Source organism: Dokdonia sp. Dokd-P16, assembly GCF_003095655.1.
In the GTDB taxonomy this organism is placed as follows: domain Bacteria; phylum Bacteroidota; class Bacteroidia; order Flavobacteriales; family Flavobacteriaceae; genus Dokdonia.
Genome location: NZ_CP029151.1, coordinates 2,591,971 through 2,649,641 on the forward strand (window position 1 = coordinate 2,591,971; position 57,671 = coordinate 2,649,641).

Annotated in this window: 34 protein-coding genes and 1 pseudogene (1 of these 35 running past the window's edge); 8 read left to right on the forward strand and 27 right to left on the reverse strand. The window is 35.6% G+C overall.

Annotated features, from left to right (window positions below; translation table 11 throughout):
- Positions 1-274 precede the first annotated feature (274 nt).
- The 8 genes from DCS32_RS11655 to DCS32_RS11690 all read right to left on the reverse strand — a co-directional run bounded on the left by DCS32_RS11655 (position 275) and on the right by DCS32_RS11690 (position 6,619).
- Positions 275-571, reverse strand: coding sequence for a hypothetical protein (locus tag DCS32_RS11655; protein WP_162533646.1), 297 nt, complete (start codon positions 569-571; stop codon positions 275-277).
- A gap of 96 nt (positions 572-667) precedes the next feature.
- A complete protein-coding gene (locus tag DCS32_RS11660) occupies positions 668-1,336 on the reverse strand; it encodes a hypothetical protein (RefSeq protein ID WP_108878419.1) in 669 nt (222 codons plus the stop codon).
- Between the two features lie 160 nt (positions 1,337-1,496).
- Complete coding sequence (locus DCS32_RS11665) at positions 1,497-2,129, reverse strand: hypothetical protein (RefSeq protein WP_108878420.1); 633 nt, start codon at positions 2,127-2,129, stop codon at positions 1,497-1,499.
- 342 nt (positions 2,130-2,471) lie between these two features.
- Positions 2,472-2,774, reverse strand: coding sequence for a type II toxin-antitoxin system RelE/ParE family toxin (locus tag DCS32_RS11670; RefSeq protein ID WP_108878421.1), 303 nt, complete (start codon positions 2,772-2,774; stop codon positions 2,472-2,474).
- Positions 2,771-3,013, reverse strand: coding sequence for a type II toxin-antitoxin system ParD family antitoxin (locus DCS32_RS11675; protein WP_108878422.1), 243 nt, complete (start codon positions 3,011-3,013; stop codon positions 2,771-2,773). Before DCS32_RS11675 ends, DCS32_RS11670 begins: the two co-directional genes overlap by 4 nt.
- A gap of 834 nt (positions 3,014-3,847) precedes the next feature.
- A complete protein-coding gene (locus tag DCS32_RS11680; protein WP_108878423.1) occupies positions 3,848-4,033 on the reverse strand; it encodes a hypothetical protein in 186 nt (61 codons plus the stop codon).
- Between the two features lie 36 nt (positions 4,034-4,069).
- A complete protein-coding gene (locus tag DCS32_RS11685; protein ID WP_108878424.1) occupies positions 4,070-5,143 on the reverse strand; it encodes an acyltransferase family protein in 1,074 nt (357 codons plus the stop codon).
- Positions 5,144-5,536: 393 nt separating this feature from the next.
- Positions 5,537-6,619 (reverse strand): DUF4932 domain-containing protein, encoded by a 1,083-nt coding sequence (locus tag DCS32_RS11690; protein ID WP_108878425.1) that lies wholly within the window; start codon positions 6,617-6,619, stop codon positions 5,537-5,539.
- A 227-nt stretch (positions 6,620-6,846) separates the two neighbouring features.
- Between DCS32_RS11690 and DCS32_RS16220 the strand changes: the two are divergent.
- Positions 6,847-6,960, forward strand: a pseudogene (locus DCS32_RS16220) (IS110 family transposase); the annotation flags it as partial.
- Positions 6,961-6,997: 37 nt separating this feature from the next.
- Here the strand turns inward: DCS32_RS16220 and DCS32_RS11700 are convergent.
- From DCS32_RS11700 to DCS32_RS11790, 18 genes are all read right to left on the reverse strand, one after another.
- Positions 6,998-7,576 carry a CPCC family cysteine-rich protein gene (locus DCS32_RS11700; protein WP_108878426.1) on the reverse strand — a complete coding sequence of 193 codons (579 nt, stop codon included), beginning with the start codon at positions 7,574-7,576 and terminating at the stop codon, positions 6,998-7,000.
- A 598-nt stretch (positions 7,577-8,174) separates the two neighbouring features.
- Positions 8,175-10,457 carry an aminotransferase class III-fold pyridoxal phosphate-dependent enzyme gene (locus tag DCS32_RS11705; protein ID WP_108878427.1) on the reverse strand — a complete coding sequence of 761 codons (2,283 nt, stop codon included), beginning with the start codon at positions 10,455-10,457 and terminating at the stop codon, positions 8,175-8,177.
- A 1-nt stretch (position 10,458) separates the two neighbouring features.
- Positions 10,459-10,869 carry a VOC family protein gene (locus tag DCS32_RS11710; RefSeq protein ID WP_108878428.1) on the reverse strand — a complete coding sequence of 137 codons (411 nt, stop codon included), beginning with the start codon at positions 10,867-10,869 and terminating at the stop codon, positions 10,459-10,461.
- Positions 10,870-11,855: 986 nt separating this feature from the next.
- Positions 11,856-13,304 carry a TolC family protein gene (locus tag DCS32_RS11715; RefSeq protein WP_108878429.1) on the reverse strand — a complete coding sequence of 483 codons (1,449 nt, stop codon included), beginning with the start codon at positions 13,302-13,304 and terminating at the stop codon, positions 11,856-11,858.
- Positions 13,297-16,545: an efflux RND transporter permease subunit gene (locus tag DCS32_RS11720; protein ID WP_108878430.1), complete on the reverse strand. Its 3,249-nt coding sequence runs from the start codon at positions 16,543-16,545 to the stop codon at positions 13,297-13,299. The genes DCS32_RS11715 and DCS32_RS11720 overlap by 8 nt, the downstream gene beginning before the upstream one ends.
- 24 nt (positions 16,546-16,569) lie before the next feature.
- The gene (locus DCS32_RS11725) at positions 16,570-17,652 is read right to left on the reverse strand and encodes an efflux RND transporter periplasmic adaptor subunit (RefSeq protein WP_108878431.1); all 1,083 of its coding nucleotides are present in this window, start codon (positions 17,650-17,652) and stop codon (positions 16,570-16,572) included.
- 130 nt (positions 17,653-17,782) lie between these two features.
- A complete protein-coding gene (locus tag DCS32_RS11730) occupies positions 17,783-18,163 on the reverse strand; it encodes a hypothetical protein (RefSeq protein ID WP_162533647.1) in 381 nt (126 codons plus the stop codon).
- Positions 18,164-19,478: 1,315 nt separating this feature from the next.
- Entirely contained in the window at positions 19,479-19,898 is a 420-nt protein-coding gene (locus DCS32_RS11740) for a hypothetical protein (RefSeq protein WP_162533551.1), read from the reverse strand.
- A gap of 794 nt (positions 19,899-20,692) precedes the next feature.
- Complete coding sequence (locus DCS32_RS11745) at positions 20,693-20,887, reverse strand: helix-turn-helix transcriptional regulator (RefSeq protein WP_108878435.1); 195 nt, start codon at positions 20,885-20,887, stop codon at positions 20,693-20,695.
- Positions 20,884-21,339 carry a hypothetical protein gene (locus DCS32_RS11750; protein WP_108878436.1) on the reverse strand — a complete coding sequence of 152 codons (456 nt, stop codon included), beginning with the start codon at positions 21,337-21,339 and terminating at the stop codon, positions 20,884-20,886. The genes DCS32_RS11745 and DCS32_RS11750 overlap by 4 nt, the downstream gene beginning before the upstream one ends.
- Positions 21,340-22,022: 683 nt before the next feature.
- Positions 22,023-22,907: a helix-turn-helix domain-containing protein gene (locus DCS32_RS11755; protein WP_108878437.1), complete on the reverse strand. Its 885-nt coding sequence runs from the start codon at positions 22,905-22,907 to the stop codon at positions 22,023-22,025.
- Between the two features lies 1 nt (position 22,908).
- Positions 22,909-23,064 carry a hypothetical protein gene (locus tag DCS32_RS16145; protein WP_204161777.1) on the reverse strand — a complete coding sequence of 52 codons (156 nt, stop codon included), beginning with the start codon at positions 23,062-23,064 and terminating at the stop codon, positions 22,909-22,911.
- A gap of 624 nt (positions 23,065-23,688) precedes the next feature.
- Positions 23,689-24,294: a hypothetical protein gene (locus tag DCS32_RS11760; protein ID WP_108878438.1), complete on the reverse strand. Its 606-nt coding sequence runs from the start codon at positions 24,292-24,294 to the stop codon at positions 23,689-23,691.
- Between the two features lie 599 nt (positions 24,295-24,893).
- Positions 24,894-25,829, reverse strand: coding sequence for a hypothetical protein (locus DCS32_RS11765; protein ID WP_162533648.1), 936 nt, complete (start codon positions 25,827-25,829; stop codon positions 24,894-24,896).
- 144 nt (positions 25,830-25,973) lie between these two features.
- On the reverse strand, positions 25,974-26,651 hold the full coding sequence (locus DCS32_RS11775; RefSeq protein WP_108878441.1) for a hypothetical protein: 678 nt from the start codon (positions 26,649-26,651) through the stop codon (positions 25,974-25,976).
- Positions 26,652-27,154: 503 nt separating this feature from the next.
- Positions 27,155-28,282 (reverse strand): serine hydrolase domain-containing protein, encoded by a 1,128-nt coding sequence (locus DCS32_RS11780; RefSeq protein ID WP_108878442.1) that lies wholly within the window; start codon positions 28,280-28,282, stop codon positions 27,155-27,157.
- Positions 28,283-28,532: 250 nt separating this feature from the next.
- A complete protein-coding gene (locus tag DCS32_RS11785) occupies positions 28,533-28,913 on the reverse strand; it encodes a hypothetical protein (RefSeq protein WP_108878443.1) in 381 nt (126 codons plus the stop codon).
- A 7-nt stretch (positions 28,914-28,920) separates the two neighbouring features.
- Positions 28,921-30,120 carry an alanine dehydrogenase gene (locus tag DCS32_RS11790; protein ID WP_013749615.1) on the reverse strand — a complete coding sequence of 400 codons (1,200 nt, stop codon included), beginning with the start codon at positions 30,118-30,120 and terminating at the stop codon, positions 28,921-28,923.
- Between the two features lie 291 nt (positions 30,121-30,411).
- On the opposite strand from DCS32_RS11790, the gene DCS32_RS11795 reads away from it, so the two are divergent.
- Together DCS32_RS11795 and DCS32_RS11800 are read left to right on the forward strand one after the other, a co-directional pair.
- On the forward strand, positions 30,412-31,776 hold the full coding sequence (locus tag DCS32_RS11795; RefSeq protein ID WP_108878444.1) for a pyridoxal-phosphate dependent enzyme: 1,365 nt from the start codon (positions 30,412-30,414) through the stop codon (positions 31,774-31,776).
- A 136-nt stretch (positions 31,777-31,912) separates the two neighbouring features.
- Positions 31,913-33,187: a DUF2851 family protein gene (locus tag DCS32_RS11800; RefSeq protein ID WP_108878445.1), complete on the forward strand. Its 1,275-nt coding sequence runs from the start codon at positions 31,913-31,915 to the stop codon at positions 33,185-33,187.
- A gap of 273 nt (positions 33,188-33,460) precedes the next feature.
- On the opposite strand, the gene DCS32_RS11805 is transcribed toward DCS32_RS11800, so the two are convergent.
- Entirely contained in the window at positions 33,461-35,053 is a 1,593-nt protein-coding gene (locus DCS32_RS11805) for a peptide chain release factor 3 (protein ID WP_108878446.1), read from the reverse strand.
- 557 nt (positions 35,054-35,610) lie between these two features.
- On the opposite strand from DCS32_RS11805, the gene DCS32_RS11810 reads away from it, so the two are divergent.
- From DCS32_RS11810 to DCS32_RS11830, 5 genes are all read left to right on the forward strand, one after another.
- Positions 35,611-45,660, forward strand: coding sequence for an Ig-like domain-containing protein (locus tag DCS32_RS11810; RefSeq protein WP_108878447.1), 10,050 nt, complete (start codon positions 35,611-35,613; stop codon positions 45,658-45,660).
- A 48-nt stretch (positions 45,661-45,708) separates the two neighbouring features.
- Positions 45,709-49,125, forward strand: a complete 3,417-nt coding sequence (locus DCS32_RS11815; protein WP_108878448.1) for a beta strand repeat-containing protein — start codon at positions 45,709-45,711, stop codon at positions 49,123-49,125.
- Between the two features lie 42 nt (positions 49,126-49,167).
- Complete coding sequence (locus DCS32_RS11820; protein ID WP_108878449.1) at positions 49,168-56,382, forward strand: gliding motility-associated C-terminal domain-containing protein; 7,215 nt, start codon at positions 49,168-49,170, stop codon at positions 56,380-56,382.
- Between the two features lie 209 nt (positions 56,383-56,591).
- Positions 56,592-57,536, forward strand: a complete 945-nt coding sequence (locus DCS32_RS11825) for a type IX secretion system membrane protein PorP/SprF (protein ID WP_108878450.1) — start codon at positions 56,592-56,594, stop codon at positions 57,534-57,536.
- 12 nt (positions 57,537-57,548) lie between these two features.
- On the forward strand, positions 57,549-57,671 hold the 5' portion of the coding sequence (locus DCS32_RS11830) for an OmpA family protein (RefSeq protein ID WP_108878451.1). 1,824 nt of this gene lie beyond the right edge of the window; the window shows 123 of its 1,947 coding nt (coding positions 1-123); it begins with the start codon at positions 57,549-57,551; its stop codon lies off the right edge, out of view.

The window sequence follows — 57,671 nt, forward strand, 5'->3', positions numbered from 1 at the left end:
ACAACAAGCAAGTGCATAAAACGAGTGGGGAATTACTGATTTAGTTTGCGGTCTTATTTGTTTGGACTAAATATACAATGAATTATAATGTTACTTGATTCACATATAGACTTCACATCTGTAAATGACAATCACATTTTCGCAAAAGCGTAAAAACTAACAATGATAATTTCCTCTATGCGAAAAGAAAACTGTTGAAATTTATGCGTGCGAAATCTATTTGAAACCTATACTAAAAGTATGATGGTTCCTTTGTTTTCTCTTTATGCTACAACTAACTTAATTCAGAATTTAAAATAATGCGATAGCCTATGATGTCTTCTGGTAAGTCATTACGATTATCATTTTCTATGTGCATCATAAAGTAATTACTTTTTGCGCTCACAGGTCCTTGTACTGTCCAAAATTGGCCTAATCTATTTGCTTTCTTTAGAATTTCATAGACCGCAGTTTTATAGTCATTGGCTTTATAAGAAAAGTTGACTGCAAAAGATGTTGTACCATCAGCTTCGGGAAACTGAGTAGTATAATCATCACTATTGAGATCTACCTCCTTAGAGGTGTCAAACAATTGGATAATTTTTTGAATTAGGACATCAGGTTTGTCGTTCTGATACCTTATGAAAATAATAAGCTGTTGCGGCATTTTAGACTTCTTTAGAACAGTCTACAATTGGTCAAATTGAAAATATAAAATAGTTGACCAATTATCGATACCTAGCAATGCTTTCTTTTCATAGTGTTTATTATCTATAGCTTTATTAATTGTTGCTATTTCTTCCTCAGATAAGACTGGTTTTGACTTTTTAAACCATGACTTTTTTGTCACTTGCGACTGTTGTGCAATAAGTTTTTTTATCTCATTATCTATAGAGGCAACGTCCTTTATAAAAGCTTCAATAGTTTTTTCTATTTGAGTTACTTCATTGAAAATTTCTAGATTTTGGATCTCAAATGGTTCATCTCCCATTTCATACAATTCTCCAGCTTCTAGAAAGAAATACTGTAAATCAAATGTATTCTCATTGAAAAAAAGTTTAGTTTTTTCTATTTCAGATTCAAGATATTCTTCTTCAAATAAATTTAAAGTGCGTAGTTTATCTAAGAATTTAAATAAGCTATCCTTTCCTTTTTTAGCATTTCCACTTATAGTTATGGGGTGTTCATAATCCCATAATATTGTCTTGCTATTAAGAGTATCATTACTCAATAATATTTTATAAGCTAGCGGTATTCCATAAGCATACTCAGATACACTCAACACAGCATCTTGAGGTGTTTTTAATCGCTCTAGACGATTAAAATCTATGTTGTATAAATAACTTCTATTTGCCATTATTAACTATTTTTTTTATTCCAAAATCTCTCCCAAATTTTAATATAGCTCTTTGATTTGATATTCTTAATGATAGAGGATTGTGATTCAATAATTTCCTACTTTGAGACAGGCTTATAATTTTGTGCTGGCCTAGTAGAAGTAGGGTGTGTTTTTTAAGTTAGTTCTTTGTTGTGCGTTGTTTTTTTATTCGGGTAGTAATTTTAAATCCTAAATAGTCTTTCAGTATAGGGAATTTATATCTGTAATATTCATTCCAATAACTTATCATTCTACTTTCCGTCTGTTGCCAATATTTTTGGTTTACATCTATAAATTCAGCGTAAAAGGACAATGTGTTTTTATTCACTTTTTTGTCAATAATTGGAAGTAATTCATAAATGTATTCTCCGATTAATTGAACAATGAAAGGAATTATCCATTTTTCAGAACTATCTGACAATAAATTCAGTCTTTTTTCTCTTAAATATCCATTGTGATGTCGAAGAAAAATACAATTTAAAATATCTTTTTGTTTTTCAGTCAGAGTATTTTCTAAACCTGGAGTCGGTTCGTTGAAATATAATCTATAAGGAATTGTCAGAGTTTCGTTTTCCAATTTAATATCTAGTTCACTTTCGTGTATTAAATTAATTGCTCTATTTCTTGTTCCATCGTGACGTTTGATTTCGTTGTTATCAAACGGTATAATTTCTAATACTTCTTTCACATCATTTTCCAATTTTTTTGGAAATGCTTTCAAAAGTCTTTTTTTATAATCAGAAGATTTATTATGCTTAAAAATCTTTAACATTCTTGGTTTGTTCAAATGACGTACAACACGCCATTGCATAAAGCGAGCACCACTCCTTATAGCTATCAGGATTACTAGTTTGCTTTAATTTCCGGTCTTATTTGTTTACTCTAAATATACAATGAATTGTGGAGTTGCGCGCCGCGCGTAGTGGTTTCAAAGTTGATTGCTAGAAGTATACTTTTGGAAGAGTATAAAGAGCGTAAGAAAAGATATTGCCATCATAAAATCATGAAGACTTTATTATGAACTATAAATTAAAATTAGCTTAAAAGCTCGTGCTGAGCATAGCCGAAGCAGACCTTGTTTTTTTAACTCAGAGCTTTGTTGTGTGCAGTTTTTTTATTTCAGTCGTTTTTTAATATCGATTCTCTGATGTAAAATTCTAACGATTTCTACAATTTCATTTTCAACTTTTCTGTAGAATATTAGATGCGATTTAATTTTGGTTACACGATAATTTTTTCGGGTTTGTTCAGCCGATTTTTCAATCAGATAATTATCCGCAATGAAATCTATTTCACCCATTATTAAATCGTAATACCTATCTGCTTGTTCTTTAGACCATTTGTTAAGAGTATAAATCCAAATTTTATCTAAATCCTCAATCGCTTGTTGGCTTATGCGATATTTGTTTCTACTCATAAATGCTTACGATGTAATTCTTTCAAATGTTGTTTTGGATCAAAATTTTCAACAAATCCGCTATTTTCTCCAACTTCGAGAGCTTTAATAAGCTCTCTTTCTTTTTTTTCTTCACGTTCTAACAGACGTAAAGCGGAACGAATTACTTCGCTAGCTGAACCATATCTACCAGAATTTACTTCTTCTCTGATAAAATCCTCAAAATGATTTCCAAGTGATATTGATGTGTTCTTTCCCATTTTGACTATAATTTTACTCAAAATTACCAAATCTTGGTAACGTAGCCAAATTGCACACAATAAGGCTCTGCATAAAGCGAGTACCACTCCCGATAGCTATCGGGAGTGCTGGTTTGCTTTAATTTATGGTCTTATTTGTTTGATCTAAATATACAATGAATCTTGGAGTTGTGCGCCGCGTATAGCGGTTTCAAAGTTGACTGCTAGAAGTATACTTTCTGGAAAGTACAAAGAGCGTAAGAAAAGATATTGCCATCATAAAATCAGGAAAATCCTACGATGAAAACTATAGATTAAAATTAGCTCAAAAGCATGTGGTGAGAGAAGTCGAAGTAGGTTTGTTTTTTAACTCAGTTCTTAAAAGTCAAATTTGTCTTTTTTGTCCTTATGAATTCTATGGGGATTAAATATGCCTATTCTATGGGTACGGCTTTGTCTTTTGCTCCGTGCGCAACATAAAACGGAATGTTGATTTGTAATAAATTTCCTATAGCGGGTTCAATAGATGAGCTCCATTTTCTGTATCTCTATGCTAGACCAAAGTAAAACTTAAAATATCTAATGTGTTGAAAATGCCATGTATCATAATCATAAACCACTAAGAGTATTACTTTTTTAAACCAATTCCATGTTACACTTCTGGTAGGTGAGTGGACTAGTGTTTTGGCTGTGTTCTTGGCTGGTTTTTAAGTACTCATGAATGAGAAGCTCCTTTTTAATAAGTCTCTTGCTAGTAGATGCGATTCGCGTTTAGGTAGCTAGTCATATATGTTTTAAAAAAGATACTAGCTTTAAGAATTACAAAGGCTGAATTATGAATTATTCTAAATGTCGTTATTCTTTAATTTTCCTGTTGTTGGTAACACTTTTAAATAATTTATAAGCGTACAAGACTGCAATTAAGATTAAGAGGCTACATATTAAATACTTCTCTTCTGCATAATAATTTAATGCACCAACGGCTCCAAAGGCAGCCCATAGGAGATTTGTTAAGGTGTCGCTTTTAAGTATATTTTTCATGGATTGTTTTATTTAGCTCTTTACATTTGGTAATTATTATCTTCCTCCGGTCATTAAATAATAACCTTGAGGGATATATTTTTTTGTGAGAGTCCCAACAATGACACTTACTAAAATGGTAATCACCGGAGCTGAGAAATAAATTAAAAACGAGCTTAATTGAGACTGGCCTAACACATAATAAAAACCTTTTTTAAAAATCGTTAAAACAGGCTCGTGGAATGCAAATAAGAAAAATGAATATTGAAAGAGTTGATAACATTTAGATTTCTCTATGTCCTTTTTCTCAAAAATGATATCATACAAAAGCCAGATTGATGCTATTCCCACTAAGATACTTGACTTGTGCAATATTCTAATCAACCATTCATTTTCAACGTTTACGTATATTAAGTAGGTTTTAATAAAAACCAATAAAACCCAAATCATACATACCATAGCATTTTTCTTTCTCAACTTTATCTTCTGAATATTTATTTTTTGTATGCCAAAGAATGCACCAAGAGCAAAAAATAACAAAGCCTCATTAGAAAAAATTAAATAATCAAATTGAAATAACCAGGTAATTAAGAATATACATATGATATAAACTTTAAAATATTTTACTAGCCAGTATAAGATTGGGGAAAAAATAATCAACACAATTAAATCTCTTATAAACCATAGCTGGTATGGAATAGGATTCAAAAAAATACTATTAAACCAGTCTTTAAGTGAATAATCAATAATTAAATTATTTGTAAAAAATGGTTTTGAAAACGGGATTAATTGTAAGAAAAGAAAGAATAATAAACCATAAATAGACCATAGTAGATAAGGTAAAACAAGAGTTTTATATCTTTTTCTGAATTTGGAGAAAAACTCAGATGTAGAACCATTCTTAATTGATAAGAAAAATAAGTAACCTGAGATTATAAAAAATAAGGGAACAGCAACTCTTGTTATGCCTTCACTTATTAAGTTTTGAATAAACGAATTATAACCTTTTTCTATTAATGCAGTCTCTGTGGTAAATTTTATTTTCAGATTATAAGAATGTAAGAACACTACCATTATCATTAATAGAAATGAGATTGCTTTTATTTTGTCACTTAAAAATTTGCTTATCATTAACTATTAGTAGATTATCTGTTTTTCAATTATTGGAAAGAAGCCATTACATAAAGCGAGTGCGGCTCCCAATAGCAGGCGGGATTACTAGTTCGCTTTAATTTATGGTCTTGTTTGTTTGGACTAAATATACAATGAATTTTAGATTAACTGTTGCTGGTTGTGCTTTCAAAGTTGGTTTTTATAATTACGCTTTCGCGAAAGCGTAACAAGATTTTGGTAAGAGTAAAACTAGCATCATCGCAGTGGCAAATAAGCTCTTGGAAAAGCCTTTGCCATCATAAAATCCTGAATACCCTATGACAAAAATTATAGATCAAGATTAGCTTAAAAACGTTCACTGAGCGAAGTCGAAGCAGGCTTGTTTTTAACTCAAAACTTTGGTAGTGGACGTTATTTTTCAGATGCAGCTAATTTTATCAAATTCATACATTCGATATAAATTTGTTCGAATGGAATTTCGCCTTTAGGCTTGTAATTACTTAATGTTATATAAATTTCTTTTCTTACGTCTTTGCATTTATTCAGATAAAAATTGTGACCATCATCTTTTCCAAATTCACGAAATGAAATTAATTCTTGTAATACATTAACAATAAGATGATCCACAGTATCTATTATCTCGGCTTCATTACAATCTTCGCAAATAGATTTATATTGGTCTAAATTTCCTATGTGTTTGTTTAATAATTCATCTGTAAATAGATGAGAAGATTCGTGATATATTCTAGTTCGTAAACTATTATCAAGCTCCAAAAACGTGTTTTGTAAAGTTGGTTCATTAGAATTGTCACACAGATTAGCAACAATTACTGCTCGTTTTTTAGGGTTATAATAATCGTAAAATGATACAGCTTTATTATTTGCATTATTGGTGAGCTCAACAATGACATGAAGCTCTAATCCATTTTCATTGGATTGATAAAATTCAGTTATCGTGTTAAAAAGGTTTTCTTCATCTATTTCTTGTTGAACATTTTGAGTAGCATCATCATAATACTTTTTGTTATCATTGAAAAAAGATTTAAAATCAGATTTATTATAAAAATCAATAAGAAGTGGTTTTATAGAGTCCATTTCTTCTATAGTAATACCATAGGCTGGAAACTCTTTTCTATACATTGAATCCATTTCAAAATTTTCTAAAGATTCATACATCAAACCAACAGTTGGAAAATCAATTCCCATTGTTTCATGGTTGTAGATGTATTTTATGAGACTATGATTTTTGAATGGTTTGAAATAAGTGTTTATTCTATTTAAATATTCTGTTTTGCAAGGTGTTATATCCGAAGGTAAATCATCTTGAACTGCAAGATTAAATATTGTTCTAAAAAACTCCGTTCGTTCGTCAGTTTTGAAAATCACTTTGTTTTCTAAATTATTTTCAGAAATTATAGTTTCGTTGACAGTCTTATTTTTACAAGCGAAGACAATAGTTAAAAGCAGTAAAATTAATAATGATGTTTTTTTCATTGGTTTGTTTTAATACAAAAGACCGTACTTTTTAAAAATGTTACAGTTTTACTCTTGTATACGCTTACAAGCCACTGCATATAGCGAGTGCGCCTCCCGATAGCTATCGGGATTGCTAGTTTGCTAAATCTAAATCTATAATGAATTTTAAGTTGTGCGCCGCGCGTAGCGCTTGCAAAGTTGATTGCAAGAAGTACGCTTTCGCGAAAGTATAATGAGTACTAGAGAAGAGCAAAAAACTAGCTCTCATCGCAGTAGCAAATAAGCTCTTAAAACAAGTCTTTGCCATCATAAAATCAGGAAGACCCTACGATGAAAATTATAGATCAAAATTAGCTTAAAAGCTTGTGTTGGGCGTAGCCGAAGTAGGCTTGTTTTTTAATTCAGTTCTTTGCTATGTTCTTTTTTATATTTTAATTTTCCTTTTGGGTCAATAAATTTCAGGGCGGATTCACTCATTGCTCCAATCTCATTAAAATTCTGTTGAGCTTCCTTTAAAGTCATATGATTTGGTCCGCTACCTCCATTTTCCCAGAAACAGACAGGACAAATATCCCAAGCTCCATCTTCTCCAAAATCTATTGAATAGAATTCGCAGCAAGGACATTTTCCAGTTAGTTCTTTAGCCCCTATAACTTTATATTCAATTTTGAATTCAAATAATCTCATTTCAAGATATTGATTAGTGACATGTAAAAGAGAATCAATTAAATAGAGTCGATATATAGGTCTAAATTCTAAGGTGAATTCTATATCAAACCATTCTTCTGTTTCAATCCCAATAAGGTTTTGTTCAGATAATCTAGAGATTTTACCACTTGAGATGAGACTACTAATTTCCTCTGTGTAATCGTAGTAAGGAAAGTCAATCTTCAATTCTTCAAGGTCGCAGTTGGATTCATTTAGAATTGTTTCTGCAATTAGTTCTTTCGCCTTATCTCTATAGATTTCTTCCATTTCTGTAATTAAACATAACCAGGCCACTGCATAAAGTGAGTGCGGCTCCCGATAGCTATCGGGATTGCTGATTTGCTTTAATTTGCGGTATTGTTTGTTTGATCTAAATATACAATGAATTTTGGAGTTGTGCGCCGCGCGTAGAGCTTTCAAATCCCGATGTACTTCGGGACGCTTTATGCTGTAGTTCTTGCATCCGACGAGTAAGGAACGAACGAGAGGAATGCACAGTTGCAACCACGTTTCGAGCTTTCTGTAATTAAGATGTATGCCCTAGGCATTTTTGAGTCCTGCCTCCGAAGAGCATAGCGAGAGGAAGGCATCAAAGAACCGATTAGTCACGCAATCACCATTTATCGATAGAAAGACACCAAGAGCTTTAAAATCCTAGCAGATTTGCTCTAACTTGATCTATACCCAACTCTTCGATATTTCAACGACTTTTGAGGTGTTCTGATTTTGAAGTGGAGCCATACGATGGCGCGAATTTCCAAGTATGCTACTGCCTTTGATGTGGCTTATCTTGAGATTAAAAACATGTCCTTTGGCAATCAGCCGTCCACGTTCAGTGTATGGTGTCGTAGCATCCCGCAGGGTGCTATGCACTATACACATTGTTGTAATGCGTTTTTAATACCTCATCAATAGCCTCTACGACAGTATCCGCATTCTCTTTGCTAAAACACAAGGCTGGTTTAGTTTTTATAATGTTGTCAAAAGGACCATCAGTACTTATTAATATATGTTTCCTTCGTAATTCATTCTTAATGTGATTCGCTAGTTCTGTATTTGGGTTTTTGGAATTATCTCTTACTATTTCGCAACCAATAAATAATCCGCTACCTCTTATATCTCCAATGCAACCATATTTATGCATTAATTCTTTTAGCAGTAATGTGTAATGTTCGCCTACTACTTTAGCATTGACTTGTAGTCCTTCTTCTTCTATAGCATCTAATACCGCAGTAGCTATGGCACAAGAAACTGGGTTGCCTCCAAACGAACTAAAGAACTCTACACCTTTTTCAAAAGTAGCAGCAATCTCCTCCGTACAAACCACAGCTCCCATTGGGTGACCATTTGCTATTGGCTTACCAAGTATTACCATATCAGGTATTACATCAGAAGCTTCAAATCCCCAAAAGTGTTGTCCCAGTCGCCCGAATCCTGTTTGAACTTCATCACTAATACAAACTCCCCCTTGTGCTCTTATGGCTGGGTAGATTTCATTTAAATAACCTTTTGGCAATGGCACTTGACCTGCACAGCCTACAATAGGCTCACTAATGAAGGCAGAAATTGGTACAGTACTATCTTTAATTTGTGCTACCGCATCTAATCCGTATAGCTTTCCAGCATTGGGATTATCCTTTTGATAAACTCCTTTGTAAGTATCTGGTATAACAGTTTTTATAATGTGTTTTTTTTGACCATTCCCTTTAGGATTGTTGAATTTATAATCACTTATTTCTAAGGACGTTTGTGTGTTACCGTGATAGCCAAGTTCCATTACCATCATATGTTTTGACCCTGTATGGTTATTCGCCATTCTAATAGCCAAATCACTAGCAGCACTTCCAGAATTGACAAAAAACACCTTGTTCAACTTAGGGGGAAAATGACCCAATAATTTTTCAGCATATATAGCTAGTTCATCAAATAAATACCTTGTATTGGTATTCAGTTGAGCCATTTGCTTTTTACCTGCCTGTACCACCTTTGGGTGCGAATGTCCTACGTGAGGTATGTTGTTATAAGCATCTAAAAAAGTATTCCCATCTGCGTCATACATATATTGAAATGCTGAACGAACCATATGAATAGGCTCTTTATAGCTTAATGACAATATTGGGCTGATGTGCTGAAACCTTCTTTTTAGAACTTCCTTTATATGCATCTGTTCTAGCTTTGTAAGACCTGCTGCTTTTCTGAATTCATTTTCAGCTTTGATTGGATTTATTGCAAGCCAACGATATAGCATTTTCCAAGCCGATTTCTCACTTATAGATGCATAGGTGTTATTAGGGTCTGCTTTACGTGCGTGTGCCGAATTGCATACGCTGGTACAAAGTCTTGCAGCTATGAGGTAATACAGAATTTTTAGTTCTTTCTCTTCTATTGGCAGTACTTGATGATACGCTTTAATAAGTACAACAGCCCATTCTAGGGGATTCTCTTTGTCATAGCATCCGTAAGTGATAGCTATGGCTAATTCGTTAATTAAAAAGGTATGAGCAACATCTCCGAAATCAATGATTCCTGAAATCTCACCATTTTTAACAAGTAAGTTCCATTCGTTAGCATCATTATGAATGACCTGTTTTCTTAGTTCTGGAATGATAGGTCTTACAATTTCCTCAAATTGATTAAAAAAATAGGCAACTACATTTCTATCCTTTGGGTTGGGAATGTCATTGATATATTTTTTATTTAGATCAAAGTATTGAATATCCCATTCCCATCTTCTGGCTTGAATGGTGTAGTTTTTTAAGTCTTTTAATTTGATATCTATCTTTGCCAAGAAAGTTCCCAAGGATTCAAATAAGGATGGTGTATGTTTTGCTTTTCCAAGAAATTCTCCTTTCAAAAAAGAAAGCATACGGGAAATTACTTTATCATTATCTGAGTCTACTATTTTCACATAGGAATTGTCTTTAAAGGGAACAGGCTTTGGAATATACGAGTCAAATTCTTCTTGTAAGTAAAGAAGAACTTCATTCTCTGCTTCAACGGTATCTTTTAACGATTCTGAATAAGTATAAGTCTTATAGATAAAATCATTTTCTTCAGTAGCGATATGATAGTTCTTGTTATCATAACCATCAAGTATCTTTTTGTTCAGAATTTTGATGCCAAATTCTTTTTCTAAAAATGTGTTCATATTACTTAAATATCTCGTCAGGGTTAGAAAATGACTTAAATTCCAAAGGATTACCACTAAAATCAAAAACAAACATTGTCAATTGTTCGCCTACTTTTCCTTGGTATCTTTTTTGCGGCTTAACAACAAAATCAATTTTTTCTGATTCTAGTTTCTTTTGTATTCTTTCAAACACATCCATATCCAGTAAGCACCCAAAATGAGGAATTGGAACACTAATCCCATCTACCTTACCACAGTAGTCTAATTCGGGAAAATCATCACTAATGTGCGCTGAAAGCTGATTATCAAAAAAATCAAAATCAAGCCAAGTTTCTGTAAACCTGCCTTCTTTACAGCCCAAAATATCTACATAGAATTTTCTTGTTGATTCTATATCTTTTACTTTAAATGCATAGTGGAATGCTGCCATAATGTGTTTTCTTTTTTTTTGTTCTCAAATGCATTACAACAGGCCACTGCATAAAGCGAGTGCGGCATACTTCGACAGGCTCAGTACAAGCTTTGCTGGTTTGCTTTAATTTGCGGTCTGGTTTGTTTGATCTAAATATACAATGAATTTTGGAGTTGTGCGCCGCGCGTAGAGCTTTCAAACTTGCCTCCGACGAGCGCAGCGAGAGGAAGGCATTAAAGAACCGGTTAGTTACCCAATCACCGTTTATCAATAAAAAGACATAAAGAGCTTTAAAATCCTTGCGAATTTGCTCTAACTTGATCTATACCCAACTCTTCGATATTTCAACGACTTTTAGGTGTTCTGATTTTGAAGTGGAGCCATACGATGGCGGGAATTTCCAAGTATGCTACTGCCTTGGATTTGGCTTATCTTGAGATGAAAAACATGTCCTTTGGCAATCAGCCGTCCACGGTCTAGTATATGAAACGTAGCGTATAAATAGACACTAACTTTTCGGATTATACACGAGCCGAATTTTTATTTTTTATGTTTAACTTTTTCTTTTTTAAATATACAAAAATAAAAATTTGGCGGACTTAGTAAATAAGCAAAAACCTCTCGGAAAGCCTGTAATAGCTATGTTTTATATACATTGTTGTGCATAGTGCTTTTCACGTTCAGCTTGGTTTTCCGATGTTTGTTATTTAGTTCGGATTGAGCGTTGGCAAGACATACTCTTTTGCAATTTTTGGTGTATCGTTGGCTGGTGCGAATTGCAAATGTGTATGGCTTTAACGGTTGGCATTTCCACCAATTCCTTTATTTAATATTTCTTTAACCAGTCCGAAAATCATATTTTTCACATCTTCTTTAAATTCTTTCTAGTAATTTTTTACTCATAGTATAAATGTAATACCAAATTCTAAAGATATATTCAATCAACAGACTTTCAATAAAAAAGGCGCAACTTATAAAAAATGCGCCTTTTTTATTGAAAGTCTCTAATTCCAGCCACCACCAAGCGCTTGGTACAATTTTACATTAGCAAGTAACTGGTCGCGTTTGGTTTCTATAATTTCAATTTTAGAATCCAAAGCTTCTCGTTGTGTTAGTAATACTTCGGTGTATTCGGCTCTTGCAGATTTAAAAAGTAATATGGACAAGTCAATAGATTCTGCTAATGCCTTGACTTGTTCTTCTTTAAGTTGGAAGCTTTTATTCAATTTATCTGTATTTGATAATTGGTTTGCGACTTCCATATACGCATTCAAAATAGCACGCTCGTACTCAAAAACAGCCTGTAATTGCTGATTATTTGAGGTATTATATGCTGCTTTAATCGCATTTCTGTTAATTAATGGCGACACCACATCGCCCACCAATGAATACACTAAAGATTCTGGTGTGCTGGTTAAAAATTTAGGATTAAAAGCCTCTAAACCTATACCTGCTCTAATACCAAAAGACGGATAAAAATTAGCTCTTGCAATTTTAACGTTTAGCTTTGAAGCTTCGAGTTCTAATTCGGCTTGTCTAATATCTGTACGGTTTGCTAAAAGCTGTGAAGGCACACCAACTGCAAAAGAATCTAATGGTATTTGCATAAAACCACCAGAATTACGTACAATAGATTGCGGATACCTTCCAACGAGAAAATTAATAAGGTTCTCAGTTTCTACAATTTTTTGTTCTATCAAAAACTTATTGCTTTGATTTTTATACACATCTGCATCAAAACGTCTCACGGCTAATTGTGTTGCGCGTGCTGCTTCCTTTTGCAACTTGACCATTTTAAGCGCATTTTGTTGCAACTCTAAATTTTGCTCAATAATATCTAATTGATTATCGAGAGCCATTAATTCATAATACGCACTTGCAATTTCTGAAACCAGTTGCGTGACCATAAAATTCTTACCTTCCACAGAAGCTAAATATTCTAAAACAGCAGCTTTTTTTCCGTTGCGTAGTTTTTTCCAAACGTCCAATTCCCAAGAAGCAGACAGTCCTGCTTGAAAATTTGCTAAGGGTTCTGGAAATTCTTCGTCCTCACGAATATTGAGATTATGTTCAACAGCTCCATTTCTTGTAAATTCACCTACTTTTTCAACTTCTGCACCTGCAACAATATTTACGGAAGGTAAATATTCGCCTGTTTTTGCTTGAATTTCATTCTGCGCCATATTGAGACGCTGCAATAAAATATTAAGCTCTTGGTTGTTTGCCAAAGCCGAATCTATCAATGTAACTAAATTAGAGTCTGAAAAGAACTGCTTCCATTTTACAGTTGCAATGGTTGTTGAGTCTGTGGTTTGATTTTCAAACTGCTCTGGTACTGCTTTATCTTCTACTCGTACCATTTTTGTAGGCACACAAGCATATAACGACAGAAATGCAAAAACGCCAACGACAACGAATTTTTTCATCTTTATGATGTTTATTATCTTATTCATTTTTATTCTTTTTTGTCAGTTTATTAATCAGTTTATTCAATTTGCTAATACTTTCAGTATTGGCTTTGGATTGTTTTACTGCCTCACTATTTCTAATAAAATCTTCGGAAAGTGGCTCAAAAGATTCATCTTGAATCAGACTTTTGCCTTCTGCCATTTTAGCAAAAATGTAATATAAACCAGGAATAATTAGTACTCCGAAAAGCGTTCCAATAAGCATACCTCCTAAAGATGAACCGCCAATAGTTCTGTTTCCAATAGCACCTGCTCCAGAAGCAACTACTAACGGAATTAATCCTGCGATAAAGGCAAACGATGTCATTAAAATAGGTCTAAAACGTGCCTTTGAACCTTCAATTGCGGCTTGTAAAATCGTAGCGCCTTCACGCTGTTTCTGAACTGCAAACTCCACAATTAAAACTGCATTTTTCCCTAAAAGGCCAATAAGCATTATTAATCCTATTTGTGCATACACATCATTAGATAATCCCATAATTTTTAAAACGAAAAAAGATCCAAAAACTCCAACCGGAAGCGATAAAATCACTACGAAAGGCAATAAGAAACTTTCGTATTGTGCAGCAAGCACTAAATAAACAAAAATTAGAACAACTATAAAGACATACAAAGACTCGTTACCTCTGCTGGCTTCGTCAAAAGACAAGCCTTCCCAAGCAACATCATAGCCATTTGGCAATTCTTTTGCTGCCACTTCCTTAATGGCATTTATGGCGTCACTACTGGTAAATCCTTTTGCTGGCAAACCTCTAATGGAAGCTGAATTGTAAAGGTTATAACGTGTAATTTCGTTAGGTCCTAATTTCTTTTCAACCGTCATAAAAGCAGAATAAGGAACCATTTCGCCACTTTCATTCTTCACGAATAATTTTTCTAAATCTGAAGGTAAACGTCTATATTCTGGTGCTGCTTGGGTATAAACCTTAAAGAAACGACCAAAACGTATAAACCCTTGTTCGTAAGTACTACCGATTAAGATATTCAGGTTTTCCATAGCTTTATTAATGGAAACTCCTTTTTGCATTGCAATTTTATTATTGATTTTCAATTCATATTGAGGATAATTTGCAGAAAAGAACGTAAATAATCCTGTTAATTCTTCTCGTTTAGACAAGGATTCCATAAACTTATTGTTGATACTCTCAAACTGATGATAATCGGTTGAGTTCGTTTTATCCAACAAACGCATTGCAAAACCTCCCGAAGAACCGAATCCTGGAACTGCTGGTGGTTCGAAATACTCGATGACTGCACCCAAATCTTTAGTTTCTTCTTCCAGTTCCTCCATAATTTCGTGAACGGAATGGTGTCGGTCTCCCCAAGGTTTTAGATTGATTAAACAGGTACCTGCGTTAGAGCCTCGACCTTCGGTCATAATTTCATAACCTGCTAATGAAGTTACAGATGCGACACCTTCGGTTTCTTCGCATATTTTTTGAAGTCTTTTTGCTACTTCATTAGTACGTTCTAACGTTGACCCTGGTGGTGTTTGTATAATGGCGTAAATCATTCCTTGGTCTTCATTAGGAATAAAACCAGCAGGAAGCGCTTCGTTGGTTACATAAATTCCGAAGCAAAAAGCAGCTAAAATCCCAAAGGTAACAATACGTCTTGCCACAATTTTGTTCAGGATTTGGACATACTTTCCTGTTAAACGTTCAAATCCCTTATTAAACCAATTAATGAATTTATCTATTAGTGACTTTTTCTTTTTTCCGTGGTTATTCTTTAATAACATCGCACATAAAACTGGTGTTAATGTCAATGCGACAATTGCAGAAATAACAATAGAACCAGCCATTGTTATTGAAAATTGGCGATAAAAAACACCCACGGGACCCGTCATAAATGAAATGGGTATAAACACGGAAACCATTACAAAAGTGATTGCTATAATGGCTCCACCTATTTCTCCTAATACTTCTGATGTCGCTTTATATGGCGTGAGATTTTTCTCTTCCATCTTTAAATGGACGGCCTCTACCACAACAATGGCATCATCTACCACAATACCAATGGCGAGAACTAATGCAAATAGGGTAATTAAGTTAATGGATAAGCCGAACATTTGCATTACAAAAAACGCCCCAATTAAGGATACAGGTACAGCAATAATTGGGATTAAAGTAGAACGCCAATCGCCTAAAAATAGGAATACCACAATAGCTACCAAAATGAAAGCCTCTAATAGCGTATGCAATACCTGCTCAATAGACGCATCTAGAAATTTAGATACATCATAACTTATTTGAAAATTTACATCTGGTGGTAAATCGACTTCAAGCTCTGCTAATTTTGCTTTTACGGTTTCAATAACATCGCTACCATTACTGCCAAGTGTTTGTTTAAGAACAATAGATGCTGATGGATTTCCGTCTAGATTAGAATAAATATCAAAAAACTCACTTCCTAATTTTACATCTGCAATATCTCTGAGTTGTATCATTTCGCCTTTCTCATTGGCACGAATGATAATCTCCTTGTATTGGTCTGGCTCGTTATATCGGTCTTGATAGGTCAAAACATACTCTAAAGATTGCGAGGTCATCCCGGAACTTTGTCCTAAACGTCCTGGTCTGGCAAGAATACTTTGCTCTTCCATAGCTTCAAGCACTTCTTCCGCAGAAATATTATACGCTCGCATTCGGTCTGGTTTTAACCATACACGCATCGCATATTTTCTACTTCCTAAAATTTGAGCACTCGCAATTCCATTGATACGTTGTATTTCCGGAATAACTTTGGTATAAGCATAATTGTATAGAAATTTCTCGTCGTTATTTTTATCTGTACTCGATAAGTTCACGTACATCAACATACTCGGCTGTACAGGGGTAATAATAACACCTTCTCGTTGTACCAATTCTGGCAACAAAGGCATTACTTGGTCCACACGTGTTTTTACCCTAACAACTGCTTCATTTGGGTCTGTCCCAGGTTCAAAAATAATACGAATGGTTGCTTCTCCAGCACTTGTAGCGTCAGATGCGATGTAACGCATATCTTGAACACCATTAATAGCAGTTTCTAAAGGAATTAATGTGGAATTAACCAATACTTCTGCACTCGAACCTGGATAGGCAATAAAAATATTTACCGTAGTTGGTGCAATTTGCGGGAACTGTGAGATAGGTAATTGCTTAATGGCAAGACCTCCTATAAACACAATCATAACCGAAATGACAATTGCCAAGACAGGTCTTTTTATAAATTGTTTAAACATCTTTTTTGTGGTTTAGATTTAGGATTATTCTGCGTACAGGTCTAACGATTCCAAAACCTTTTTAGGTTCTTCAAACTTAGTATGGATTTCTTCATTATTCTTAACCATCCTAATACCTTCTAAAAGAATGGTATCAGTTTCTGAAAGTCCTTTACTAATCACATAGATATTTGGTAATTCTGCGCCAATGGTAATCTCACGCTGTCTTACTCTATTTTCGTTATCTACAACAAAAACATAGGTTTTATCTAAAATTTCGAAGGTTGCTTTCTGCGGAATTAAAATCACATCCTTAAAAGGTACTGTCATTAAAACACTACCTGTTTGTCCGTGTCTTAGCACTCCGTCAGGATTTGGAAAGGTTGCACGAAAGGCTATATTTCCAGTTTCATTGTTAAATTCGCCTTCTATAGTCTCAACAATACCTTTTTGATTAAACTCACGGTTATTTGCCAATAACAAACGAACTTCTTCTTTATCATCTTTATGACCGTTCATCATATAATCTAAATACTGCGCTTCAGGAACATTAAAATATACCCACATTTTACTGTTGTCTGAAAGTGTGGTTAATAATTCGCCTTCATCCAAAAGACTACCTTCCCTCACTTCAAGATGGTCCATAATGCCATCAAAGGGTGCTTTGATTTGTGCAAAACCTAAATGGGTTTGTGCTAAGGATACTTCAGCTTTCGATTTATCATAGTTGGCACTTGCCATTGCTAATTCATTTTGAGAAACCACATTACCATCTGCCAATAATTTGGTGTTCTGCAATTCAATTTCTGCGACATTAGATTCTGCTTGTGCTTTCTGTAGTTCAGCTTGATAAATATTAGGCATAATTTGGAACATCGCTTGCCCTTTTTTAACAAGTTGTCCTTCATCTACTGAAATACTCTTTAAATAGCCTTTTTCTAAAGCTCTTACTTCAATGTGCCTAATGGCATGAATTTGACTCACATAATCTTTAGTAATTGTGGTGTCTTTTTTAATAGGATTGGTTACAAGAAAGGCGGTATGTTCCTTTTTTTCTTCTTTTTTTGTATGACAACTTGTTTGAATTATAAGCAAAAACAAGCCTATAATCATGACTGATTTTTTCATAAGTATGAAATATTGGATATGTAAAATGTGTTAAGTAAGTCTTTGTTTAAGACGTACTGAAAAAAGTGAAAATTAATTTAGAATAGAAAGTGTAAACTCGATTTTAGACTTGTTTACACAGAAAGAAGTATCAGATAATAAATACCTGAAATTTGACATGAAGTCGTGTGGAAGTGGTATTAAAATTCGAAATGTATCGTATAACATCGTTTTGTAGTTCTTTAGACAGCGCATCTAATGGCTGAGAACTAAACATAGCGACAATGTATCCATAAAATGAAGTTAATTGATGTGAAGAGGATTCGTCATTAGTCTCGACCTCTTCATTTTTTACCAACTCTATAAAGAGAAGGTTATCCTTTTTTTCTTCTGAAGTTTTATGAAAAACGATATCTGAAAAAGTATTAACATCATTTTCATCATTTTGAGTCTGCTCATAAAAATTATCGTCGCCAGAAACTGGTAACGTATTGCCATAAAGACTACTTGCTCCTGTTAGGAACAAAAACAATAATAAGAGTATGTAATTTTTAATGTTCAAAAAAAATTCATTAACGTGCAATATTATAATAATTCCTTGATTTTATCAAAATAATGTTTCTTATTTATTTTGCGAATTATAAAGTTTATGATAAACTTAACTTTGGTTAGTTTAAGTTCCAATTCATTAAAAATACGGATAAAAAAAGACGCATTTTAATATTTATTTTCAGTTTTTGTTCTTTCTTTTATTGCTAATGTCGAGCGTTGGCAGAAAACAGCTCTTTTGGTTTTTTTTGGCGTTGGCTTGTGTGTCGGTAAAAAAAACAAATGTGCTGTTTGTGCGTTGGCGTTTTTAGTTCAAATGTTCAATTTTAGCACGATTTTCGCATTATGCACAACAGGCCACTGCATAAAGCGAGTGCGGCTCCCGATAGCTATCGGGATTGCTGGTTTGCTTTAATTTATGGTCTGGTTTGTTTGATCTAAATATACAATGAATTTTGGAGTTGTGCGCCGCGCGTAGAGCTTTCAAACCTGCCTCCGACGAGCGCAGCGAGAGGAAGGCACAACATTCGCGTTATGTAATAGTTGTGGCTGGTTGCAACTACGTGTGAGCTTTCTATAATTGAGTTGTATACCCTAGGCATTTTTGAGTCCTGCCTCCGACGAGCATAGCGAGAGGAAGGCATCAAAGAACCGTTTAGTGATCCTATCACCGTTTATCAATAGAAAGATGCCAAGAGCTTTAAAATCCTAGCGGATTTACTCTAACTCAATCTATACCTAACTCTTCGATATTTCAATGACTTTTGAGGTGTTCTGATTTTGAAGTGGAGCCATATGACGGCGGGAATTTCCAAGTATGCTGCTGCCTTGGATGTGGCATATCTTGAGATGAAAAACATGTCCTTTGGCAATCAGCCGTCCACGTGATTGTTTATTAAATTAGTTGCGTGGTTAAGCACTAAAGTTAGCAAATAAATCACAGATAGAAAGTCCGCGAGGACTTTCGTAAGTAGGCTAGAACTAGCAATGAATTATACACGGTGTTGTAGGTAGTTTTTATCCTTTATTTTCATACCAATACCATTCTGTCAAAGTCAGATTAGAAATCAATATTTTTTTTCCAATATATAATTGTACAATTCCGATTTTCACTCCTTTTTCCGAAATGACATTCCAATTCAGATTTGTGTCAAATTCGAGAACATCGTGTTCATTCAGCCGATTTTCGCTATTGATTTTCCACCATCCTTTTCTAATTGAATCGTTACAAATCAAAATGACTATTTGATTAATAAGAACTAGTAAAATTAGAAGTTTTATGTATTTAAACAACTTTTTCATTCAGTTTTCGGAAATTCAATTCCTAATATTTCTGCTTCTCCAATTTTTCTTGCTCCTTCGTGAATCCACCATTTTCGTCCGATATCCATATATTCGTCAATCGGTTGTCTTGATAAAAACCGAACTAAAACTTCTTCAGTTTCTCCAGGCAATATCCAATCGTCTTTCTCGAATTGAATATCTCCCATATAAGCATACTTAAATTGTCCGTTTGCTTGATATTCGAAAACGTGATTTGGACGATATCCACTTGCAATTCCAGTTTTTCTTCCGCCTTCTTCTGTTGGAACTAGAGTTAGTTTCGCTTTTACGTGAACTAATTCAGGTGTTTCTTCAAGGTCAAAATCAGTAATACTATAATCCGTGTATTTTCCGAAAGCGTGCGTGTCAAAAACTTTTCCGTAACCTAAATTCAACCATCTTTTGTAAATCAATTTTCCATTGAAATACAAATACAGTTCATTATCATCTTTTATTTCCTTTCGTATTATCACGGTTTCTTAAATTACGCACAACAGGCCACTGCATAAAGCGAGTGCGGCTCCCGATAGCTATCGGGATTGCTGATCTGCTTTAATTTGCGGTCTTGTTTGTTTGATCTAAATATACAATGAATTTTGGAGTTCTGCGCCGCGCGTAGAGCTTTCAAATCCCGATGTACTTCGGGACGCTTTATACTGTAGTTCTTGCACCCGACGAGTGAGGAACGAGCGAGAGCAATGCACAGGCGCAACCACGTCTCGAGCTTTCTTTGCTTTAGATGTATTCTTTAGACATTTTTGAGCCCTGCCTCCGACGAGCATAGCGAGAGGAAGGCATCAAAGAACCGCTTAGTCAACCCATAACCGTTTACCAATAGAAAGACACCAAGAGCTTTAAAATCCTAGCGGATTTGCTCCTTCTTGATCTATACCTAACTCTTCAATATTTCAACGACTTTTAAGGTGTTCTGATTTTGAAGTGGAGCCATACGACGGCGGGAATTTCCAAGTATGCTACTGCCTTGGATGTGGCTTATCTTGAGATGAAAAACATGTCCTTTGGCAATCAGCCGTCCACTTTTTTGTATATGGTTTGTTGCGAGGTTTAAGCAACTAAAGTTAGCAAAAAATCACAGATAGAAAGTCTGCGAAAACTTTCGTAAATTGACTAAAACCAGCAATTAATTTTATAAGTTGTTGGCAAATCGTTTTTTTTGATTCAGTTTATATTAATCGTCAATATCAAATAAATATTCAACAGTTACTTTGAAAAAACGAGCCATTCTAATTGCTAAAGTAACAGATGGATTAAATTTGCTTTTTTCTATTGCGTGAATAGTTTGTCGAGAAACGTTTATTTCTTTCGCCAATTCTGCTTGTGTCAAGTTATGCCTAGCTCTTTCTACTTTTACAAGATTTTTCATAAATACATTTTTCTTTTAATAAAGAATATTATTATGTATGACCAAAGCAATGGAAATATAAAATAATCTAAAGTCAGTTTTAAATCTTTTGCTAGCATATAAATAAAAGTTGTAGCTAACAATCCAATAATAAAAGTCAGTTGAAAAGATTCCAGTCTTAATTTATCTATGTAATCGTCTTCTACTTTTTCTTTCGAAATCATATAAATTAGCATTGCTATTATTGCAATAAAATCAATTCCATAAATCAATCCTCCTCCAGAAAAGGCATTTAAAAGTCCTAATATTCCATTATCTGATTCCGTTCCAATTTCGGAAGTATTGATTCCAGACATTTTATATTTATTGATCGAATTATTAATAAAATTCAAACTTCCATTAAGTAAAGAGGTAATGATAAAAAGGATTAATCCAATTTTTTTACACCAATTAGGTAATATATATGTTTTCATATTCTATTATTTTTATATAAAAGTACATAATACTTTACATTTAGTGTAGTAAAATAGATTTATTTTGATTTCAATTATTTTAAAATAGTTTTGATTTGAAGTGGAAAAGTTGAATTTTACGAGTCGTTCGAAATGTTTGCCAACAGGCCACTGCATAAAGCGAGTGCGGCTCCCGATAGCTATCGGGATTGCTGATTTGCTTTAATTTATGGTCTGGTTTGTTTGGACTAAATATACAATGAATTTTGGAGTTGTGCGCCGCGCGTAGAGCTTTCAAACTTGCCTCCGACGAGCATAGCGAGAGGAAGGCATTAAAGAACCGGTTAGTTACCCAATCACCGTTTATCAATAAAAAGACATAAAGAGCTTTAAAATCCTAGCGGATTTGCTCTAACTTGATCTATACCCAACTCTTCGATATTTCAACGACTTTTGAGGTGTTCTGATTTTGAAGTGGAGCCATACGATGGCGGGAATTTCCAAGTATGCAACTGCCTTGGATGTGGCTTATCTTGAGATGAAAAACATGTCCTTTGGCAATCAGCCGTCCACGTTGTTGTATATGGTTTGTTGCGTGGTTTAAGCAACTAATTTAGTAAATAATTACCGACCAAGAAAGTCCGCGAGGACTTTCGTAAGTAGGCTAGAACCAAGCAATAAATTACATACGGTGTTGTAAACAGTTATTTGTTTAATAAATCAGCGAATCTTACTTCTCCTTTTATTGGCTCAGAATTATCGCAAAATATTTCCCATTCTAATATATTTTCATAGTCGAAAGGGTAATTAGTTAATTTTATTTCTGTTAATTTAAATCTTTGTTTTGGTAATATTGGCTCATACCTAGAAGGTCCGTATTTCTCATTTACGTTTCCCATTCCTAAAATTTGAACATCTAGCACGTCTCTTATTGTATTGTCGGTGTTAATCTCAAAAATTTCGTGGTTGAAGGAATTAAAATATTTTTCTTCGCAAATCTTTTTTGGAATTCTAAATTTTACGTTTACATATTTGGCATAAACAGAACCTGAATTTATTGCATATATAATAATTTCCTTGTGTTGATTTTTAAATTTAAAATCTAAAGAAATCATAGGATTCTTACTCCTGTTCATAATATCTCTAACTTCATAATCATACATTGCAGTTGATTGGAAGTTGAATCGTTTATAATATCTCTTATCGTCTGCTTGATGAGCTGTATTGCTCTTTTTGACTTCGACAACGTAAACAACTTTATTTGAGTCAATATTGATTGGATATATTTTAAAATTCGCCATTCTAGGTCGAATTTTACTTTCAATTATTTGCTCTAACCATTCATTAGAGAATTGCTTAAGGTCAATTGGGTCAATTTCTTTTGGAAGATGATTATTTTCATCTTCTGCAATTCCATAAATAATAACTCCTCCATCTGAATTTGCAAGCGAACTTACATCTTTAGATATTTCGGTCGTTTTATTATTCTGTTTACCTAAAGCTCCTGAAGATTTGTATTCAAGATTAAGACTTTCTTCTACCTTATTCTCAATTAGAGAATTCAAATATTCTAAATTGTATTCGGTCAATTTATTTTCCTTTTTTAATTGATTTCAAAGTGTATTTATCGTAAGCCATCACATCAAAAACTTTCGATTGTCCAGTTTCTAGCCATTTTTTATAAATCAATGTTCCATTCATATAGACGTATAACTCATTTCCTTTTGTTTTTTCTGTGAATATCATTCGTCTTGATAATTGTTTACAACAGGTCACTACATAAAGCGAGTGCGGCTTCCGATAGCTATCGGGATTGCTGATTTACTCTAATTTATGGTCTGGTTTGTTTGATCTAAATATACAATGAATTTTGGAGTTGTGCGCCGCGCATAGAGCTTTCAAACCTGCCTCCGACGAGCGCAGCGAGAGGAAGGCACAACATTCGCGTTATGTAATAGTTGTGGCTGGTTGCAACTACGTGTGAGCTTTCTATACTTAAGATGTATGCCCTAGGCATTTTTGAGTCCTGCCTCCGACGAGCATAGCGAGAGGAAGGCATCAAAGAACCGCTTAGTCACCCAATCACCGTTTATCAATAGAAGGACGACAAGAGCTTTAAAATCCTAGCGGATTTACTCTTACTTGATCTAAACTCAACCCTTCGGTATTTCAACGACTTTTGAGGTGTTCTGATTTTGAAGTGGAGCCATACGACGGCGGGAATTTCCAAGTATGCTACTGCCTTGGATGTGGCTTATCTTGAGATTAAAAACATGTCCTTTGGCAATCAGCCGTCCACGTCCCTTGATAACGAGAGTCTGACCAAAGGGAAGATTCTCTGTTATCTAATGTTGTGAGTAGTTTCGTTTTTTAAGGTGCAATTATTATCGCCACTTCATCAGGATTATAGACTTCCTTCATCGTCCTAAGAATCCCATAAAGCATATTTAAATTCTCGTAGTCATAAAGCATATAATCCGATACTACAATATTTGACTTTAATGTTTCATGCATGATTTTCATCATCTTAATTATCCCACTTTCTGCATTTTCATATTTCGACCAATTTTCGTGTTTTAAGTACTTTGGATCGTAAACAAAACAATGCATTTCATTACATTTTACGCCAATCGCATAAAAGTCTTCAGGTAATGGGTTTCCACTTGATACCGAGTATTCAATTTCACCGTCCGCGTTATCTTGTACATTATTGCATTTTAGTGCTAAAATTTCAAGTTCAGTGAAAGTCATTCCTTTCAATTTTTCTTCTGATATCGAAATTGAGTTCTGCAGTATAACTAATTCGTTTTTTGCCGATCTTAACTTATTATTCAGTTGAGTATCTTCTTCCGTAAAAATTGGCTTTTCGAAACATAATTTCCCATTTTTTTTGGCATAAACTCCAATATGTTGTCCTATAAGATTAAAGCTAATGGTTATTAAGATTATTAATGTATTTATCGTTTTCCTTTTCATTCTAATTACTCACAACAGGCCACTACATAAAGCGAGTTCGGCTCCCGATAGCTATCGGGATTGCTGGTTTGCTTTAATTTGCGGTCTGGTTTGTTTGATCTAAATATACAATGAATTTTGGAGTTGTGCGCCGCGCGTAGAGCTTTCAAACTTGCCTCCGACGAGTGGAGCGAGAGGAAGGCACAACATTCGCGTTATGTAATAGTTGTGGCTGGTTGCAACTACGTGTGAGCTTTCTATAATTGAGATGTATGCCCTTGGCATTTTTGAGTAGTGGCCTGTGGACGGCTGATTGGTAGGGTGGGAGCTTTAAAATCCTAGCGGATTTACTCGCACTCGATCTACACCCAACTCTTCGATATTTCAACGACTTTTGAGATGTTCTGATTTTGAAGAGGAGCCATACGATGGCGGGAATTTACAAGTATGCTACTGCCTTGGATGTGGCTTATCTTGAGATGAAAAACATGTCCTTTGGCAATCAGCCGTCCACGGTTTTGTGTATGGTTAGTTGCGTGGTTAAGCGACTAATTTAGTAAACAAAAACGAACGCGAGAAAATTCCGAAGGAATTTTCCAAATAAGCACTTGCTAAAGCAATTAATTATACACGTTGTTGCCATTAGTATATTCTGCATAAAGCTCTTCAAAACTACTAATTTTATTCCGATTGATATATATTATAAGTAATGTGAAATTGAGAAACTCAAACACTCTTTCTTCTGAAATTGAGATTGTTTCTTTTCCGTGAGCAATGGTGTTTCTGTCAGCTGTGTAATGTTTAAAGTTAGAAACGATGGAAGAGTAAATTTTGTTTCCATTTAAATTTCCCAAGTTACTTTTACACAAGGTTTTTAGCTTATCCTCCAAACGAGTTTCATCATCATTACTCCAAAGCTCAGTATTTATATAATTTTCTAATGCAGAGTAAGTAATGAAATATGATAGATTATATTTTTTTTCAGATAATAGAGCTTTTGATTGCGCAAGTAGCTCCTTGTAAAATTCAAAATTGTATTTAAATCCCTCGATTCTAATTTTAGCATAAACTTTAAAATCAGCTATTTCTGTATATCCAACTTCTCCAAAAAAACTACCATTATATTTTAGTTTTTTTTCTACATTATCAATTTCTAATACGCTAACTGGATTTATCTTAAATGAATCCCAATTTTCAAGACCATAATATGAGTAAGAATCTTTGTCAGATAAATACGATGATTTAATTATATCAGTCCGACTTTTGTTCTCAGCAACTTTATATTTTTTTTCCATTCCCGAAATTGTTTCAAAATCGAAAGCAGAACTGTCTATAATCTTTGCGTTAATTATCGAATCGTATTCCATTTTAAAGTCCCAAGAGTTTTCAAAATAGTAAGTTTTATCTATTCCTTTTTCATATTCAGCTTTATCAAAATCAGGATAAATATCTATTTCAAAAAATTGAATTTCTTCTTTTATAATATTCAGTTTACTTAGCAAAAATGCACTTATTTGGTTTTGGCTAATTTTTTTCTTGAAATTCGTGTAGGTCATCTTTATATTAATGGCAACGTTTATGTATATGGAAAGTTGCGGTTTTGTATGCGAGGATTTTCCGAAGGAAAATCAGACGTAGTAAACTGGCAACGACCTTTGGTTAAGCCAAAAACCAGCAATTTTTTATATACTGTGTTGTAGCTAGTGTTTTTTCTTTTTTCGTTCTTTTATTCTATTCTCTAATTCCTTTAATACTCCAAAAACTTCTTTAAAATATTCAAATGCAAATTGTTTAGAATTATTTTCTTGTAACATTTGAGCTATTGCAGGTGAAAATTTTGGTAGAATTGTCGGTTTAGGAATGTCTAATGGTTTTCCGCTTTTCAATTTCTCTTTAACATCATTTATGTCGAACATAAAACCACTAAAGTCATTATCATTTTTTATTACTTTTCCAACTTCTGCGTGTGAGTATGGATTCCGAAAATTGTTTTTTGCTTTTATCAGATAATTATATTCCATTTCCGTAATCAACTCTTTTTCCAATGCTTTTTTTAGCGAATTAAATAAAGTCAATCCGTCAAATTCCGATTCACTTTCGTTTAGTTTTTCTGTATATTTTTCTAGATCAGAATAATCAAAGTCAATAGTATGCAATTTTATTAGTGAAAGTTTAAGCATTCTCTCAAGCAAGTGATTTGTGCTAAAGATACTTGACTGAAAAAGTTCAAATAATTGGCAAGTCAGAATTTCATTTTTCAGTAAATTCAGTTCGCAAAATTCCATAAAAGAATAGTCATAAAATTCCTTGAGTTGATTGTAGTTTTTATCAATCAATCCTGAATAAAAATCCGATTTTCGTTTAATTTCGTCGTTCATTTTTTGCATTAGCTACAACAGGCCACTGCATAAAGCGAGTGCGGCATTTTTGCTGGGTAGCCTTTATTTATTTGTTTATTAATTGATTGTCTAAATATACAGTTATTTGTGGACCTGTCGCCGCGCGTAGAGCTTTCAAAAATGTCTCATTCGCTTTATGCTGTAGTTGTGGCTGGTTGCAACAACGTTTCGCGCTTTCTATGATTTAGATGTATTCTTTAGACATTTTTGAGCAGTGGCCTGTGGACGGCTGATTGGTAGGGTGAGAGCTTTAAAATCCTAACGGATTTGCTCCTTCTTGATCTAAACTCAACCCTTCGATATTTCAATGACTTTTGAGGTGTTCTGATTTTGAAGCGGAGCCATACGACGGCGGGAATTTGCAAGTATGCAACTGCCTTGGATGTGGCTTATCTTGAGATGAAAAACATGTCCTTTGGCAATCAGCTGTCCACGTCTCAGTGATATGGAGCGGACGCTGCGATAGCAAGTCTGATCTCATATCACATGTTATCGACTTTTTTTACTTTCCCTAATTCTTGTATTATTTTATCAAAAAATAGATTTGATGAATTATCAAAAATAGCCGTACATGTTTTTTTATTAGTGTTCCGCATGATTACAGTATTTGCTCCAAGCCATGCACCATTGTGCCACATTCCATTTTCAGTTAGCAACCAACCAAAACCATAATCTGATTTCATCCCGTTAAGAAGTTCAGGCTTCTTAAAAGCCTCTTTCAATATTGCTTCGCTAATTAAGTCGTTTTGATACCAAAATCTATCCCAAATTAGCATATCATTAGCTGAGCTAAAAACAGCACCGTCACCAGCTACTCCATCTATAAATGATGGCTTTAATTCAGTAACGTTTCCTTTTAGGTTATTAAAATCATTGGCTTTATTTGGAAACGTTGATTCATCGGAAAGTAAATTCCATACTCTGGTATTGTTCATGCCCAATGGAACGAAAATTTCTCTTTTCATGTATTCTTCAAATGAGAACTCAGATATTATTTCAATAACTCTTGCAAGAATTATGTAATTGGTGTTAGAATATTCATATTTCTCATTAGGTTTAAAATTAATTTTCCTTTGCTCTTCTATTATTAGCTCAATAGCTTTTTGATTCGTCAGTATGTCTATGTCTTCTTTATTCTTTTCAGCAAGTTCTAAATATATATCAGGAACTCCAGATGTCTGATTTAATAGATTTCTGATTGTTATATTTTCATACGGGAAATTCGGAATAATTTTCTTTACGTCATCATCAAGATTTACTAAATTCTTTTCAATTAAGCGTAGAATTCCTGCAGCTGTGAATTGTTTTGAGACTGAAGCAAGTCTTAATGAAGATTCATTTGTCAAAATTTTATCCTTTTGGTAATCTGTAAATCCATAACCTTTTGAAAGTAGAATTCGTCCATTCTTAGAAAAGAAAACTACTCCATTGAATTTGTACGATTCTTGTAAATTTTGAAACCAAATATCAATTGCTTCGATTCTTTCGGTTTCAGACATTTCGGCATTAAGTTTTATCTCTGGTACAGTTAGATAAAAAGTAAAAAACCAGGCAAAGAACCCAATTACAAGAATTACTATTCCTAATATTATGTATAGTACTATTTTCATTTTATTTAATTGTCGATAACGTATATATAAACGCAAGTTATTAAAAATACATTAGTTATCATCCCCATAAGAGGTGTATAAAGGAATGTTTTTACCTAATTCTAGCAATCTCGATTTTCAGCGTATAAACGCATGTTTTCCAATTGTAAAAGCTTGTAATCGGCTATTAAAGAATTTGTAATAGGTCGTAATTATCTACCACAAGACTGGGTCGTGTGATATCACATTTTCGCGAAAGCGTAATAAGAAACTAGTTGGCTATTTTGGTAAGGGACTTGATGCTCACTGCTTCTTTACAGTTGTCTAGTTCCATTTTGAGATTGTTTCCTGCTTCATCTTGGCCTGTGATTACAAAATAACCACACGGCTCGCGGCGAGGTACGCTCTCTCCAAAATCTACATCCCCTAGTTTTAGTAAACGGTTTATAGTGACCGTATCTAGTTGCATAGCGGCAAGTGACTGCGCTGCTTCTGGGGTGAGCTTATAAGGTTTTACACGCAGGTTTTTAAGCACACGCTCTTGTGGGAAGTAAGCACAGCTGGTTTTTTTACCGCTAAAAAAGAAAGCAAGTAAAACAAGCCCAATGGAAAAGCCACCGAGGTAATATCCTATACGTTTAAGAGTGTGCATTGTGTTGCTAGAAGATCAAAAGGTTGATGTCTCGGTAAGAAAGGTCAAACCAATCTGCTACCGATTTTTTGGTTAAAATACCGTGGTAAAAATACAATCCATTTTTTAATCCGCGGTCGTAGCGTAGCTTATTTTCTATACCACCTTCCTCTGCAATGTCAAGTAGGTAAGGGGTAAAAATATTACTGAGAGATACAGATGCCGTACGGGCAAATCTCGCAGGGATATTAGGTACACAGTAGTGCGTTACTCCATGTTTTTTATAGGTAGGTTTATCATGGGTAGTAACTTCTGAGGTTTCAAAACAACCTCCCATATCGATACTTACATCTATAATGACCGCGCCATTTTTCATCCCTTCTACCATGCGCTCGCTCACTATGACCGGTGCGCGGTTTGCACCTCGCACAGCACCTATGACCACGTCACAACGCTTGAGGGCTTTTACAAGATTCTTAGGCTGTAGGGTAGAGGTGTATAATGGCCTGCCTACATTAGTCTGTATGCAGCGTAGTTTTGTGATAGAGTTGTCAAAAATCTTCACATTTGCTCCTAGTCCGATAGCAGATCGCGCGGCAAACTCGCCTACGGTGCCTGCTCCTATAATCACAATTTCTGCTGGTGGCACGCCGCTTATATTCCCTAGCAGCATACCTGTACCCGTTTCTGGGCTAGACATAATCTCTGCCGCCATCTGTACAGCTGCGGTACCAGCAATCTCAGAGAGTGTGCGCACGGCAGGGTAGGTGCCGTCTTCATCTTTTATAAACTCAAAAGCGAGTGCGGTGATGCGCTTGCTGGCGAGTTTTTCAAAATATTGTTTCTTCTGGGTTTTGATCTGTAAGGCAGAGATGAGCACCGTTTGTGGGTTCATCATCTCAATTTCTTCTAGAGAAGGTGGTTCTACCTTAAGAATCATAGGGCAAGAAAACACTTTGGCAGTGTCTTGCGTGATCTCGGCGCCGTTTTCTGAGTAGTCCTTATCTGTGTAGCGTGCTCCTTTTCCAGCTTTAGACTCCACCATCACGCGGTGTCCATTTGCCGTAAGTGCTCCCACAGCATCGGGCGTTAAGCATACCCTGCGTTCTTGAAAGTGTGTCTCTCTAGGAATCCCAATAAAGAGCTCTCCTCGTTTCTTTTCGACCTCAAGACATTCCTCTTGAGGAAGCAACATTTCTCTAGTAAAAGGTGAGCTATTGGTTTCCATGTGTGTTTGTATGCGATTATCCAAAAGTAAGGAATAATTTAAAATATAGACTAGATATAAATCAAGACGCAGCTGTAACGTGAATTACAGTATTGAAGGATTGTATGGTAATATTATAATCATCTAATCTCCCAAGTTTTAATAGTAGATAATTAATAACATAGTTACGCTTGTCAAAGTAAATGGGAGGCAGCTTTCGCGAAAGCGTACAAAACCTCAATACCAATAATCTGTAAAGTCATTCTCGCATCTGTCTTGTAAAAAGTATCTTTGTACCCACAAAAGAAGATTATGAAATACGCTGAAAATATATTAGGAACGATAGGAGACACTCCTATGGTAAAAATGAACGCCCTTGTAAAAGACCTTCCTTGTCTTGTGCTAGCAAAATATGAAACTTTTAACCCTGGGAACTCTGTAAAAGACCGTATGGCGTTACAGATGGTAGAAGATGCAGAGGCTGCAGGGATTCTTAAACCTGGAGGGACTATTATAGAAGGTACTTCTGGTAATACGGGAATGGGTCTTGCCCTTGCTGCGATTATTAAAGGGTATAAAATGATCTGTGTAATCTCAGATAAGCAGTCTAAAGAGAAGATGGATATCTTGCGTGCTGTAGGTAGTGAGGTGGTAGTATGTCCTACAAACGTGGAGCCATCAGATCCAAGATCATACTACTCTACATCAAAAAGACTTGCCGAAGAAACACCAAATAGCTGGTACGTAAACCAGTATGATAATCCTTCTAACTGTAAGGCACACTTTAATAGTACGGGACCAGAAATCTGGGATCAAACAGATGGAAAGGTGACGCACTTTGTGGTAGGTGTAGGAACAGGAGGTACCATCTCTGGGGTAGGAAGCTATCTTAAAATGAAAAACCCAAATGTAAAAGTATGGGGAATTGATACGTATGGTTCTGTATTTAAAAAATATAAGGAGACAGGTATTTTTGACGAAAATGAGATTTACCCATACATCACTGAGGGAATAGGGGAAGATATATTACCGCTTAATGTAAACTTCAGCATCATCGATGGATTTACAAAGGTAACAGATAAGGATGCTGCTGTATACACAAGACGCCTTGCCAAAGAGGAAGGAATGTTCTTGGGGAATTCTGCAGGTTCTGCAATTAAGGGATTATTACAACTTAATGAGGAGGGGAAATTTGGCCCAGATGATGTTGTGGTAGTACTCTTCCACGATCACGGTAGCCGTTACGTAGGGAAGATGTTTAATGACGACTGGATGCGTGAGCGCGGTTTCTTAGACCAGGAATATAAAGTAGCAAGCGATTTAATTCAGAATCATATAGATAAACCACTTGTTACTGTAAAGACAGAGGAGCTGGTGTCGCACGCTATAGAGCGCATGCGTGATTATAAAATCTCACAAATCCCTGTAGAAGATGTGACAGGTATTGTAGGTTCTGTAGATGAGGGTGACCTCTTTAGAGCATACATGGAGAATAACGAGGTGGCAGATTTACCTATCAAGGAGGTGATGGGAGCAGCATATCCTATTGTGCAGAAAAATGCTACCGTAGCAGAGGTTTCAAAACTTATCTCAAAAGAAAATAATGCAGTCTTAGTAGATCTAGGCGATGGTAAACATCATATTATTACAAAGCATGATATTATTAATGCGATGTAAATACATATCACTTTAAAAAAAAGCGGGACATCGTCCCGCTTTTTTTTGTGCACTATTGTGATGTTGTTCTCATTGGCGAACTTCGTATTTTGTTAGTAATCAGAAAGATGTATTTTAGCTTTGAGAAATAAGCAACATGCAAGAAGACTTTTTACATTACTTATGGAAATTTAAGAAGTACGCTTTCGCGAAAGCAGAAACCACCACAGGCTTACCCATTACATTAATCAACGTAGGACAACATAATCATCTAGCCGGTCCAGACTTTTTTAATACCACCCTTGTGATAGGCAATCAAAAGTGGGCTGGAAATGTAGAAATTCACTTAAAATCTTCAGATTGGTATGCGCATAATCATGAGACAGATGCCGCTTATGACAATGTGATTCTCCATGTAGTGTGGGAGCATGACGTAGAGATTTACAGAAAAGACAATACTGCCATCCCAACCTTAGTACTCAAAGAGCTAGTTGTCGAAAAGGCGTTGAGAAGTTATAAGGAGCTCTTTAATAATCAGTCACAACAATGGATTAATTGTGAGAACAGCATAAGAGAGATTCCACAGATGATACAAAGCAACTGGCTAGAACGTCTCTATTTTGAACGCTTAACGCGAAAAACGGAACACATCACACCTATGCTTAACAAGGTAAATGGTGACTGGGAAGCGGCGCTTTTTGTGTTGCTCATGCGCAGTTTTGGCACCAAAGTAAACGCAAATGCTTTTCAATCCATCGCCGAAAAAATTGACTTTTCCATCGTGCGTAAATGCGCTCAAGAACCCTTTAGACTAGAAGCATTATTATTAGGTATGGCTGGATTATTGCCGGAAAACACTATAGACTCATACCCGATGCAATTGCAAGGAGAGTATGAGTTTGTATCTCATAAATTTCAGATAGCTAGTGATGGAGTGCTACCTGTACAATTTTATAAACTGAGACCAGATAACTTCCCGACATTACGACTATCACAAGTGGCACAGTTATATCACAAACACCTGAATTTGTTTCAGAAGATGATGTCTGCAGCTACTGTCGCTGAGTTATATGCCCTGTTCGATATTAAAGCTTCTCAATATTGGGATACACATTATTCTTTTGGGAAAGATCAGAAAAAACGTGCTAAGAAACTCTCGTCGTCATTTATAGATATCATTATCATTAACGCGATTATACCTTTGAGATTCTTCTATAATCAATACTTAGGGAAAGATGAGAGTGAGGTACTGCTTTCTATGATGCATGCCATAAAACCTGAAAGTAATAGTATAATCAATAAATATAACTCATTAAGAGATCGAGCACAAAATGCTCAAGAAACCCAAGCGTTATTAGAATTAAAAGCAAACTACTGTGATCTCAATAAATGTCTATCCTGTGCAATTGGAAATTATTTAATCAAGCATTAACAAGTAGAGAAGGTTTTTGAAAAATAAAAAAGGTGTGCTCATTTAATGTGCACACCTTTTTTATAAATAACTATACTCAGCTTGAAATTATAGGTATTTGTAATTTCTATACAAAAGTTATTTTCAATAAATTTAGCTAATTAATATTTGCTTTAAATAAGCCTATTTTAAGCTGTTATTTAAAATTTGTGATGCAACTAGTTGTCTTTTGTTGCAAAATGCTTTTAATCGTCTTTAAATTAGTTATTTGTTGAAAATTTAGTTTTAAATCTCTTAATCTTTAAATTCACTTACATAGTGCATTTTTACAGACGGATATTTTTGTTGTGTCATTTGTAAAGTAAATGGAGAATCTGCTAGAAATACGAGTTGGCCTCTTTTGTCTTTTGCCATAAAACGTTGTTTTACTCGTAAAAATTCTTTGAACTCTTCACTTTTTGGATCTTCTGGGTCAACCCAGCAAGCTTTTGACACACTTAGAGGTTCGTAGGTACACTTAGCTCCATATTCGTGCTCAAGGCGGTATTGTATTACCTCATATTGTAGCGCTCCTACAGTACCTATAACCTTACGGCCATTAAGCTCTAGCGTAAATAATTGCGCTACGCCTTCATCCATAAGTTGGTCAATTCCCTTTGCAAGCTGCTTAGATTTCATAGGGTCTGCATTGTTTATATACCTGAAATGCTCAGGAGAGAATGCAGGTATTCCTTTGTAATGCAGCTCTTCGCCAGAAGTAAGTGTGTCACCTATTTTAAAGTTACCGGTATCGTGTAGTCCCACAATATCACCTGGGTATGAGATATCTACAATCTCCTTACGCTCTGCAAAAAATGCGTTAGGACTAGAAAACTTGAGGTTTTTTTTATGTCTTACGTGTAAATAAGGCTTGTTGCGTTCAAAAACACCAGAAACTATTTTTATAAAAGCAAGTCTGTCCCTGTGCTTAGGATCCATGTTTGCGTGAATCTTAAATACAAAGCCAGAGAAGTCTTTTTCATCTGGTTGTACTAGGCGTTCTTCACTCTTTTTTGGACGTGGTGGTGGAGCAATTTTTACAAAACAATCTAGTAATTCCCTTACTCCAAAATTATTTAAGGCAGAACCAAAAAATACAGGTTGTTGCTTTCCATCAAGATAATCCTGCTGGTTAAACGCTGGATATACTCCTTGTACTAGCCCTATCTCTTCTCTAAGATTATCGGCAGCTTTAGGGCCTACGAGCTTATCAAGCACTTCATCTTGAAGATTTGAGATTTTGATGGTTTCCTCGATATTTTTTCTACTATCTCCACTAAAGAGGTTAACATTTTTCTCCCAAAGGTTGTAAATTCCTTTAAAATCATATCCCATACCAATAGGGAAACTTAAAGGAGTAACTGATAGGTGTAGTTTTTCTTCTATTTCATCTAGTAGTTCAAAAGCATCTTTACCCTCACGATCCAGTTTATTTACAAAAACAATCATTGGGATGTTGCGCATTCTACATACTTCCACGAGTTTTTCTGTCTGTGGCTCTACACCTTTTGCGACATCTACTACCACAATAACACTATCTACAGCAGTTAATGTTCTAAAAGTATCTTCGGCAAAATCCTTGTGACCAGGAGTATCAAGGATGTTTATTTTAATGCCATTATATTCAAAAGCAAGAACAGAAGTGGCTACAGAAATACCACGCTGGCGTTCTATTTCCATAAAGTCACTCGTCGCTCCCTTTTTAATTTTATTAGATTTTACAGCCCCAGCTTCTTGAATTGCTCCACCAAAAAGGAGTAATTTTTCAGTAAGTGTTGTCTTTCCTGCATCTGGGTGAGATACAATTCCAAACGTTCGGCGACGGGCTATTTCTTTTTTAAAACTCATAGAATTCACTAATATTTTAGAATGTAAAGATACTATATAGTGTTAAAGAATATGAGGTATATTTTAAAGCTACTTTAGAGGTTGTTTTGACTGTGTTTAGGTTGGTTTTATACGCTTTCGCGAAAGCGGACTGATTTTCGAAACACTCAATTTTTTAGGTACTTTCGTTAAGACATTTTGTTTGTAGTATTGAAAATTGTGTAGTTTGTCGATGATAATAAGTAGCATAACTAATAGTTTAAAAAGGTAATCTACAGATATAATAATCGCTTTATATTTGAACACCCAACTAATTGATTTCACCTAATTTATCACCTCTTAATAAGAGTGTCTAAATTAGAGTTTTGATGTATTGGGTTTTTTTGTGTCTGAATATTTTTTTGAAGATGCATTACCAGAGTATCAAAAATGAAAGTTTAGTGTTATTCATTTTAAAATATAAGCAGCAGGTGCTACTTCTAGAGTGAATGATTAGTGACCATATCTTATAAGTTATAATTAGTGCTTATCTGATATAGATTAAAATAAATTATAAGGTTTTTATAAAATAGTAATATATGAAACTAAATTACTTAGGAGATTTAAATAGATTAAACGGCGACTCTATGTTTAGAGTGGTTGTTTTGTTTGTGTTTATACTCTTGTCTAATCAAATGTTTGCTTCCGCAACTTCAACTCTTGAGACATTTGTAGATGATGCTGATACTTTGACGGGTTGGAACTTTGCTTGTGGTGAAAATAAGACTGTTGATGAGTACGGTGCAAATGCAAATGGAAAAACATCTACAGATGTTGTACTTCCTAATTCGGGAAATATTTATCAATATGTAGTTGAGATTGTTTACAAAGGTGGTAATCCTGGGAGTACAATTCAGGTTAAAGATAATAATAACGTTGCGCACACTTTAAATAGGTTTGCAGTTCCTGGTTCAAGTAGTAATATTTGGGTTTACAGAGCGACTGTGACAGGTAATGCATCAAGTATCAATTATACAAATACTGTAAATAGAAATAATTTACAATCTATTGTTGTTTACGCTTTTAGAAATACGGTAGATGCATTTGCAAATTCTGGGGTGTTTACAAATTTAAGTGGTTATAACAATAAGGTGCAGTTTACAATTGATATTCCTTCTTTTTCAGAACCTAGAGATTTATTTGTTGAAACTCCAATTTCAGAAATTACTACAGATGGAAGGTATTTATTACTAAGAGCGGAAGCTGGCGGAGTTTCTGAAGAAATTATAATTACTGGTCCAGATAGTTCATTACCTGGAGGGACCTGTTGTTTAATAATGCCAACATTGACATTATTAGATGTCCCTGGTAATGTTACGCAAGTGACCATTACTGTTGATTCGAGGCATAATCAAAATGGTCAAAGTGTTAATGGTCAATCATGGATTATAGCTGGAGGAGTAAATGTGGACGCAGATTGTACTCCATCAATAGATCCTTGTAATGCACAGGTGTCTGGTAACTTAGATAGTGACGGTGATGGTATAAGTGATCTTTGTGATCTTGATGACGACAATGACGGTATATTAGATACAGATGAGTGTGTAAATGCTGCATCTGCCATATCGCCTTTGAGTTTAGACTTTAGCAATGGAGTGTTTACAGATAGTGGGGTTAGTAGTGAAGTAGGTGATAAAATGAGGTATGTAAATGCTGGTACTTTTGAGGGAACACCTTTTGATTTAGAACTAGTAGTTATTTCTAATCCTAGTCCGGCTACTTTAGATATTGCTATTAACAATCCAATTTCTACAATATATTTAACGGGAACAAATGTTGGCGCTCTTGCTGGTTTACAGATGAATTTTTATCGATCTGGAACTAATACGTTGCTGCCTATGCCATTAGATGTTACCTGGATGGATGTAGATGGTATACCAACTTCTAGTGAGGAGGTTATATTGAATACTACAGATGTACAGTTTTATCAATTATCAACATCTTCTGGTCTCTCAATAACTAATTCTGGCGGAAAAATTAGAGCTAGAGGGGTAGCGGTTAATACTGAGAATACTGATGCAAACACACAAGATGCATGGTGGAGAACTAGATTCTTAACAACATCAAGCATTAATTTTGAATTAAGAAAACGTTTAGGAACTCCAGGTTACAATTTTGATGTTGAGCCGTTAAGTAGTGCTGCTGCATTAGTGCCTGTAACTGCACCAGTCTCAGGGTGTAATAACGATATTGATAATGATGGTGTTATCAATGCGCTAGATTTAGATAGTGATAATGATGGTTGCCCTGACTATGTAGAAGGTAATGGTTCTTTCTTGAGTAGTGATGGTTTAGTAGCAAGTGGGTCTGTAACAGATGGGAATAATGGTAGTGTGAAAACTAACCTGGGAGTTATAGTAGACGAGAATGCATCAAGTAGTACTTATGGTGTGCCTTTAGTGGCTAATGCTGGTCAATTAAAAGGTTTTAGTCAAGATAAAACACAAAACCAGTGTGCGACTATCCTTGCCGATGATGATACTAGAACTGTTTTCTTTAATCTTCCTTTAAATATAGATGTAGTTGCAAATGATGACTATGGTGATAATGGAGCTTCTTTAACGGAGCCTATCGTAATTACAGTAAATCCTGCACACGGAGTTATTGAAATTAACGATAATAATACACCGGGAGACTTATCTGATGACACAATTATATATACTCCAAATCAGGATTATTCAGGATTTGATGAGTTTAAATATAAAATTGTAGATGTAAATGGTAATGAGAGTGAAGCGACTGTCTTCCTTTCAGTATCAGATGTGTTTATAGTTCCTCCGGGAGAAAGAGGTTGTGATTGTGCACCTTTTTACGAAAACTCAAATTTTGCAAATCCTGTACTAATTTCAGGAGTTGCGCTATCTGAAGGGGCCAAATATAGATTTTCAAACATTTTTCCTAATAATGCAAATGGAGTTGTTCTCGATGCAATCGTTGAAATTGTAGCGTTTAACAATGGGGCGACGCTTCTTGATATTGATGTTTCAAATCAAGGTCTTCCTAGAGCGTTCCAACCTAAGATTAATAGTACGAATAATGGTGATCAGAGTGTGAAATTTGATATATCATTTGTTGCCTCTGGAACAATGACACCAGTAAGTATTTCTTTCTTTGGAAGTCCTTTTGATATTGATGGTGATAGTGTAATTACAAGAGAATATGCAGAATTAAGTCTTCCAGATTCTTATTATACATCAGGAGATACTCTTATAGATATAATAAATACCGGCGATGGAATTAGAGGGACTGCTGTAAACCCTTTAACTGCTCCTGGTGGAGATATTTCTGAAGATCCAAGATTTACTTTCAGTAACTATTGGGAAGGAAAGAGTAAATTATCATATACTATAGGTAAGGAAAACGGAAATTTTGATAGATTTTATGCTTTTGTATTTGATAATGCAGAATATTTAAATCCTAGATCTACAATTCTGTCAGCTCCAGTTATCTGTGGTAACGTATCTGATGAAGGTGGGGATCCACTTCCTAATGTGGAAGTTGATATTATTGGTTCTGACGGAAGTAATAAAACGGTAGCAACTGATATAAATGGAAATTATAGATATGCAACCTCTATACCTTCTGCTTTGGTTGATGTAACGTATACAGTCATTGAGAATGATAATTCAGGATATGTATCAATATCTGATGTAGATGGAGCAAATGACAACAGGATAACTCGCGTTATAAATTTGATGTCTACATGTGGGAATGATTTTGTAGATGACGGTAGACCCAATGCAGTAAATGATGAAACAGTTGCGTTACCTTTAGAAACTATTAATGTAAGTGTATTGGTTAATGATATTTTTGGACCAGATTTAGCTGCTAGCGGACCAATTACAATTATTACTCAGCCAGCTTTAGGAACGGCTGTGGTCAATACAAACGGAACAACAAATGATCCAACTGATGATTTTATAGAGTTTACTGCGCCACTAGTTAACACTTCTGTTATACAATTTGAATATCAAATTTGTGATAGCGATAATGATTGTGATAGTGCTATAGTTTCAGTAAATATAGGAGCTCTTATTAATACAACTGCAGTTGATGATATTGAGAATACTTTTGTAAATACACCTGTAGATGGTAATGTATTAACAAATGATTTTGATGCTCAAGGGGATGTTCAAACAGTTACTTCTCCTGTAGTGACATCTACTCAAGGTGTTGTCGTAAACATTGCGCCAGATGGGTCGTACTCTTATAACCCTCCGGCTGACTATGTAGGGTCAGATGCCTTTACTTATACGGTTTGTGATAATGGTAATCCACAAGCGTGTGATACTGCAACTGTATACGTTGAAGTGGTTCCTACAACAAGTAAGAATGATCCACCAGTAGCAAATGCTGATACTGGAGTAACGGAAATCAACACGCCTGTTGAAGGAAGTGTACTTTCTAACGATTTTGATCCAGACGGAGATCCAATAACGGTGACTGCAAATACAGATCCATCTAATGGTGTATTAGTAATCAATCCTGATGGAACGTTTGAGTATACACCAAACACTGATTTTGTTGGTGAGGATACTTTTACATACACAATATGTGATAATGCTACTCCGGCTGCATGTGATACAGCAACAGTTACTATTCAAGTAATTCCTGATTTTGCAAACATTACTGTAGCAAATGATGATGCTTACATTGGTTCAATTGATACAGATGTATTAGGAAATGTATTGGATAATGATACAGACCCAGAAGGAGATGCTCAAACAGCATCTTTAACAACGGATCCATCAAATGGAAGTGTCGTTTTAAATGCAGATGGTACTTTTACTTATACGCCTGACTCAGGTTATACTGGACCAGATGAGTTTACTTACACAGTAACTGATGCTCAAGGAGCAACAGATACTGCAACGGTTTCATTAGTGATAGCGCCTGTTAGTAATACAACAACAGCTATTGACGATATCAATGATACTTTTGTAAATACTGCTGTAACTGGTAATGTATTAACAAATGATGATGATTCAGAAGGAGATACTCAAACAGTAAGTTCAAATACAGATCCATCCAATGGAGTATTAGTAATTAATCCTGATGGAACTTATGAATACACACCAAATACTGACTTCGTAGGAGAAGATACTTTTACATATACAGTTTGTGATGATGGTAACCCTCAAGCTTGTGATACTGCTATTGTTTACTTAGAAGTATTGCCAGAGCCAACCAGTAAGAATGATCCACCAGTTGCAAATGCTGATACTGGAGTAACAGAAATCAACACGCCTATTGAAGGAAGTGTACTTTCTAACGATTTTGATCCAGACGGAGATCCAATAACGGTGACTGCAAATACAGATCCATCTAATGGTGTATTAGTAATCAATCCTGATGGAACGTTTGAGTACACACCAAACACTGATTTTGTAGGAGAAGATACTTTTACATATACAATCTGTGATAATGCTACTCCAGCTGAATGTGATACTGCAACAGTTACTATTCAAGTAATTCCTGATTTTGCAAACATCACCGTAGCAAATGATGATGCTTACATTGGTTCAATTGATACAGATGTATTAGGAAATGTATTGGATAATGATACAGACCCAGAAGGAGATAGTCAAACAGCATCTTTAACAACGGATCCATCAAACGGAAGTGTTGTTTTAAATGCAGATGGTACTTTTACTTATACGCCTGACTCAGGTTATACTGGACCAGATGAGTTTACTTACACAGTAACTGATGCTCAAGGAGCAACAGATACTGCAACGGTTTCATTAGTGATAGCGCCTGTTAGTAATACAACAACAGCTATTGACGATATCAATGATACGTTTGTAAATACTGCTGTAACTGGTAATGTATTAACAAATGATGATGATGCAGAAGGAGATACTCAAACAGTAAGTTCAAATACAGATCCATCTAATGGAGTATTAGTAATTAATCCTGATGGAACTTACGAATACACACCAAATACTAACTTCGTAGGAGAAGATACTTTTACATATACAGTTTGTGATGATGGTAACCCTCAAGCTTGTGATACTGCTATTGTTTACTTAGAAGTATTGCCAGAGCCAACCAGTAAGAATGATCCACCAGTAGCAAATGCTGATACTGGAGTAACAGAAATCAATACGCCTATTGAAGGAAGTGTACTTTCTAATGATTTTGATCCAGACGGAGATCCAATAACGGTGACTGCAAATACAGATCCATCTAATGGTGTATTGGTAATCAATCCTGATGGAACGTTTGAGTATACACCAAACACTGATTTTGTTGGAGAGGATACTTTTACATATACAATCTGTGATAACGCTACTCCAGCTGCATGTGATACAGCAACAGTTACTATTCAAGTAATTCCTGATTTTGCAAACATTACTGTAGCAAATGATGATGCTTACATTGGTTCAATTGATACAGATGTATTAGGAAATGTATTGGATAACGATACGGATCCAGAAGGAGATAGTCAAACAGCATCTTTAGCAACGGATCCATCAAACGGAAGTGTTGTTTTAAATACAGATGGTACTTTCACTTATACGCCTGACTCAGGTTATACTGGACCAGATGAGTTTACTTACACAGTAACTGATGCTCAAGGAGCAACAGATACTGCAACGGTTTCATTAGTGATAGCGCCTGTTGGTAATACAACAACAGCTATTGACGATATCAATGATACTTTTGTGAATACTGCTGTAACTGGTAATGTATTAACAAATGATGATGATGCAGAAGGAGATACGCAAACAGTAAGTTCAAATACAGATCCATCTAATGGAGTATTAGTAATTAATCCTGATGGAACTTACGAATACACACCAAATACTGACTTCGTAGGAGAAGATACTTTTACATATACAGTTTGTGATGATGGTAACCCTCAAGCTTGTGATACTGCTATTGTTTACTTAGAAGTATTGCCAGAGCCAACCAGTAAGAATGATCCACCAGTTGCAAATGCTGATACTGGAGTAACAGAAATCAACACGCCTGTTGAAGGAAGTGTACTTTCTAACGATTTTGATCCAGACGGAGATCCAATAACGGTGACTGCAAATACAGATCCATCTAATGGTGTATTAGTAATCAATCCTGATGGAACGTTTGAGTATACACCAAACACTGATTTTGTTGGTGAGGATACTTTTACATACACAATATGTGATAATGCTACTCCGGCTGCATGTGATACAGCAACAGTTACTATTCAAGTAATTCCTGATTTTGCAAACATTACTGTAGCAAATGATGATGCTTACATTGGTTCAATTGATACAGATGTATTAGGAAATGTATTGGATAATGATACAGACCCAGAAGGAGATGCTCAAACAGCATCTTTAACAACGGATCCATCAAATGGAAGTGTCGTTTTAAATGCAGATGGTACTTTTACTTATACGCCTGACTCAGGTTATACTGGACCAGATGAGTTTACTTACACAGTAACTGATGCTCAAGGAGCAACAGATACTGCAACGGTTTCATTAGTGATAGCGCCTGTTAGTAATACAACAACAGCTATTGACGATATCAATGATACTTTTGTAAATACTGCTGTAACTGGTAATGTATTAACAAATGATGATGATTCAGAAGGAGATACTCAAACAGTAAGTTCAAATACAGATCCATCCAATGGAGTATTAGTAATTAATCCTGATGGAACTTATGAATACACACCAAATACTGACTTCGTAGGAGAAGATACTTTTACATATACAGTTTGTGATGATGGTAACCCTCAAGCTTGTGATACTGCTATTGTTTACTTAGAAGTATTGCCAGAGCCAACCAGTAAGAATGATCCACCAGTAGCAAATGCTGATACTGGAGTAACAGAAATCAACACGCCTATTGAAGGAAGTGTACTTTCTAACGATTTTGATCCAGACGGAGATCCAATAACGGTGACTGCAAATACAGATCCATCTAATGGTGTATTAGTAATCAATCCTGATGGAACGTTTGAGTACACACCAAACACTGATTTTGTAGGAGAAGATACTTTTACATATACAATCTGTGATAATGCTACTCCAGCTGAATGTGATACTGCAACAGTTACTATTCAAGTAATTCCTGATTTTGCAAACATCACCGTAGCAAATGATGATGCTTACATTGGTTCAATTGATACAGATGTATTAGGAAATGTATTGGATAATGATACAGACCCAGAAGGAGATAGTCAAACAGCATCTTTAACAACGGATCCATCAAACGGAAGTGTTGTTTTAAATGCAGATGGTACTTTTACTTATACGCCTGACTCAGGTTATACTGGACCAGATGAGTTTACTTACACAGTAACTGATGCTCAAGGAGCAACAGATACTGCAACGGTTTCATTAGTGATAGCGCCTGTTAGTAATACAACAACAGCTATTGACGATATCAATGATACGTTTGTAAATACTGCTGTAACTGGTAATGTATTAACAAATGATGATGATGCAGAAGGAGATACTCAAACAGTAAGTTCAAATACAGATCCATCTAATGGAGTATTAGTAATTAATCCTGATGGAACTTACGAATACACACCAAATACTAACTTCGTAGGAGAAGATACTTTTACATATACAGTTTGTGATGATGGTAACCCTCAAGCTTGTGATACTGCTATTGTTTACTTAGAAGTATTGCCAGAGCCAACCAGTAAGAATGATCCACCAGTAGCAAATGCTGATACTGGAGTAACAGAAATCAATACGCCTATTGAAGGAAGTGTACTTTCTAATGATTTTGATCCAGACGGAGATCCAATAACGGTGACTGCAAATACAGATCCATCTAATGGTGTATTAGTAATCAATCCTGATGGAACGTTTGAGTACACACCAAACACTGATTTTGTTGGAGAAGATACTTTTACATATACAATCTGTGATAATGCTACTCCGGCTGCATGTGATACAGCAACAGTTACTATTCAAGTAATTCCTGATTTTGCAAACATTACTGTAGCAAATGATGATGCTTACATTGGTTCAATTAATACAGATGTATTAGGTAATGTATTGGATAATGATACAGACCCAGAAGGAGATGCTCAAACAGCATCTTTAACAACGGATCCATCAAATGGAAGTGTCGTTTTAAATGCAGATGGTACTTTTACTTATACGCCTGACTCAGGTTATACTGGACCAGATGAGTTTACTTACACAGTAACTGATGCTCAAGGAGCAACAGATACTGCAACGGTTTCATTAGTGATAGCGCCTGTTAGTAATACAACAACAGCTATTGACGATATCAATGATACTTTTGTGAATACTGCTGTAACTGGTAATGTATTAACAAATGATGATGATGCAGAAGGAGATACGCAAACAGTAAGTTCAAATACAGATCCATCTAATGGAGTATTAGTAATTAATCCTGATGGAACTTACGAATACACACCAAATACTGACTTCGTAGGGGAAGATACTTTTACATATACAGTTTGTGATGATGGTAATCCTCAAGCTTGCGATACTGCTATTGTTTACTTAGAAGTATTGCCTATAAGCGGACCTGATAACGAGGCGCCTGTTGCTAATGCGGATTCAGGCATTACAGAGGTGAATACACCGTTGACAGGAAATGTTTTGCCTAACGATTTTGATCCAGATGGAGATCCACTTACGGTTACTGCAAATACAGATCCAGCTAATGGATTGGTCTTATTACTACCTAACGGATCATTTGTTTATACACCTAATGCTGATTTTGTTGGTGAGGATACTTTCACATACACAATCTGTGATAATGCAATTCCAGCTGAATGTGATACGGCAACGGTTACTATTCAAGTAATCCTTGATGCTGCAAACATTACTGTAGCAAATGATGATGCTTATAATGGTATTTCAAACACTGATATTTTAGGAAATGTATTAGATAATGATACAGACCCTGAGGGAGATGCTCAGTCAACATTGTTAGTATCTGATCCTGCAAATGGGACGGTAGTTTTAAATGATGATGGTACTTTTGTATATACTTCTAATTTGGATTATGTAGGTCCAGATTCCTTTGTATATCAGGTGACAGACACTCAAGGTGCAACTGCTACTGCAACCGTATATCTTACAGTAGGTATGCAATTAATTCCAGATTATGGACCAACATTGTTTACTGGAGTGACCACTATTATAGGTAATACTGGAGTTATTGATTTCAGAGTGCTAGTGGCTGAATTTGCTGGTCAGAATTCTAATGGTGTTACACCAGTAGAACTTAGGATAGTCAAAAGCGATGACTTGTTAATAACATTTGATCCTACAAGTGTGTTGGTTAACGGCTTCCCTGTGTCAAACACCGATTGGTTGTTTGATAATTCTAGTCCTACACTTTATAGATTTATATATATTGGGAATAACGGTATCTTTCCAGCAAATAGCGCGTCAATGATCGGTTTAAATGCTGTTTATTTGCCACTTATTAGCACAGAAGGAGAGTTTCCATTGCAGGTTACAGTCAAATTTAACTCTGGAGGTGAAACTAATAACTCTAATAATAACGATGTTGATTATGTTGAATTCGACAATGACATACTTAATGATGACGATAACGATGACGATGACGATGACGATGACGATGACGACGATTAATATATTACTTTAAAGAATTTCCAATTTCAACAACCTTAAATACCTACAATGAATAAAAATCTACTTCCACTCATTTTTACCTTTCTGTGTACGTTAGTTGCCTATGGTCAGACCGTTACAGTAACTGAAGCAAATATAACTCCGGATCCTCTTGATGGTATTGCCTTAAATGGTGAGGGTATCGGTACATTTACTTTTACAGAAAATGATGGTATAGCAGCTCCTGCTTCAGCATTTGGAATGCCTAATGTTACAATTAGTATTAGTTTACAATATGTAGAATTAACTGACGCTGATGTAGCTGGAATAACAGGAACTGTGCTGTCTTATTTTACAGTTAGTTATGATGCTGGGAATAATGTTCTTGTTTTTCAACAGTCATCTGAGATTCCTGCTAGTTTCTCTGGAAATATTTCTATGCCATTAACTGTTACTCAAAACTCAACTGAAAATCAAAGTTTTAATGGGTTTAATGTGAATATAGCAGCAATTGATGGTCCAACTGATGCTCCTGGAAGTACAGCATTTTTTACACATACTAGAGGTGTTTTGGCAGAGGTGGATATAACTGATACTTCTTTCCCTGGAGACACGTTGGATCTATCTGTATCAGATGCTGATTTGAATGAAAATCCTTCAGTTGCAGAAACTGTCAACGTGATTGTGAAAAATGATATTACAGGTGAATCAGAGGTGATTACATTAACAGAGACAGGCCCAAATACAGGTGTATTTACCGGAACTGTCGATACCATTTACGGAGTATCTGCTGGTGCTAATAATGACGGAATAATTAATACCCAAGTTGGTGACACGGTTACTATTTTCTATAACGATCAATTAGATGAAAACGGAACATTAACTGTATTGACAGATGTTGATAATGTATTGGGTGGAATAACTGGAATAGTAGATATAACTGATACATCTATTCCTGGTGATACTTTGGATGTGGTTGTTACAGATGGGGATCTTAATGAAAACCCTTCAGTAGCTGAAACTTTAGATGTAGTTGTTGTAAACGAAGAGACTGGTGAATCTGAAGTTGTTACTTTAATAGAAACCGGACCTGACACAGGAGTTTTTGCTGGTACAGTTGATACTGTTTATGGTGTAGTTGCTGGAGTTGATAATGATGGCACATTTAATACACAAGCAGGTGATTCGGTAATTGTTACTTATGATGATGAGCTTGATGAAGTTGGTAGCAATCCAGGACCAATCACAGATACAGATTTAGTTCTTGGTGGGGTTACTGGTGAAGTTACTATAACGGATACTTCAATACCCGGGGACACTTTAGACATTGTTGTGACCGATAATGATTTGAATTTAGATATAACTAGTATAGATACAATTGATGTGGTTGTTGTAAATGATCAGACTGGTGAAACAGAAACAATTACTCTTACAGAGTCTGGTATTGATACTGGAGTATTTGAAGGTACTGTTGATACTATATTTGGTGATATGGCTGGTACAAATGACGATGGAACATTAAATACACAAGCAGGAAATACCGTTACCGTAACATACGACGATGAGCTTGATAATACAGGTGATAATCCTGCCCCAATAACGGATGTTGATAATGTAATTGGTGGAGTTACAGGTGAAGTTACTATTACAGAAACTTCAATTCCAGGAGATACATTGGAAATTGTAGTAACTGATAATGATTTAAATCAAAATACTAATAGTGTAGAAACTATTGAGGTCGTAGTTATTAACGATGAAACTGGCGAATCTGAAATAGTTACTCTAACAGAAACAGGTGCTGATACGGGAATATTTGAAGGTACTGTTGATACTGTGTTTGGTGATATTGCCGGTACAGATAACGACGGAGTTTTTAATACTCAAGCTGGTGATACTGTAACGGTAACATATGATGATGAGTTAGATAATTTAGGTAATGATCCAACAGCTGTTTCAGATACAGACACCGTAATCGGAGGAGTAACAGGTAAGGTTGAAATAACAGAAACATCAATACCAGGAGATACATTAGATATTATTGTAACTGATAATGATTTGAATCTAGACATCACTAGTATAGACACAATTGATGTCGTTGTTGTAAATGATGCAACTGGTGAAACAGAAACAATCACTTTGACAGAGACAGGAGTTGATACTGGTGTGTTTGAAGGAACTGTTGATACGGAATATGGGATTGATGCAGGGGCGAATGAGGACGGAATTTTTAACACACAAGCCGGTGATACTGTAACTGTGACTTATGATGATGAATTAGATAGCAATGGTAATAATCCAGATCCAATTACTGATACCGACAATGTACTAGGAGGGGTTACTGGAGTTGTAGATATTACTGATACATCAGTTCCAGGGGATACATTAGATATATCTGTTGCTGATAATGATTTGAATCAAGATATTGATACAATTGAAACTATAGAAGTAATTGTTGTTAATGATAATACTGGAGAGTCGGAAATAATTATTCTGACTGAAACAGGTGCTGACACTGGTGTGTTTGAAGGTACTGTAGAAACAGTGTCAGGTATAATTGCTGGTACAGATAATGACGGCGTTTTTAATACACAAGCTGGAGATACTGTAACGGTAACTTATGATGATGTATTAGACGTAACAGGAAGTAACCCTACTCCTATTTCGGATGTGGATACAGTTCTTGGTGGTGTGACTGGAACTGTCGATGTTACAGATCTTTCAATACCGGGTGACACATTAGATATCGTAGTTACGGATAATGATTTAAATGAAAATCCACTTACAATAGAAAGTATTGAGGTAGTTGTCATAAATGATATCACAGGTGAGTCTGAAACGATCACATTAACTGAAACTGGGATTGATACAGGAGTCTTTACAGGAACTGTAGAAACAGAATACGGTGTAACAGCTGGTACGGACAATGATGGTATATTCAATACACAAGCTGGAGATACAGTTACCGTAACTTATGATGATGAGTTTGACGCAATAGGTTCAGATCCAGACGCAATAACGGATACAGACATCGTGGGTAATTTGCCGGATTTTGGTCCAGTTATTTTCACAGGTACAACAACTGTAGCAGGTGATTCTGGTATAGTTGACTTTAGAGTTTTTGTAGCGGAATATAATGATAGACAATCTAATGGCACTGATGCTGTAGAGTTGCGAATAACTAAAAACTCAGCATTTATAATTACATATGATTCAAGCCTCACAACATTAAATGGAGCACCAGTTAGTAATGCTGATTGGGTATTTGATGATTCTAATCCGATATTATACAAATTTACATATGTAGGTAATGGAGGTGTTTTTGAAGGTTTAACGGCATCTATCCTTGGTATTAATGCTGTCTATAATCCATTACCAAATACGAACGGTATATTCCCGATTCAGGCAACTGTTCGCTATTTTTCAGGTGGAGAGGTTAATAATTCAAATAATGATGATTTTGATTACATAGAGTATAACAATAACTAGTAGTTAAAAGTATCCTTATTATTTACGTAGAAAATTCATAAGATGAAGAAAATTTTAATAATAGTAATCATTTTTACTTTAAGCTTAACGAGCTTTGGTCAATCTGTTTCAATTCCGGAAGCAAATATAAATCCTGCTCCACTAGAGACTCTTGAGTTGAATGGTACAGGTACCGGAAGCTTTATTCTGGCAGAGTCGTCCGGTTTAGAGGTTCCTGCATTGGATCCAGATACAGGTTTGCCTAATGTTAAGATTGAAGTTATATTTCAATTGGTGGAATTAACAGATGGCGATACTAGTGCAATAACTGGTACACTTTTGAATTATTTTACTCCATCTTATGATGCTGTTAGCAATGTCTTGACTTTAAGTCAATATGCTATTATAGCTGGTGACGATTTTGGATCTTTAACATTTCCAATAACCGTTATTGAAAATTCGAGTCAAGAAGACGCTAATAATGGTTTTCAAACTGTTTTATCTGCATCAGATAAAAACACATTTGCTGGAGGAAGTTCGAGTATTTTCACTTATACAGCAGATAATAATTTGAGCCTTATAAAAAGTCAAACAAGTGCTTCGGGTATTTTAAATGACATCATTACTTATGATATTGTAGTAACAAATTCAGGTAATACCAATCTTACTGATATTATTGTTACAGATGATAATGCCACTATTATTTCTGGAAATCCAATTGCTGAGTTGGCTCCAGGAGATAGTGTTACTGTTGTAGCAGAACATCAGATTACTCAAGCCGACGTTGATTTAGGCTATTTCGAAAACAGTGCTTCTGCCGTTGGTAGTAGTCCAATTGGAATTAACGATGTGACTGATATTTCAGATGCTGGAACAGATGTAAATGGACTAGAAATCCTAAATCCTGAAACAATTGAAACTCCAAATGGAGATGGCACTATTAATAGTGATTTGACTGATGATCCTACAGTTACTGCCATAGAAAGATCTGATTTGATTGCACTAATTAAAGAAGGGACATTTAACGATGTTAATGGAGATGGTTTCGCTCAAGCGGGAGAAACAGTAACATATAATTTTACAGTAACAAATACGGGAACTAGCACTCTTACCAATATTATTGTTACAGATGAATTAGTAGCTGTAACTGGTGGACCAATTGATTTAGCAGTTGGTGGCATTGATACAGATACATTCAGTGCAGTATACACAATTACTCAAACGGATATTGATGCCGGTGGAGTAACCAACCAAGCACTTGCTACAGGACAGAATCCTGATGGCGATGATGTAACAGATAATTCTGATGACAATAGTAATCTTGAAGATGATGAAACAATCACGACTTTCCCAACTGATGAAGGAGCGATTGCACTAATCAAGACTGGAACATTTAATGATGTAAACGGAGATGGTTTTGCGCAAGCGGGAGAAACTGTAACGTATAACTTCACAGTAACAAACACTGGAAACGTAACGATTACCAATATTGTAATTACGGATGAATTAGTAGCTGTAACTGGCGGACCAATTGATTTAGCAGTTGGCGGCGTTGATACTGATACATTCAGTGCAGTGTACACAATTACTCAAGCGGATATTGATGCTGGTGGAGTAACCAACCAAGCACTTGCTACAGGACAGAATCCTGATGGCGATGATGTAACAGATAATTCAGATGACAATAGTAATCTTGAAGATGATGAAACAATCACGACTTTCCCAACAGACGAAGGAGCGATTGCATTAATCAAGACTGGAACGTTTAATGATGTAAACGGAGATGGTTTCGCTCAAGCAGGAGAGACTGTAACATATAACTTCACAGTAACAAACACTGGAAACGTAACGATTACCAATATTGCAATTACGGATGAATTAGTAGCTGTAACTGGCGGACCAATTGATTTAGCAGTTGGTGGCGTTGATACAGATACATTCAGTGCAGTGTACACAATTACTCAAACTGATATTGATGCTGGTGGAGTAACCAACCAAGCACTTGGTACAGGACAGAATCCTGATGGCGATGATGTAACAGATAATTCAGATGACAATAGTAATCTTGAAGATGATGAAACAATCACGACTTTCCCAACTGATGAAGGAGCGATTGCACTAATCAAGACTGGAACATTTAATGATGTAAACGGAGATGGTTTTGCGCAAGCAGGAGAGACTGTAACATATAACTTCACAGTAACAAACACTGGAAACGTAACGATTACCAATATTGCAATTACGGATGAATTAGTAGCTGTAACTGGCGGACCAATTGATTTAGCAGTTGGTGGCGTTGATACAGATACATTCAGTGCAGTATACACAATTACTCAATCGGATATTGATGCTGGTGGAGTAACCAACCAAGCACTTGCTACAGGACAGAATCCTGATGGCGATGATGTAACAGATAATTCTGATGACAATAGTAATCTTGAAGATGAAGAAACAATCACGACTTTCCCAACTGATGAAGGAGCGATTGCACTAATCAAGACTGGAACATTTAATGATGTAAACGGAGATGGTTTTGCGCAAGCAGGAGAAACAGTAACATATAATTTCACAGTAACAAACACTGGAAACGTAACGATTACCAATATTGCAATTACGGATGAATTAGTAGCTGTAACTGGTGGACCAATTGATTTAGCAGTTGGTGGCGTTGATACAGATACATTCAGTGCAGTATACACAATTACTCAATCGGATATTGATGCTGGTGGAGTAACCAACCAAGCACTTGCTACAGGACAGAATCCTGATGGCGATGATGTAACAGATAATTCTGATGACAATAGTAATCTTGAAGATGATGAAACAATCACGACTTTCCCAACAGACGAAGGAGCGATTGCATTAATCAAGACTGGAGCGTTTAATGATGTAAACGGAGATGGTTTTGCTCAAGCAGGAGAGACTGTAACATATAACTTCACAGTAACAAACACTGGAAACGTAACGATTACCAATATTGCAATTACGGATGAATTAGTAGCTGTAACTGGCGGACCAATTGATTTAGCAGTTGGTGGCGTTGATACAGATACATTCAGTGCAGTATACACAATTACTCAATCGGATATTGATGCTGGTGGAGTAACCAACCAAGCACTTGCTACAGGACAGAATCCTGATGGCGATGATGTAACAGATAATTCTGATGACAATAGTAATCTTGAAGATGATGAAACAATCACGACTTTCCCAACTGATGAAGGAGCGATTGCACTAATCAAGACTGGAACATTTAATGATGTAAACGGAGATGGTTTTGCGCAAGCAGGAGAAACAGTAACATATAATTTCACAGTAACAAACACTGGAAACGTAACGATTACCAATATTGCAATTACGGATGAATTAGTAGCTGTAACTGGTGGACCAATTGATTTAGCAGTTGGTGGCGTTGATACAGATACATTCAGTGCAGTATACACAATTACTCAATCGGATATTGATGCTGGTGGAGTAACCAACCAAGCACTTGCTACAGGGCAAAATCCTGATGGCGATGATGTAACAGATACTTCAGATGATGACAGTAACCTTGAGGATGATGAGACAATCACTACGTTCCCAACAGACGAAGGAGCGATTGCATTAATCAAGAATGGAACATTTAATGATGTAAACGGAGATGGTTTCGCTCAAGCAGGGGAAACAGTAACATATAATTTTACAGTAACAAACACTGGAAACGTAACGATTACCAATATTGCAATTACGGATGAATTAGTAGCTGTAATTGGCGGACCAATTGATTTAGCAGTTGGTGGTATTGATACAGATACATTCAGTGCAGTATACACAATTACTCAATCGGATATTGATGCTGGCGGAGTAACAAACCAAGCACTTGCTACAGGACAGAATCCTGATGGCGATGATGTAACAGATAATTCAGATGATGACAGTAACCTTGAAGATGATGAAACAATCACGACTTTCCCAACAGACGAAGGAGCGATTGCATTAATCAAGACTGGAGCGTTTAATGATGTAAACGGAGATGGTTTTGCGCAAGCAGGAGAGACTGTAACATATAACTTCACAGTAACAAACACTGGAAACGTAACGATTACCAATATTGCAATTACGGATGAATTAGTAGCTGTAACTGGCGGACCAATTGATTTAGCAGTTGGTGGCGTTGATACAGATACATTCAGTGCAGTATACACCATTACTCAATCGGATATTGATGCTGGTGGAGTAACCAACCAAGCACTTGCTACAGGACAGAATCCTGATGGCGATGATGTAACAGATAATTCTGATGACAATAGTAATCTTGAAGATGATGAAACAATCACGACTTTCCCAACAGACGAAGGAGCGATTGCACTAATCAAGACTGGAACATTTAATGATGTAAACGGAGATGGTTTTGCGCAAGCAGGAGAAACAGTAACATATAATTTCACAGTAACAAACACTGGAAACGTAACGATTACCAATATTGCAATTACGGATGAATTAGTAGCTGTAACTGGTGGACCAATTGATTTAGCAGTTGGTGGCGTTGATACAGATACATTCAGTGCAGTATACACCATTACTCAATCGGATATTGATGCTGGTGGAGTAACCAACCAAGCACTTGCTACAGGGCAAAATCCTGATGGCGATGATGTAACAGATACTTCAGATGATGACAGTAACCTTGAGGATGATGAGACAATCACTACGTTCCCAACAGACGAAGGAGCGATTGCATTAATCAAGAATGGAACATTTAATGATGTAAACGGAGATGGTTTCGCTCAAGCAGGGGAAACAGTAACATATAATTTTACAGTAACAAACACTGGAAACGTAACTATTACCAATATTGTAATTACGGATGAATTAGTAGCTGTAATTGGCGGACCAATTGATTTAGCAGTTGGTGGTATTGATACAGATACATTCAGTGCAGTATACACAATTACTCAATCGGATATTGATGCTGGCGGAGTAACCAACCAAGCACTTGCTACAGGACAGAATCCTGATGGCGATGATGTAACAGATAATTCAGATGATGACAGTAACCTTGAAGATGATGAAACAATCACGACTTTCCCAACTGATGAAGGAGCGATTGCATTAATTAAGACTGGAACATTTAATGATGTAAACGGAGATGGTTTTGCGCAAGCAGGAGAAACAGTAACATATAATTTCACAGTAACAAACACTGGAAACGTAACGATTACCAATATTGTAATTACGGATGAATTAGTAGCTGTAACTGGTGGACCAATTGATTTAGCAGTTGGTGGCATTGATACAGATACATTCAGTGCAGTATACACCATTACTCAAGCGGATATTGATGCTGGCGGTGTAACAAACCAAGCACTTGCTACAGGACAGAATCCTGATGGTGACGATGTAACAGATACTTCAGATGATGACAGTAACCTTGAAGATGATGAAACAATCACTACTTTTCCAACAGACGAAGGAGCGATTGCATTAATTAAGACTGGAACATTTAATGATGTAAACGGAGATGGTTTCGCTCAAGCAGGAGAGACAGTAACATATAACTTCACAGTAACAAACACTGGAAACGTAACGATTACGAATATTGTAATTACTGATCCAATGGTAACTGTAACTGGCGGACCTATTGATTTACTTGCTGGTGCTTCAGACGCTACAACCTTTAGTGCTATCTATACTATTACGCAAGAAGATATTGATAATGGTGGAGTAACAAACCAAGCACTTGCAACAGGACAGAATCCTGATGGTGACGATGTAACAGATACTTCAGACGACGATAGTAATCTTGAGGATGATGAGACAATCACAACCTTCCCAACAGATGCTGGAGCGATTGCTCTAATAAAGACTGGATTCTTTAATGATGAAAGTGGAGATGGCTTTGCACAGGTAGGAGAGACTGTAACATATAACTTCACAGTAACAAATACTGGAAACGTAACAATCGCAAACATTGTAATCACAGATCCATTAGTAGCTGTAACTGGCGGACCAATTGATTTATCAGCTGGAGAAATTGATACCGATACTTTTAGTGCTGTTTATACATTAACCCAAACAGATGTGGATGCTGGAGGAGTATCAAACCAAGCGTTAGTTACAGGACAAAACCCTGATGGCAATGACGTAACAGATACTTCAGATGACGATAGTAACCTTGAGGATGACATTACTGTAACAGACTTACCTCAAGGGGCGAGTATAAGTTTAATCAAAACAGCTGTATTTAATGATGTTGATGGAGATGGATTTGCTCAAGTAGGCGAAACAATCACATATAACTTCACAGTTACAAATACAGGAAATGTAACGGTTACAAATATTATCATTGAAGATCCATTAGTAACTGTAACTGGCGGACCTATTGACTTGGAGGCAGGTGAGACAGATAATACTACATTTGTAGCTATTTATACTATAGTTCAAAGTGACATAGATACTGGATTTGTAACTAATCAAGCTATTGCAACAGGGCAAGATCCTGATGGCGTTGATGTTGTTGATATTTCAGACGATAATAATAGTGTCGAAGATGATGAAACAGTTACTACTCTTCCAATTGAAAGTTCAATAGCTTTAGAGAAAGTAGGAACAACTCTCGATATTGATGGTGATGGTTTAATTCAAGATGGAGAAGTAATTCAGTACACATTTACTGTGACTAATACAGGATCACTTCCATTAGATAATATCACCATAACTGACCCATTAGTAACAGTTGATGGAGGACCTATATCATTATTACCAGGAGAATCAGACAGTACAACATTTACGGCTACTTACATAGTTACTCCTTTTGATATAGCAAATGGTTTCGTATTAAATCAGGCAATAGTAAATGCAACAAACTCAAACGGTGAAGATGTAACAGATTTATCTGATGACCCTAACAACGATGAAAATGTTGACCCTAATATGGATGGTAACCCAGATGATCCTACACTTACTACCTTCCAAGGTGTACTTAATATTTTTGATATTGAAGTTTTCAATGGTATCTCACCAGATGGTGATGGAGTAAATGATTTCCTTATCATAGAAGGAATTGATGCTTTCCCAGATAATAATGTTCAGATATTTAATAGATGGGGTGTTCAAGTTTTTGAACAAGATGGCTATACAAATGATCCAAGTACTGGTTTCAAAGGTATCTCTGAAGGTAGAGCTACTATTGGAACAGATGATGGACTACCTGCTGGAACATATTTCTATCTTATTACTTATCAAACACCAGATGGTCTGAAGAGAAAGAGTGGATATTTATACATTAATCGTTAATATAAATAACGCTTTCGCGAAAGCGTTATAACAACTATCATAAATAATATTTGACTTTTTGAAATTTTAATGCGATTAGGGTAAAATAATCAAATTTCTAGATGAAGTACACTTAGAGCATGTGAGCTAACTCTCAAATTATAAATTATTCAAATTAAACTATTTTTACCAAAAAGTCATTTATTATAAGTGCAACAAATAAAGTTAGAATGAAACAACTACATCTTATAGTCCTATTAGTTATTACGGGTTTGAGTCTTACAGAAGTAAGTGCACAGCAAGACCCACAGTATACACAATACATGTATAATACTGTAGCTATAAATCCAGCATATGCAGGTAACAGAGGTGTTACTAGTATTGTGGGGTTACATAGAAGTCAATGGGTAGGGCTTGAAGGGGCTCCTCGCACACAAAGTTTAAGTATACATTCTCCTATAGGCGAAGGTAAAGTTGGGCTTGGTTTATCAATTGTTAATGACGCATTAGGACCTGCACAAGAAACTTACATAGGTGCAGATTTTAGTTATACAATTAATACATCAAATAGTGGGAAACTTAGTTTTGGATTGAAGGCAGGAGGACACGTACTCGATGTAGATTTTTCAAAACTTACGCTTTTTGATGTTTCTGATCCTCGTTTTTCTCAAAATATAGATAATAAAATTTCACCAATTATTGGAGCCGGACTTTATTATCATACTGATAGATTTTATGCAGGATTAAGTGTGCCTAACCTGATTCAAACAGAGCATTTTGATCAAAGTAATAATAGCAACTCGGCTAGTTTCATAGCTGAAGAACGTATTAATTACTATGGTATTATGGGGTATACTTTTGATATAAGCGATCAGCTTAAATTTAAGCCTAGTACTTTAGTTAAGCTTGTGTCTGGAGCACCTTTGCAAGTTGACCTTACCGCAAATTTTCTAGTAATGGAGAAATTACACTTGGGAGCAGCCTATAGATGGAGTGCCGCTTTGAGTGGTTTAGTAGGTTTCCAAGTTTCAGATAGTATGCTTATAGGTCTTGCTTATGATAGAGAAAGCACTGATTTAGGAAATACAGTTTATAATGATGGAAGTTTTGAAGTGTTTTTACGTTTTGAACTTTTCAATGAGTACGACAGAATGTTAACCCCGAGATTCTTTTAATAAAAGTCTACTATGAAATATATTACTATTGCACTCCTTTTGTTGACTACAATTGTAGGAAACGCACAAGAAGGAAAAATAGAGAGAGGTACAAAGAATTTCAATCAATATGATTTTGTAGATGCACAAGAAATC

What these genes read in the sequence shown, in the direction of transcription:
- DCS32_RS11690 (WP_108878425.1), bottom strand. Translation starts at nt 6,619, where the DNA reads ATGAAAAAAACATCATTATTAATTTTACTGCTTTTAACTATTGTCTTC.
- DCS32_RS11665 (WP_108878420.1), bottom strand. Translation starts at nt 2,129, where the DNA reads ATGTTAAAGATTTTTAAGCATAATAAATCTTCTGATTATAAAAAAAGA.
- DCS32_RS11750 (WP_108878436.1), bottom strand. Translation starts at nt 21,339, where the DNA reads ATGAAAACATATATATTACCTAATTGGTGTAAAAAAATTGGATTAATC.
- DCS32_RS11715 (WP_108878429.1), bottom strand. Translation starts at nt 13,304, where the DNA reads ATGAATAAGATAATAAACATCATAAAGATGAAAAAATTCGTTGTCGTT.
- DCS32_RS11805 (WP_108878446.1), bottom strand. Translation starts at nt 35,053, where the DNA reads ATGAGTTTTAAAAAAGAAATAGCCCGTCGCCGAACGTTTGGAATTGTA.
- DCS32_RS11725 (WP_108878431.1), bottom strand. Translation starts at nt 17,652, where the DNA reads ATGAAAAAATCAGTCATGATTATAGGCTTGTTTTTGCTTATAATTCAA.
- DCS32_RS11780 (WP_108878442.1), bottom strand. Translation starts at nt 28,282, where the DNA reads ATGAAAATAGTACTATACATAATATTAGGAATAGTAATTCTTGTAATT.
- DCS32_RS11785 (WP_108878443.1), bottom strand. Translation starts at nt 28,913, where the DNA reads ATGCACACTCTTAAACGTATAGGATATTACCTCGGTGGCTTTTCCATT.
- DCS32_RS11675 (WP_108878422.1), bottom strand. Translation starts at nt 3,013, where the DNA reads ATGGGAAAGAACACATCAATATCACTTGGAAATCATTTTGAGGATTTT.
- DCS32_RS11775 (WP_108878441.1), bottom strand. Translation starts at nt 26,651, where the DNA reads ATGAACGACGAAATTAAACGAAAATCGGATTTTTATTCAGGATTGATT.
- DCS32_RS11815 (WP_108878448.1), top strand. Translation starts at nt 45,709, where the DNA reads ATGAATAAAAATCTACTTCCACTCATTTTTACCTTTCTGTGTACGTTA.
- DCS32_RS11825 (WP_108878450.1), top strand. Translation starts at nt 56,592, where the DNA reads ATGAAACAACTACATCTTATAGTCCTATTAGTTATTACGGGTTTGAGT.
- DCS32_RS11705 (WP_108878427.1), bottom strand. Translation starts at nt 10,457, where the DNA reads ATGAACACATTTTTAGAAAAAGAATTTGGCATCAAAATTCTGAACAAA.
- DCS32_RS11795 (WP_108878444.1), top strand. Translation starts at nt 30,412, where the DNA reads ATGAAATACGCTGAAAATATATTAGGAACGATAGGAGACACTCCTATG.
- DCS32_RS11720 (WP_108878430.1), bottom strand. Translation starts at nt 16,545, where the DNA reads ATGTTTAAACAATTTATAAAAAGACCTGTCTTGGCAATTGTCATTTCG.
- DCS32_RS11800 (WP_108878445.1), top strand. Translation starts at nt 31,913, where the DNA reads ATGCAAGAAGACTTTTTACATTACTTATGGAAATTTAAGAAGTACGCT.
- DCS32_RS11760 (WP_108878438.1), bottom strand. Translation starts at nt 24,294, where the DNA reads ATGAAAAGGAAAACGATAAATACATTAATAATCTTAATAACCATTAGC.
- DCS32_RS11810 (WP_108878447.1), top strand. Translation starts at nt 35,611, where the DNA reads ATGAAACTAAATTACTTAGGAGATTTAAATAGATTAAACGGCGACTCT.
- DCS32_RS16145 (WP_204161777.1), bottom strand. Translation starts at nt 23,064, where the DNA reads ATGATATTCACAGAAAAAACAAAAGGAAATGAGTTATACGTCTATATG.
- DCS32_RS11680 (WP_108878423.1), bottom strand. Translation starts at nt 4,033, where the DNA reads ATGAAAAATATACTTAAAAGCGACACCTTAACAAATCTCCTATGGGCT.
- DCS32_RS11820 (WP_108878449.1), top strand. Translation starts at nt 49,168, where the DNA reads ATGAAGAAAATTTTAATAATAGTAATCATTTTTACTTTAAGCTTAACG.
- DCS32_RS11745 (WP_108878435.1), bottom strand. Translation starts at nt 20,887, where the DNA reads ATGAAAAATCTTGTAAAAGTAGAAAGAGCTAGGCATAACTTGACACAA.
- DCS32_RS11765 (WP_162533648.1), bottom strand. Translation starts at nt 25,829, where the DNA reads ATGACCTACACGAATTTCAAGAAAAAAATTAGCCAAAACCAAATAAGT.
- DCS32_RS11685 (WP_108878424.1), bottom strand. Translation starts at nt 5,143, where the DNA reads ATGATAAGCAAATTTTTAAGTGACAAAATAAAAGCAATCTCATTTCTA.
- DCS32_RS11660 (WP_108878419.1), bottom strand. Translation starts at nt 1,336, where the DNA reads ATGGCAAATAGAAGTTATTTATACAACATAGATTTTAATCGTCTAGAG.
- DCS32_RS11790 (WP_013749615.1), bottom strand. Translation starts at nt 30,120, where the DNA reads ATGGAAACCAATAGCTCACCTTTTACTAGAGAAATGTTGCTTCCTCAA.
- DCS32_RS11700 (WP_108878426.1), bottom strand. Translation starts at nt 7,576, where the DNA reads ATGGAAGAAATCTATAGAGATAAGGCGAAAGAACTAATTGCAGAAACA.
- DCS32_RS11670 (WP_108878421.1), bottom strand. Translation starts at nt 2,774, where the DNA reads ATGAGTAGAAACAAATATCGCATAAGCCAACAAGCGATTGAGGATTTA.
- DCS32_RS11710 (WP_108878428.1), bottom strand. Translation starts at nt 10,869, where the DNA reads ATGGCAGCATTCCACTATGCATTTAAAGTAAAAGATATAGAATCAACA.